This is a genomic window from Pseudomonas sp. RIT-PI-q (genome assembly GCF_001297125.1).
In the GTDB taxonomy this organism is placed as follows: domain Bacteria; phylum Pseudomonadota; class Gammaproteobacteria; order Pseudomonadales; family Pseudomonadaceae; genus Aquipseudomonas.
In genome coordinates this window covers 222,294-279,366 of sequence record NZ_LHPC01000038.1, presented here as the reverse complement: position 1 = coordinate 279,366, position 57,073 = coordinate 222,294, and the positions used below count along the sequence as shown (strand labels likewise).

48 protein-coding genes and 1 pseudogene (2 of these 49 only partly in view) are annotated in these 57,073 nt (G+C 59.0%); 27 read left to right on the top strand and 22 right to left on the bottom strand.

Annotated elements, in window-relative coordinates; all coding sequences use genetic code 11:
• The 3 genes from AEQ67_RS20600 to AEQ67_RS20590 form a co-directional block, all read left to right on the top strand.
• Window positions 1-914: the 3' portion of an AraC family transcriptional regulator gene (locus tag AEQ67_RS20600; protein ID WP_059405665.1), read on the top strand. Its footprint begins 61 nt before the window's first position; only the last 914 of its 975 coding nucleotides appear in the window; its start codon lies off the left edge, out of view; it ends in the stop codon at window positions 912-914.
• A gap of 95 nt (window positions 915-1,009) precedes the next feature.
• A complete protein-coding gene (locus AEQ67_RS20595) occupies window positions 1,010-2,116 on the top strand; it encodes an NAD/NADP-dependent octopine/nopaline dehydrogenase family protein (protein WP_059405664.1) in 1,107 nt (368 codons plus the stop codon).
• Window positions 2,116-3,114, top strand: coding sequence for a 3-hydroxybutyryl-CoA dehydrogenase (locus tag AEQ67_RS20590; RefSeq protein ID WP_059405663.1), 999 nt, complete (start codon window positions 2,116-2,118; stop codon window positions 3,112-3,114). Before AEQ67_RS20595 ends, AEQ67_RS20590 begins: the two co-directional genes overlap by 1 nt.
• Window positions 3,115-3,567: 453 nt before the next feature.
• On the opposite strand, the gene AEQ67_RS20585 is transcribed toward AEQ67_RS20590, so the two are convergent.
• The 4 genes from AEQ67_RS20585 to AEQ67_RS20570 form a co-directional block, all read right to left on the bottom strand.
• Window positions 3,568-3,903, bottom strand: coding sequence for a hypothetical protein (locus AEQ67_RS20585; RefSeq protein WP_059405662.1), 336 nt, complete (start codon window positions 3,901-3,903; stop codon window positions 3,568-3,570).
• 73 nt (window positions 3,904-3,976) lie between these two features.
• Window positions 3,977-4,537, bottom strand: a complete 561-nt coding sequence (locus AEQ67_RS20580) for an SCO family protein (protein ID WP_059405661.1) — start codon at window positions 4,535-4,537, stop codon at window positions 3,977-3,979.
• Window positions 4,538-4,540: 3 nt separating this feature from the next.
• Window positions 4,541-5,677, bottom strand: coding sequence for a hypothetical protein (locus tag AEQ67_RS20575; protein ID WP_059405660.1), 1,137 nt, complete (start codon window positions 5,675-5,677; stop codon window positions 4,541-4,543).
• An 11-nt stretch (window positions 5,678-5,688) separates the two neighbouring features.
• The gene (locus AEQ67_RS20570) at window positions 5,689-7,221 is read right to left on the bottom strand and encodes a multicopper oxidase family protein (protein ID WP_059405659.1); all 1,533 of its coding nucleotides are present in this window, start codon (window positions 7,219-7,221) and stop codon (window positions 5,689-5,691) included.
• Between the two features lie 696 nt (window positions 7,222-7,917).
• Between AEQ67_RS20570 and yiaY the strand changes: the two genes are divergently transcribed.
• The gene (yiaY, locus tag AEQ67_RS20565; protein ID WP_059405658.1) at window positions 7,918-9,066 is read left to right on the top strand and encodes an L-threonine dehydrogenase; all 1,149 of its coding nucleotides are present in this window, start codon (window positions 7,918-7,920) and stop codon (window positions 9,064-9,066) included.
• 63 nt (window positions 9,067-9,129) lie between these two features.
• On the opposite strand, the gene AEQ67_RS20560 is transcribed toward yiaY, so the two are convergent.
• On the bottom strand, window positions 9,130-9,585 hold the full coding sequence (locus AEQ67_RS20560; RefSeq protein ID WP_059405657.1) for a DUF6130 family protein: 456 nt from the start codon (window positions 9,583-9,585) through the stop codon (window positions 9,130-9,132).
• Window positions 9,586-9,696: 111 nt separating this feature from the next.
• Entirely contained in the window at window positions 9,697-10,170 is a 474-nt protein-coding gene (locus AEQ67_RS20555; RefSeq protein ID WP_059405656.1) for an Lrp/AsnC family transcriptional regulator, read from the bottom strand.
• Window positions 10,171-10,290: 120 nt separating this feature from the next.
• On the opposite strand from AEQ67_RS20555, the gene mdeB reads away from it, so the two are divergent.
• A complete protein-coding gene (gene mdeB / locus AEQ67_RS20550; RefSeq protein WP_059405655.1) occupies window positions 10,291-12,999 on the top strand; it encodes an alpha-ketoglutarate dehydrogenase in 2,709 nt (902 codons plus the stop codon).
• A gap of 229 nt (window positions 13,000-13,228) precedes the next feature.
• Here the strand turns inward: mdeB and AEQ67_RS20545 are convergent, their stop codons facing one another.
• Window positions 13,229-13,969, bottom strand: coding sequence for an NAD-dependent epimerase/dehydratase family protein (locus tag AEQ67_RS20545; RefSeq protein WP_059405654.1), 741 nt, complete (start codon window positions 13,967-13,969; stop codon window positions 13,229-13,231).
• Window positions 13,970-14,364: 395 nt separating this feature from the next.
• Between AEQ67_RS20545 and AEQ67_RS20540 the strand changes: the two genes are divergently transcribed.
• Window positions 14,365-16,374, top strand: a complete 2,010-nt coding sequence (locus AEQ67_RS20540) for a putative bifunctional diguanylate cyclase/phosphodiesterase (RefSeq protein ID WP_082377927.1) — start codon at window positions 14,365-14,367, stop codon at window positions 16,372-16,374.
• Window positions 16,375-16,532: 158 nt separating this feature from the next.
• Here the strand turns inward: AEQ67_RS20540 and AEQ67_RS20535 are convergent, their stop codons facing one another.
• Window positions 16,533-16,895 (bottom strand): winged helix-turn-helix transcriptional regulator, encoded by a 363-nt coding sequence (locus AEQ67_RS20535; RefSeq protein WP_059405652.1) that lies wholly within the window; start codon window positions 16,893-16,895, stop codon window positions 16,533-16,535.
• 113 nt (window positions 16,896-17,008) lie between these two features.
• On the opposite strand from AEQ67_RS20535, the gene AEQ67_RS20530 reads away from it, so the two are divergent.
• Together AEQ67_RS20530 and AEQ67_RS20525 are read left to right on the top strand one after the other, a co-directional pair.
• Window positions 17,009-17,743, top strand: coding sequence for an SDR family NAD(P)-dependent oxidoreductase (locus AEQ67_RS20530; RefSeq protein ID WP_059405651.1), 735 nt, complete (start codon window positions 17,009-17,011; stop codon window positions 17,741-17,743).
• Between the two features lie 70 nt (window positions 17,744-17,813).
• Window positions 17,814-18,413: an NADPH-dependent F420 reductase gene (locus tag AEQ67_RS20525; RefSeq protein WP_059405650.1), complete on the top strand. Its 600-nt coding sequence runs from the start codon at window positions 17,814-17,816 to the stop codon at window positions 18,411-18,413.
• A 121-nt stretch (window positions 18,414-18,534) separates the two neighbouring features.
• Here the strand turns inward: AEQ67_RS20525 and AEQ67_RS20520 are convergent, their stop codons facing one another.
• A complete protein-coding gene (locus tag AEQ67_RS20520; RefSeq protein WP_059405649.1) occupies window positions 18,535-18,987 on the bottom strand; it encodes a winged helix-turn-helix transcriptional regulator in 453 nt (150 codons plus the stop codon).
• Window positions 18,988-19,283: 296 nt separating this feature from the next.
• On the opposite strand from AEQ67_RS20520, the gene AEQ67_RS20515 reads away from it, so the two are divergent.
• The 3 genes from AEQ67_RS20515 to AEQ67_RS20505 all read left to right on the top strand — a co-directional run bounded on the left by AEQ67_RS20515 (window position 19,284) and on the right by AEQ67_RS20505 (window position 21,959).
• On the top strand, window positions 19,284-20,225 hold the full coding sequence (locus tag AEQ67_RS20515; RefSeq protein ID WP_059405648.1) for an SDR family oxidoreductase: 942 nt from the start codon (window positions 19,284-19,286) through the stop codon (window positions 20,223-20,225).
• A 195-nt stretch (window positions 20,226-20,420) separates the two neighbouring features.
• Complete coding sequence (locus AEQ67_RS20510; protein ID WP_059405647.1) at window positions 20,421-21,041, top strand: NADPH-dependent F420 reductase; 621 nt, start codon at window positions 20,421-20,423, stop codon at window positions 21,039-21,041.
• A gap of 141 nt (window positions 21,042-21,182) precedes the next feature.
• Complete coding sequence (locus AEQ67_RS20505; RefSeq protein WP_059405646.1) at window positions 21,183-21,959, top strand: enoyl-CoA hydratase-related protein; 777 nt, start codon at window positions 21,183-21,185, stop codon at window positions 21,957-21,959.
• 31 nt (window positions 21,960-21,990) lie between these two features.
• On the opposite strand, the gene AEQ67_RS20500 is transcribed toward AEQ67_RS20505, so the two are convergent.
• Complete coding sequence (locus AEQ67_RS20500) at window positions 21,991-22,425, bottom strand: MarR family winged helix-turn-helix transcriptional regulator (protein WP_059405645.1); 435 nt, start codon at window positions 22,423-22,425, stop codon at window positions 21,991-21,993.
• A 163-nt stretch (window positions 22,426-22,588) separates the two neighbouring features.
• Here AEQ67_RS20500 and AEQ67_RS20495 point away from each other — a divergent pair, with 163 nt between their 5' ends.
• Window positions 22,589-23,281: a Crp/Fnr family transcriptional regulator gene (locus AEQ67_RS20495; RefSeq protein ID WP_059405644.1), complete on the top strand. Its 693-nt coding sequence runs from the start codon at window positions 22,589-22,591 to the stop codon at window positions 23,279-23,281.
• A 141-nt stretch (window positions 23,282-23,422) separates the two neighbouring features.
• The gene (locus AEQ67_RS20490) at window positions 23,423-24,988 is read left to right on the top strand and encodes a long-chain-fatty-acid--CoA ligase (RefSeq protein ID WP_059405643.1); all 1,566 of its coding nucleotides are present in this window, start codon (window positions 23,423-23,425) and stop codon (window positions 24,986-24,988) included.
• A gap of 26 nt (window positions 24,989-25,014) precedes the next feature.
• On the opposite strand, the pseudogene AEQ67_RS20485 reads toward AEQ67_RS20490, so the two are convergent.
• Window positions 25,015-26,106 (bottom strand): annotated as a pseudogene (locus tag AEQ67_RS20485) (MFS transporter); the annotation flags it as partial.
• A 100-nt stretch (window positions 26,107-26,206) separates the two neighbouring features.
• The gene (locus tag AEQ67_RS20480) at window positions 26,207-26,956 is read right to left on the bottom strand and encodes an SDR family NAD(P)-dependent oxidoreductase (RefSeq protein WP_059405642.1); all 750 of its coding nucleotides are present in this window, start codon (window positions 26,954-26,956) and stop codon (window positions 26,207-26,209) included.
• A 198-nt stretch (window positions 26,957-27,154) separates the two neighbouring features.
• Between AEQ67_RS20480 and AEQ67_RS20475 the strand changes: the two genes are divergently transcribed.
• Both AEQ67_RS20475 and AEQ67_RS20470 read left to right on the top strand, forming a co-directional pair.
• Window positions 27,155-28,069 (top strand): LysR substrate-binding domain-containing protein, encoded by a 915-nt coding sequence (locus AEQ67_RS20475; RefSeq protein WP_059405641.1) that lies wholly within the window; start codon window positions 27,155-27,157, stop codon window positions 28,067-28,069.
• Window positions 28,070-28,260: 191 nt separating this feature from the next.
• The gene (locus tag AEQ67_RS20470; protein ID WP_059405640.1) at window positions 28,261-29,649 is read left to right on the top strand and encodes an MFS transporter; all 1,389 of its coding nucleotides are present in this window, start codon (window positions 28,261-28,263) and stop codon (window positions 29,647-29,649) included.
• Here AEQ67_RS20470 and AEQ67_RS20465 read toward each other — a convergent pair.
• From AEQ67_RS20465 to wecB, 7 genes are all read right to left on the bottom strand, one after another.
• Window positions 29,646-30,428, bottom strand: coding sequence for a hypothetical protein (locus AEQ67_RS20465; protein ID WP_236710388.1), 783 nt, complete (start codon window positions 30,426-30,428; stop codon window positions 29,646-29,648). The two genes, AEQ67_RS20470 and AEQ67_RS20465, sit on opposite strands and share 4 nt — an antisense overlap.
• A gap of 77 nt (window positions 30,429-30,505) precedes the next feature.
• Window positions 30,506-31,495, bottom strand: a complete 990-nt coding sequence (locus AEQ67_RS20460; RefSeq protein ID WP_059405638.1) for an alginate O-acetyltransferase AlgX-related protein — start codon at window positions 31,493-31,495, stop codon at window positions 30,506-30,508.
• Window positions 31,492-32,148, bottom strand: a complete 657-nt coding sequence (locus AEQ67_RS20455; protein WP_059405637.1) for an alginate O-acetyltransferase AlgF — start codon at window positions 32,146-32,148, stop codon at window positions 31,492-31,494. The genes AEQ67_RS20460 and AEQ67_RS20455 overlap by 4 nt, the downstream gene beginning before the upstream one ends.
• Window positions 32,149-32,156: 8 nt before the next feature.
• Window positions 32,157-34,700: a bacteriophage N4 adsorption protein A gene (locus AEQ67_RS20450; RefSeq protein ID WP_059405636.1), complete on the bottom strand. Its 2,544-nt coding sequence runs from the start codon at window positions 34,698-34,700 to the stop codon at window positions 32,157-32,159.
• Window positions 34,697-36,811 (bottom strand): glycosyl transferase family protein, encoded by a 2,115-nt coding sequence (locus AEQ67_RS20445; protein WP_059405635.1) that lies wholly within the window; start codon window positions 36,809-36,811, stop codon window positions 34,697-34,699. Before AEQ67_RS20445 ends, AEQ67_RS20450 begins: the two co-directional genes overlap by 4 nt.
• A gap of 12 nt (window positions 36,812-36,823) precedes the next feature.
• Window positions 36,824-39,037, bottom strand: a complete 2,214-nt coding sequence (locus tag AEQ67_RS20440) for a cellulose biosynthesis cyclic di-GMP-binding regulatory protein BcsB (RefSeq protein ID WP_059405634.1) — start codon at window positions 39,035-39,037, stop codon at window positions 36,824-36,826.
• 36 nt (window positions 39,038-39,073) lie between these two features.
• The gene (wecB, locus tag AEQ67_RS20435; protein ID WP_059405686.1) at window positions 39,074-40,240 is read right to left on the bottom strand and encodes a non-hydrolyzing UDP-N-acetylglucosamine 2-epimerase; all 1,167 of its coding nucleotides are present in this window, start codon (window positions 40,238-40,240) and stop codon (window positions 39,074-39,076) included.
• 751 nt (window positions 40,241-40,991) lie between these two features.
• On the opposite strand from wecB, the gene AEQ67_RS20430 reads away from it, so the two are divergent.
• From AEQ67_RS20430 to AEQ67_RS20420, 3 genes are read left to right on the top strand one after another with little or no spacing between them, the layout of a single operon-like run.
• Window positions 40,992-41,642 (top strand): hypothetical protein, encoded by a 651-nt coding sequence (locus AEQ67_RS20430; RefSeq protein ID WP_059405633.1) that lies wholly within the window; start codon window positions 40,992-40,994, stop codon window positions 41,640-41,642.
• On the top strand, window positions 41,642-42,073 hold the full coding sequence (locus AEQ67_RS20425; RefSeq protein ID WP_059405632.1) for a phage holin family protein: 432 nt from the start codon (window positions 41,642-41,644) through the stop codon (window positions 42,071-42,073). Before AEQ67_RS20430 ends, AEQ67_RS20425 begins: the two co-directional genes overlap by 1 nt.
• The gene (locus tag AEQ67_RS20420; protein ID WP_059405631.1) at window positions 42,070-42,894 is read left to right on the top strand and encodes a DUF3618 domain-containing protein; all 825 of its coding nucleotides are present in this window, start codon (window positions 42,070-42,072) and stop codon (window positions 42,892-42,894) included. The genes AEQ67_RS20425 and AEQ67_RS20420 overlap by 4 nt, the downstream gene beginning before the upstream one ends.
• Window positions 42,895-42,992: 98 nt before the next feature.
• Here the strand turns inward: AEQ67_RS20420 and AEQ67_RS20415 are convergent, their stop codons facing one another.
• Window positions 42,993-43,250 (bottom strand): DUF6555 family protein, encoded by a 258-nt coding sequence (locus AEQ67_RS20415; protein ID WP_059405630.1) that lies wholly within the window; start codon window positions 43,248-43,250, stop codon window positions 42,993-42,995.
• A gap of 421 nt (window positions 43,251-43,671) precedes the next feature.
• Window positions 43,672-44,229, bottom strand: a complete 558-nt coding sequence (locus AEQ67_RS20410; RefSeq protein ID WP_059405629.1) for an ATP-dependent Clp protease proteolytic subunit — start codon at window positions 44,227-44,229, stop codon at window positions 43,672-43,674.
• 268 nt (window positions 44,230-44,497) lie between these two features.
• Between AEQ67_RS20410 and AEQ67_RS20405 the strand changes: the two genes are divergently transcribed.
• Window positions 44,498-44,926 carry a general stress protein gene (locus AEQ67_RS20405; RefSeq protein ID WP_059405628.1) on the top strand — a complete coding sequence of 143 codons (429 nt, stop codon included), beginning with the start codon at window positions 44,498-44,500 and terminating at the stop codon, window positions 44,924-44,926.
• Between the two features lie 47 nt (window positions 44,927-44,973).
• Here the strand turns inward: AEQ67_RS20405 and pdxR are convergent, their stop codons facing one another.
• On the bottom strand, window positions 44,974-46,473 hold the full coding sequence (gene pdxR / locus AEQ67_RS20400) for a MocR-like pyridoxine biosynthesis transcription factor PdxR (protein ID WP_059405627.1): 1,500 nt from the start codon (window positions 46,471-46,473) through the stop codon (window positions 44,974-44,976).
• A 131-nt stretch (window positions 46,474-46,604) separates the two neighbouring features.
• Between pdxR and AEQ67_RS20395 the strand changes: the two genes are divergently transcribed.
• The 8 genes from AEQ67_RS20395 to AEQ67_RS20360 form a co-directional block, all read left to right on the top strand.
• Complete coding sequence (locus AEQ67_RS20395) at window positions 46,605-48,050, top strand: gamma-aminobutyraldehyde dehydrogenase (RefSeq protein WP_059405626.1); 1,446 nt, start codon at window positions 46,605-46,607, stop codon at window positions 48,048-48,050.
• A gap of 181 nt (window positions 48,051-48,231) precedes the next feature.
• The gene (locus AEQ67_RS20390; RefSeq protein ID WP_059405625.1) at window positions 48,232-49,260 is read left to right on the top strand and encodes a phosphotransferase; all 1,029 of its coding nucleotides are present in this window, start codon (window positions 48,232-48,234) and stop codon (window positions 49,258-49,260) included.
• Window positions 49,261-49,264: 4 nt separating this feature from the next.
• Window positions 49,265-50,614 carry an aspartate aminotransferase family protein gene (locus tag AEQ67_RS20385; RefSeq protein WP_059405624.1) on the top strand — a complete coding sequence of 450 codons (1,350 nt, stop codon included), beginning with the start codon at window positions 49,265-49,267 and terminating at the stop codon, window positions 50,612-50,614.
• 2 nt (window positions 50,615-50,616) lie between these two features.
• On the top strand, window positions 50,617-51,057 hold the full coding sequence (locus AEQ67_RS20380) for a hypothetical protein (protein ID WP_059405685.1): 441 nt from the start codon (window positions 50,617-50,619) through the stop codon (window positions 51,055-51,057).
• 76 nt (window positions 51,058-51,133) lie between these two features.
• Window positions 51,134-52,846 (top strand): phytoene desaturase family protein, encoded by a 1,713-nt coding sequence (locus AEQ67_RS20375; protein ID WP_059405623.1) that lies wholly within the window; start codon window positions 51,134-51,136, stop codon window positions 52,844-52,846.
• Between the two features lie 69 nt (window positions 52,847-52,915).
• The gene (locus AEQ67_RS20370; RefSeq protein WP_082377925.1) at window positions 52,916-54,391 is read left to right on the top strand and encodes an NAD-dependent succinate-semialdehyde dehydrogenase; all 1,476 of its coding nucleotides are present in this window, start codon (window positions 52,916-52,918) and stop codon (window positions 54,389-54,391) included.
• Window positions 54,392-54,723: 332 nt separating this feature from the next.
• Window positions 54,724-56,172: an APC family permease gene (locus AEQ67_RS20365; RefSeq protein WP_161807479.1), complete on the top strand. Its 1,449-nt coding sequence runs from the start codon at window positions 54,724-54,726 to the stop codon at window positions 56,170-56,172.
• Window positions 56,173-56,327: 155 nt separating this feature from the next.
• A protein-coding gene (locus AEQ67_RS20360) for a tartrate dehydrogenase (RefSeq protein ID WP_059405621.1) crosses the window boundary here: on the top strand, window positions 56,328-57,073 show its 5' portion. 331 nt of this gene lie beyond the right edge of the window; 746 of the gene's 1,077 nt are visible here — the first part of the coding sequence; it begins with the start codon at window positions 56,328-56,330; its stop codon lies off the right edge, out of view.

The window sequence follows — 57,073 nt, the reverse complement described above, 5'->3', positions numbered from 1 at the left end:
AAATCAAGGACAAGGTCAGCCATTACCTGTGCCCGCACAGTTTCAACGTGCTGCGTGACGAGCCGATGTACACCCGGCTCAACGGTGTATTCTTCGGCGATTCGGCGCTGCTCGACTTGCGCTACGGCGCGCCGGTGGAGATCACCATCGGCGACATTGCCGATCAGTACCTGTTTCGCATTCCCTTGCAGGGGCATTGCGAAGTGGCCCACGGGCGGCGTAGCGCGGTGATGCAGTCGGGCTACCTGAGCGTGTCTTCGCCGTTCGCGCAAAGCCGCATCGTCACCGATGGCGAATGCCGCAATCTGATCCTGCGCGTCGACCGCGATGCCCTGGAAACGCAACTGCAACGCCTGCTCGGCCGCAGCCTGCGGCAGTCGATCATCTTTGATGTCAGCGTCGATCATCTGGGCGCCGGCGTCGTCAGCCTCTTTCACACCCTGGACTACATCTGCCGGCTTTACGGCAGTGGCGTGGACGGTTCGCGCATCGCCAGCGGCCTGTCCGACTACCTGATGCAGCTGCTGCTGACGCAGTTGCCGCACAACTACTCCGCCGACCTCCTGGTCGATTCGCGCGCACCGCTGCCGCACCATGTGAAGAAGGCGCGTGACTACATCGAGGCGCACCTCGATGAACCGATCAGCCTGGCGACCCTGAGCGAGCTCTGTGGCGTCTCGGTGCGCACCTTGCAGAACGGCTTCAAGCAGTTTCTCCAGCAGGCACCGGTGGAGTACATCCGCGACCGTCGCCTGGCGGTGATCCACGAATCGCTGAAGCAGGGCAGGGACGGTGAAACCGTCACCGATATCCTGCTGCGTCACGGCATCAACAGCTTCGGGCATTTTTCCAGTGCCTATCGGCAACGCTATGGTTGCCTGCCTTCGGACACCCTGCGACGACACAAACATTGAGACGGCTGCGTAATCCGTCAGTCGGCTGCGCAATCGGATAAGTCCGTGGCGGCACGGCCCGATAGCATCGAGTCTCTTACAAGAGGAGCAACTCGATGAATATTACGGTGCTGGGTGGTGGACACGGTTGTTACGCGGCGGCGGTCGAAATGGCTGAAAAGGGGCATCCGACGCGCCTGTGGCGTCGTGATTCGGCAGCGCTCAAGGAACTGCTGGCCATCGGTAGCCTGACCATCAGGGACTTCCGGGGCACTCGTCAGTTGTCTGTCGGCCGGCAGGGCGACAAGCTGTCGCTGACCGACGACCTGGCCGAGGCCCTGAGCGACGCGCAACTGGTCATCATCCCGTTGCCGTCGACGTCCCACGAAGACTTGGCCAAACACGTCGCGCCGCACTTGCACGACGGTCAGGTGGTGTTCCTGCCGCCAGGCACGTTCGGCAGCTACGTGTTCGCCAAGGCCATGGCCGACGCGGGCAACCAGAGCAAGGTCGCCTTTGCCGAAACCGGTACGCTGCCGTACCTGGTCCGCAAGCACGGCGCCAGTAACCTGGTGATCAGCGGCTACGCCACCCGCCTGCCGACCGGCGTGTTCCCCAGCAAACTGTCTGAGTATGCCTTTGCAGTGTTGCGCGAGACCTACCCGAGTGTCGAACCGATAGAAGACGCCCTGAGCGGTGCGTTGATGAACGCAGGCCCCATCATTCACCCGCCGCTGATCATGATGAACGCAGGTCCGCTGGAGCATTTCGAGGCCTGGGACATTCACAACGAAGGCACCCAGCCGTCGATTCGTCGTGTGACCAACCAACTCGATGCCGAGCGCATGAATGTGCGCGACGCACTCACCTACGGCGCACCGCACTTTCCCCTGGCCGATCACTACAACACCAGCGAAGGCGAGGAGTGGATGTACGGTCGCGGCGCCCATGGCAAGCTGACCGACAGCGGCGACTGGCGCGAGGACATCGACCTGCAAACGCATCGCTACATGCTCGAAGATACCCGTCTGGGCCTGTCCTTCCTGGTTTCCGTCGGCCGTTGGGCCGGTGTGCCAACCCCGGTGGCGCAGGGCCTGCTGAGCATTGCCTCGGTGGTTGCCGAGCGTGATCTCTACGCAGAGGGTCGCACCCTGGAAAACCTGGGACTGGCCAAGTTGAGCCGGGCGCAGATGACCGAACTGCTGACCGAGGGCTACAACTGATGAACACTGCGCTGCCCAATGTCAGCGTGGTCGGCGCCGGCCGGATGGGCGAGGGCATTGCCCTGGCGTTCATCCATGCGGGCCTGCCGGTCACCCTCATCGACATCAAGGATCGAGCCGAGGAAGAGCGGCACGGCTACTTCGAACGGGTGCGAACTAATATCCGCAGTGAACTACAGATGCTGGTACGCCTCGGCGTTCTCGAGCGGGAACAGGCGGACATCGCTATCTCCCGGTTGACCCTGCAATCCAGGTCCGAGGCCGCACCGGCATTGCGCCTGTGCGACCTGGTGTTCGAAGCCGTGCCGGAAGTCATCGAGGTCAAGCGGGAGACCTTCGCCTGGGTCAGCGAGCATGTCCCGGCGTCGACCATCATCGCCTCGACCACCTCGACGTTTCTGGTCACCGCGCTGAGTGAAATGGTCAGTGAGCCGCAACGCTTCGTCAACGCGCACTGGCTGAATCCCGCGTACCTGATGCCGCTGGTGGAAGTCAGTCACAGCGACGCGACCTGCCCACACGTGGTCGAGCGGCTGCTGCAACTGCTCAAGCGCATCGGCAAGGTGCCCGTGGTCTGCAACCCGGTGGCGGGCTATATCGTGCCGCGCATCCAGGCGCTGGCGATGAACGAGGCCGCACGGATGGTGGAAGAGGGCGTGGCCAGCGCAGAAGACATCGACACCGCGGTGCGCGTCGGCTTTGGTTTGCGCTTCTCGGTGCTGGGCCTGCTTGAGTTCATCGATTGGGGGGGCGGCGACATTCTCTACTACGCCTCACGTTACCTGAGTGGCGCGCTGTCGCCGCGTTTCGAGTCGCCGCAGGTGATTGCCGACAACGTGCAAAACGGCCGCAATGGCTTGCGAGATGGCCAGGGCTTCTACGACTACCGTGACCTGGATGTAGAAGCCTACAAGCAGGAGCGGCTTGGTGCCTTTGTCCGCAAGCTGGAGTTGTCGGGGCTGACGCCAGCGTTCGATGGCGCGTTGAGGCAGGGCTGAGCATCAGGGTCGGAATGCCGGGCCACTTTTCACACTTCTGACGGGGCGGCACACACGAAAAGCCTGGACGCTTTCCCAGCACGCTTTGCTGGGTGCATCCAGGCGTTGGCGTGACGCTCGAATCAGATGACGCGGGCCTCGATGACGCTGTGCGAGTAGATTATGGGCGTGACAACACGGGCGTCCGCTTCTCGCTGATTGCTGCCCTGCACGAAGGGCCACAAACGACCCAAAGCGGACTTTCGGTGACACCCGTTGATTCCAAACAATCACACAATTTTTTTAATTTTGTTGGTGCTATGGTTTGCCATACTCGGCTTTGATTTAGGAAACCGATGCTCGATGGTTGTCTTTTTGCACTTGGAGTCGCAGTTCAATTGCACCAAGTGCCCAGTAGTTGCAGCAAGGCTCCTCGAGATTGTTTATAAATCGCAGGTGGTGCTTTTTAATCAGTTATTTTAGGGTGATCGTCCAAGTGATAAAGCCTGCAATGCCTGTCGTACAGGTCAGGGCGATTAGAAAAAGTCCGTCGATCACTTTTTCCAGCAAGTGATTACGGTTCAACTGTCGGGTACGCAATGCCCAGTACGATAGAAGTGTCGTGATCAAATACAAAATGGCGTTGATCGCTAGAAAGTCATCACCTAGAGAGTCTTCACTTCTCAAAGTGCTCACCACTTGAAAAATTCCGATGACCGTAATGCAAACGCCCACCATAGCGGCTGAGGCGGTAAAAATATGAACACAGATGTCTTCATTCAAACTGACAGGAGGCTTTGATTCGTTCATGGCGTTTTCCCTGCAAAGATAAAAACCTGATAGCAGGATCGCGGGGACCATTCTTCTCGCCGATACAGTTCAGTCAGGTCGGTTCGTCAGCCAGTGCAGCCACTACCTGTCTCTCAATCTCTTTTTCATCCATTCCTCGCCCGAAATGCTTTAGATAGCGGCCCTGGCTGTCGAGTAAAAACAATATCGTCGAGTGGTCCATCATGTATTGGTCCGGTTTGTCGCCGGTCGGCACTTTCTTGTAATACACGTGATAAATATCGGTTATGTGGGTGATCTCTTGCGCCGAACCGGTCAGCCCGACGAAGTTGCTGGAAAAGTAGTTCACATACGCCTTGAGCTTGACGGGGGTGTCGCGTTCCGGGTCAATGGTGACGAAGACCGGCCGCAGCGTGATACCTTGCTGCTGTTGCAATTGTTTGCTGATGCGGGCCATTTTCGCAAGATCAGTCGGGCAAATGGCCGGGCAGGTCATGAAGCCGAAGTACAGCAACGCAGGTTGACCAAAACTGCGTTCGGTGACGCGCTCACCATTCTGGTTGGTCAGCTGGAACGGCCCGCCGATATCGGTACGGGTGGCGGCCGTCGAACTCACTGCCGTTGCCGCCAATAGCAACGCCATTAGCCACTTCATCGCTCAGTACCCTCCCGAATAGGTCAAGGCCAGGCCCACCAGTTCGGACATCTGGCCGTCCTCTTTCTGGGTGCCGGCGGACAAGCCGAGTTTGATCTGACCGGTGATGTTGTAAGTCAGGCTCAACTCGTTGAGGTAGTCCTGGTGATCTGCGCCTCCGTTCGATTCGCGATGCTTGTCGGTGCGCGTCGCGCCCAGCGCCCAGTCGCCGAAATCGAAGGTCAGCGAGGTGGTCAGATAGCGGGTGTCGTTGCCCTTGATGCCGTCCTCGTTGTCGACATCGGCGAATTCGACGAAGGGCACTATATCGAAGTAACGCCCCGCCAGCGTCGGCTCAAGATCGGTACTCGGCGCATAGGCCCAGATGTAGCGGGCCGAGGCGATTTTGATGGTTTCATCGTCTTCGCCAGGCGGATCGGGCTGCGTCTCGTCCTCGGCCTTTTTGTTGAACATATAGCCGGCCTGCATTTCCAGATAAGGCACCGCCGGAATCGCTATCCAGTTCACCGTCACCGCATAGGAATTGAGCTTGCCGGTATTTGATGGACCGCCAGCGCTGCGCTGCAACTTCTCGCCATGGCGCAGGTACGGCCGGCCGAGAAACGAATTGTCCGCGGTATACACGCTCAGGTTGGGTTCGATCATCCCAAGTTTCTGGTCGAAAAAGCGGTACGCCACGGTGCCGCCGAGCATGCCGTCGAGGTCGTAGGTGGCGACGTAATCATTGGTGTAGAGGCCGGGCGCCTGGTCCTGCGCCCGACCGAACGGCACATGGTATTTGCCGACCGAAAAGGCCGAATTGGCGTTGTTCTGGTAGTAGTTCAAGTCATTGATCACCAGTCCCACGTCTTCGAAGAAACGCTTTTGCCCAGGTTCTGGTCCAGCGACGGGATTGATCTCGGTGGACAGCTGGATCTGCTGATCGTGGGTAAAGCGAAAGTAGAACGTGCTGTTGATATCCGGGTAGGCATCCGTGCTGTTGCGATTGCCGCCTTGAGGCGAATCGGCATGCACGTGGTCATATTGAAAGGTCGCGTCGTAATCCATGCCGACGTTGGGGTATTGGCCGTCATCGGCCAGCGTTGACTCGACAGCACACACCGATCCCAGCAAAACAACAGCCAAGCGATAGTTGCTCATGGCGCCCCCCTTTACTTGATCAGCGGGCTGGACTGTTTCGAGTCCCGTCCGGTATTGCGCAGGTAGGAGCACAACTGGTTGTTTTCACCGTACAGCCCGCCCAACGGTTCGAGTTTGACCGCCTGCTCGTAGTCTTCGGGCTTGACTACCTGGATCGCTTGCATCATGCCCCCGTCCTCATGTTCGAGGATGTGACAGTGGTAGACGAACTTGCCCAGGATCACCGGATCGCGAAAGGGAATGCGCACGGTGATCGAACCCGTGGCGGGAATGAACACGTTGTCTCGGTAACCGCTGAATTGCACCGGTTTACCGTTGATCTCGGTCACCTGGAAATCCACCTGGTGGATATGAAACTGGTGCAATTCCTGGGACGGGTTGAACAGTCGCCACTCTTCTACATCGCCGAGCTTGACCGTGGTGTTGACCCGGTCCAGCTCGAAGCGTGTGCCGTTGATCAAAAAGGCATTGGGGTCGCTGTCCGAATCCTGAAAGGCGAATTGACGAGTCTTGTTCACCGCGAGCTTGCTGAAGTCTTCGGCAGGTGGGTAGGCGCTGCTGATCTGTCTGGTCGCCACTCGCTCACCGCTGGAACGCAATATTGCCAGTTTGGCCGCAGGGTAATCGTCGCCGGCCGGCCCGGTGTTGCCCGAGCCCGTTTCGACTTCGTACGACCCGGCCGGTGGCCCGACCACCAACACACTGAACCGCGCCGACGGCCCGATCAGTACCTGGTCTGTATCGACCCGCCGCGTCACGGTATTGCCATCGCGCGACAACACCTGCATTGATTGCCCGTTGATGCGAATTCGGAAGTACTGGTTGGCGGCAATGTTGATGAAATGCCAGAGCTGGGTTTCTCCGGGATTGATATCGATGACGGGCACTTCCTGGCCATTGATCGTGCGAATCGACGGAGCACTAGTGATGATCTCGCTGGCAACCTTGCCGGTCAGGGTTTTCTGAAAGTTACGCAGCACCAGGACTTGTTCTTTGATGCCCTTGAGTTCGGGGAAGGGATCGAGCATGCCATCGACCAGGATTGGCCCGGCAATACCCGCTGACACCTGACGTTGGGAGCCACCATGAAAATGGCTGTGATACCAGTAGGCACCAGGGCTGTGATTAAGCGGCAGCTTGACGTTGTATTCGCCCACTTGATGGGGTTGGGTCACCCGGAAAATGTTGTCACCCTGGTCCAGCGGTGACACCTGCATGCCATGGAAATGCAGGTTAGTGATCTCGTCCATGCGGTTGTCCAGACTGATCGCCATCGTGCCACCCGGTCGAGTTCGAATCAGTGGCGAATCGTAATCGCCATTGAACACCAGCGACACGTAGCGTTCGTTACCGACGTTGACCTGCTGTTCGGAGGCCGTCAGTGTGGCGTGGGTGACGCCGCTGACATCGTAAGTGAATTCGGGATTCTGACGCAGAGGCTGCGAGGCGGGTTCGGTTGACTGCCGGTTCGCACAACCTGCCAACGCAAGAACCACCATGCTTGCGCAGAATGCAAAAGGACGGACGCTGAAAACTCTGGGCATGATCGCGACCTTCAGTGGCGTGGCGAAGAGCTGCGGGGCAGTTTGCCTGTGTGATGCTGCAATTGAAAAAAAACCGCTCCACAAAGCGAAAAGCCACGTTCTACGTGGCTTTGAGTGGTCTGCGTGAAACTCTTGCAGTGTAGATCAGGTAGGAAGGGCTGCAAGTAAGAGGAAATACGTCGTATTTGCTAAATTCAAAGCGCATTCGCCAAAGGCGCTGGCGGGGAGTTTGCTGCGCCGGCGCGAACAAGCCCCGTACCGACGCTGTATCAACGCCTGCACTCAGCCAATATAGCTTGGCGGGTACGGGAGGAGCACGGGTTGGCTTGTGCGTATTTCTTGGGCTCGGTGAGCTTGGGTATCACCCGACGCTGTTGATAGCGAAAGGCGCTATTGGCCGATCACTGCCTGTCAATTGATCTGCACACCTCCCGGTACTAAAGGAGGTGTCAATGAAAGCTAAAGGACCATTTCAGTCTGGCGTCATAGGGATAGGCTCAACCCCATGATCAAAAGATACTGGCTGCGATGGCCCATCCACCTCTGCAACTTAAAACACAGTTCGCCTGAACACTTGATGCCGCCCGGTCTCCCGCTGAGCGTCGTCAATGATGACCATCAGCCCCCTCACAGCCTGCGATATGAGTAGAAGACCTCACCCGATTTCCGGGTCTCCAGAATAAAAGAGGATTTATCATGAGCAGCACCTTCTTCATTCCCTCCGTGAACATGATGGGCATTGGCAGTCTCGACGAAGCGATGCTCGCCATCCGCAAATATGGTTTCCGTAAAGCCTTGATCGTCACTGATGCAGGCCTGGCCAAAGCCGGCGTGGCCGCCAAGGTTGCCGGCCTTCTGGCCCAGCAGGACATCGACTCCACCTTGTTTGATGGCGCCAAACCGAATCCGACGGTCAGCAATGTCGAGAAAGGCCTCGAACTGCTGGCTCGCAGCGACTGTGATTTCATTATTTCCCTGGGCGGCGGTTCACCCCATGACTGCGCCAAGGGCATTGCCCTGTGCGCCGCCAACGGCGGACACATCAGTGATTACGAAGGCGTGGATCAATCCGCCAAGCCACAGATGCCGCTGATCGCGATCAATACCACCGCTGGCACGGCGAGTGAAATGACCCGTTTCTGCATCATTACCGACGAAGTCCGGCACGTGAAAATGGCCATCGTCGACCGTAACGTCACACCGCTGTTGTCGGTCAACGATCCTTCGTTGATGGCGGGCATGCCCAAAGGCCTGACGGCCGCCACCGGCATGGACGCGTTGACTCACGCGATCGAAGCCTACGTGTCGACGGCGGCAACGCCGATCACCGATGCCTGTGCGCTCAAGGCCGTGGAATTGATCTCGGCCAACCTGCGCACGGCCGTTGCTCAGGGTGACGACATGAGCGCCCGGGAAAATATGGCCTACGCGCAATTTCTTGCCGGCATGGCCTTCAACAATGCTTCGCTGGGTTATGTCCACGCCATGGCGCACCAATTGGGTGGGTTCTACGACCTGCCTCACGGCGTCTGTAATGCGATCCTGCTGCCGCATGTCGCCAGCTTCAACGCCAGCGTATGCCCGGCTCGGTTTAAAGACATTGCCAACGCAATGGGCGTCGACACGCAGCATCTGGATGCGCAAAAAGGCGCCGCCGCGGCGATCACGGCCATCCGTAAATTGTCTTCGGATGTCGGTATTCCGAGCGGTCTCGCCGAACTGGGCGCCAAGGCCGACGACATCCCGATCCTGGCAACCAATGCCATGAAGGATGCCTGCGGCTTTACCAATCCGCGTCCTGCCAATCAGGACGAGATCGAGCAGATTTTCCATACGGCGATGTGAAGTGACACCAGCCCAATCAAAAGCCCCGCCTTCGGTTGAAGTGCGGGGCTTTTTTTGGGCTCTTCATGGGGCGCCCGTTGGTTTCTTCTCCGGAACTATAAAACTGACTGTCGTACTGGTGAGGATTTTGTGAGTCGGGTCGGCCACTTCAAGAACAACCTTGTGAGTGCCGGGTGTCAGTCCAACCAGGATAATCGGGTCTTCACTGGTGTGTGCCCATGTCCCTTTCCAGTCGTCGACGGTCACGTGAAGGTGACTGAGACGTGGCGATACATCAGCCGCCGCTTTGCCAAATACCGGCATGATCCTGGCGTGCTCTGTTCGATACTGGATGATGACAACACCGCGGGCGAGCGGCTCGGCAAGCGGCGGGTAGGCAATGAGTTTTGGCAGCGTCTCAGACTCCAACGGGAGTATCGCCGGTGGGGGATGGGTGTCTGCGACCTCTTCACCGCGCGCTGCCATACAAAAAAGGACACCTAACGTCAGGGCCAATAGATTTCCGGGAGCGAGGGACATGGTGTTTTTCTCCCGCGGGCTTTCACTCAAGGCTAGATTAACCTGGGCGGTTGTCTATTTATTGAGTCGACGCTGACAGGCCGTTTCTGGCCGATTGCGTTCTTGCAGCGGTTATCCGTTTTCTTTTCTCAAGGGCAGGGCGGTTTTATAGCGGACCTGTTTCAACGACAGGCTGGAACGAATTTTTTCTACTTCTGGCATAGGCGACAGTCGCTCGATGATGAAATGCTCCAACGCCTGCATGTCTGCCATCACGACGCGAATCAAATAGTCGGCATCACCGGTCATCAGATAGCACTCCATGACCTCGTCGCATTCGCAGATAGTGCGTTCGAAATTCTGCAACGACTCCCGGCCTTGCTGCTTGAGGCTGATGGAGATGAACACATTCAAACGCAAGCCCAGCGCCTCGGGCGCCAGTAGCGCCACGTACTCGCGAATGCAACCGGAGGCTTCCAGCGCTTTGACCCGGGCCAGGCACGGGGAGGGCGAAAGATGAACCCGCTTGGCCAATTCCACATTGGACAGGCTGCTGTCGTTTTGCAGCTCTCGAAGGATCTTCAGGTCAATACCATCGAAGTTCATTGTGCTTCTACTTTTAGGATGGGCAGTGTTTTATGCCGCCATTGATCGAAGTGAGTCTGCATAACGATCAGAAAAGCTGCGGGCCTCGGCATAGACTAATAAAAAAGCGAGGAGGTGCCTATGAGCCGTTTCCATTCCAACCAACCCGATGCAACCGCCGCCCCCCTGACCCAGAACGATCTCGACGAGCTGAGTGAATGGCGTGAGGCCCTGGAGTCGCTGGTGGCCACTCGCGGCCCCGAGCATGCGCGCCGGTTGCTCGACCAATTGGCTGAAGCGGCACGTGATCCATCCGTTGGCTGGCAGCCGCGCCGGGGCACGTCTTACGTCAACAGCATCCCTGTGTCGCAGCAACCGCTGTTCCCGGGTGATCTCGCCACGGAAGAACGCCTTGCTTCGATCATGCGCTGGAATGCTTTGGTCATGGTGGTCCGAGCCAATCGGGCCTACGGCGAACTCGGCGGCCATATCGCCAGTTACACCAGCGCAGCGGATCTGTTCGAGGTGGGCTTCAATCATTTTTTCCGGGCGCGTAATGACGTCTTCGACGGTGACCTGGTGTTCTTCCAGCCTCATTCGGCACCGGGCATCTATGCTCGCGCTTTCCTCGAAGGGCGATTGAACGAAACCGATCTTGAGCATTACCGCCAGGAAATCACCGCGCGAAAAACCGGTGCCCAAGGGCTGTCGAGCTACCCGCATCCATGGTTGATGCCGGACTTCTGGCAGTTCCCCACCGGTTCGATGGGCATCGGTCCGATCAGCTCGATTTTCCAGGCGCGCTTTATGCGCTACTTGCAGCACCGTGGCCTGCAAGACACCACTGACCGGCACGTCTGGGGGGTGTTTGGCGATGGCGAGATGGACGAGCCGGAAAGCATGTCGGCGCTGACCCTGGCCGCCCGTGAAGGCCTCGATAACCTGACGTGGGTGGTCAACTGTAACTTGCAGCGGCTTGACGGTCCGGTGCGCGGCAACGGGCGGATCATCGACGAACTGGAAGCGTTGTTCAGCGGTGCCGGATGGAACGTGATCAAAGTGGTCTGGGGTTCGGACTGGGACGCGCTACTGGCCAGGGACGAAGATGGCGCGCTGGTGCGCACGTTGTCGCAGACGGTCGATGGTCAGTTCCAGACGTTCGCCGCCAAGGATGGCGCCTACAACCGCGAACATTTCTTCGGCCAAAGCGCGTCACTGGCGTGGCTGGCCCACGGCTTGAGCGATGAGCAGATTGACCGCCTCAAACGTGGTGGCCACGACATTATCAAGATCTACGCCGCCTACCTTGCCGCCAGCCAGAAAGAGGGCAAGCCGACGGTGATCCTTGCCCAGACCAAGAAGGGTTTCGGCATGGGCGAAGCCGGGCAGGGCAAGATGACCACGCATCAGCAGAAGAAGCTCGACCGCGAGGCGCTGATCGCTTTCCGCAACCGCTTTCAGTTGCCGCTGTCGGATGAACAGGTCGAGTCGTTGAGCTTTTTCAAGCCGGCTGACGACAGCCGCGAAATGCGTTACCTGCATCAGCGGCGACAGTCTCTGGGTGGTTACATGCCGGCGCGCAATCGTACGGCCGCCGCCGTGCCGGTGCCTGCGATTGCCAGCTATGCCAGCTTTGCCACTCAGGCCGAGGGCAAGGAAATGTCCACCACCATGGCCTTCGTACGGATGCTCAGCAACCTGCTGAAGGACAAGCAACTGGGCCCGCGCATTGTGCCGATTGTCGCCGACGAAGCGCGCACCTTTGGCATGGCCAACCTGTTCAAGCAGATCGGTATCTACTCCAGCGTCGGCCAGCGTTACGAGCCCGAAGATATCGGCTCGATCCTCAGCTACCGTGAAGCCACCGACGGGCAGATTCTCGAAGAAGGCATCAGCGAAGCCAGCGCCATCAGCTCCTGGGTAGCCGCCGCCACCAGCTATTCGGCCCATGGCCTGCGTATGCTGCCGTTCTACATTTACTACTCGATGTTCGGCTTCCAGCGGGTCGGCGACCTGATATGGGCCGCCGCCGACCAACGTTCCCGTGGCTTCCTGCTCGGCGCCACGGCTGGGCGAACCACGCTCGGCGGTGAAGGTTTGCAGCATCAGGACGGCACCAGTCACCTGATCGCCGCCACTGTACCGAACTGTCGCGCCTACGATCCGGCGTTCGCCAGCGAGTTCGCGGTGATCCTCGACCATGGCATGCGCCAGATGCTCGAACAGGACGTCGACGAGTTCTACTACGTGACCCTGATGAATGAAAACTACCCGCAACCGACTTTACCCGAGGGCGTTGAGCGGGCGATTATTCGCGGCATGTATTGCTTCATTAAGCAGCAGCCGGCGACTCCGAAAGGCAAGGTGCGCTTGCTCGGCTCGGGCACTCTCCTGCGCGAAGCACTGGCCGCCGCCGAGCTGCTGGCCAACGATTGGCAGATTGCGAGCGAGGTGTGGAGCGTCACCAGTTTCAGTGAACTGGCGCGTGATGCGCGGGACGTCGAGCGCTGGAACAGGTTGCATCCGCAAGCCGACGTCCGCACCAGCTACCTTGGCGAATGCCTGCCCAGCGGCGCGCCGGTGGTGGCCGTGTCTGACTACGTGCGCGCGTTGCCGCAGTTGATCGGCTCGTACCTGCAATCACGCTATACCGTACTCGGCACCGATGGGTTTGGGCGAAGCGATACCCGCGCGGCCTTGCGCGACTTTTTCGAAGTCGATCGGCATCACATCGTGTTGGCAGCCCTCGCTACCCTTGCCGACGAAGGCACGGTTGATCGGCAACTCTGCGCCGAGGCAATCAAGCGCTATGAACTGGACAGCGAGAGCCAGGCGTCGTGGACCTGCTGACACGCGCCTTCCCCCGTCTCCTTTCAATCACCCTTCGTCCCTTGAGCCAGTGGCTCAAGGGGCTTTCAAGGCTACGTCGGTGGGAAGGGAAAGTAACAGGAACGTTGTTTGTTGCAGCGATAAGAGAAGGTTGGCGACGGAGTGCTGTTGGCGGATAGCAGCTGTTCGCGACTGGCCGCTTCCGACCCGAAGCGGACAGTCGAAGGGGCAGCAATTAATGAAGAATAGTTCAGTCAGGTTGAGCGTGTCCTTCAAGAATCTCAAATCCATCATCAAAGGGAGCGTACCCCACAACTTTTCTGGTCTTCTCGATAGAAAGTCGCTTATATCTGTTATCTGAGACCCCGTGGATAACATGGAATCCGCTCAGCTCGGCCTCGACGCAATTACTAAGTAGTGCGACAACATCCCTGATACTTATAAAAGCAGCTACATCCCTGTGACTGTGGTTTTCCCCTTGGTGAAATATAGCTACGTTTGCAATACGGACTGCGATTGTTGTCATTTGACCATCGTTTGCATACATCGAAGCCAGAGCTTCCCCGAACGCTTTGCTGACCCCGTATAAATTGCCTGGCTTAGGTGCCATAAATTCATGTACCTGGACATCCTCTGGATAACCTTCGATAGCCTGAGCGCTGCTCGCAAATATAAAGCGCTCGCAGCCTTGAGCCTTTGCGGCGAATAGCATGTTGTAGGTGCCCACAATATTCACAGGGAGCAGGGATGTCATGAAGTCGGCGTCTGGGCGAGGGTCAGCAGCGAGATGAATCACTGTATGTATGCCTTCGCAAGCTTCAAGGCAACTGGCTTGAACACTGATGTCGAGAGCGAAACGTTGTGCCGATTGCGGAAGTGTTGATACATCTATGTCGGCTAAACGCAAATCTGACTTATCGATATGCGCTTTCCAAAAAGCGCTGCCAATTCGGCCCGCAGCACCTGTGATTAAAATTTTTCGCGCGTTCATTTCAGCATGTCCTTATGGTAAACGTCACTGTAGCTTCCCAGCGTCGTGGTTGGTTGACAACCTCCCAGGAGAGTAACAAGCATCAACTCGTCCGTTTCTGGCCGAATTCTGCCTGTCGCGACGGGCTGCAATCGATCCAAAGCGGTCTGCCAGTGGCTACGGCTTTGGTGCAATAGACGCCACGGTTTGCACATGACACGGTGCGCAGAAGGATTGATAAGTACATTCATGCTTAAGCCATTTACGGCCCCAAGATTGTCGTTTTGCTTATGTAGGCATAAATACTGGACCGTCATTATCAAATAATTAAGGGTGAGTTCGTTTTCGACTAAGCTAAAGGTTTGGTGGATATTGCCAATAAGAATGGAAGCAGCCACGTCTACATGAGGTAGCGCATGAGCAATTTACCACCAGCAAGTTCGGAGCATCCTGAAGCTTTTGTGCAACCGATTGCCGTTCCCAGGCTGACACGTTGGAGTAATAGCATTCCCAGCCAATGGGCGCGCTATGGGTTGATTCTCGTGCTGCTCGCCATCAGCTTCTTTGCGGTGTGGTCGTCAGTGACCACTGGACGACTGGGGCAGGCAGCGATCGCTTCGAGTGTCCTGTCCGACCACTACACAGCGGCGGCGACTGCGGTGGCTGCCGCCGAGTCGCTGGAGCGCCTCTATCGCCTGGAGCCGGGGCCGCCAGTCCTTCGTCGTTTCAACGACGCGGTGCAGGACCTCACGCGTGCACTCGGGCATATTCAGCGTACCGGGTCGCCTGCGGACCACCTCCTTGCCCAAAGTGTGCTCACGGCACTGACGCCCTTCCTGGACAGCGTCAACAAGTTATTCAAGGCCGTTGACGCTGGCAATGATGCCGAGGCGCGCCGGATTGACATTGACGAGGGCGACCCGCTGTTCGAAAAGATTGAAAAAGGCGTCTTGCAAGCAGCGGCCAATCACCACAAGGAGTCCATCGTGGCGCTGGAGAAGCTGCGCACGCGGGAGTCCTTCAATGCGGATAGCACCCCTATCGTTTTCATCGCCGGGCTGATTCTCGCCGGGCTTTTCGCGCAAATACTGCGACGCACCCGGGTCGAACTCGACAGCCAACGCAAGGATGCCTTGCACGCGTCGCTGCATGACAAGCTCACCGGGCTGGCCAATCGAACCCTCCTGGCCGATCGTTTCGAGCAGGCACTGCGCCTCGGGCGCCGTCAGGGCTCAACCACTGGCCTGTTGCTCATCGATCTAGACCGATTCAAGGAAGTCAACGACACCCTCGGGCATCACTACGGGGATCGCCTGCTTGACGCGATCGGCAAACGGCTGATCAGTGAAGCGCGGGAAATCGACACGGTCTGCCGGTTGGGTGGTGATGAGTTTGCGATTCTGCTTCCGTCCGTCGAAGACCTCGAAGGCGCGTTGAAAGCAGCGCAACGGCTGCACGACGCGATTACCGCATCGTTTGAAATCGATGGGGTCGAACTGGATGTCGAGGCCAGCTTCGGGGTTGTGGTGTCAGGGCTGCATGGTGATGAACCTTCAATGCTCATGCAGCGTGCCGACATCGCCATGTATGCAGCCAAGAAACAGGGCAAAGGCATACTCGCCTACGACCCGGGAGCGGATCGGCGCTCACCGGAACGCCTGGCCATGCTCGGCGAACTGCGGCGAGGTCTGGATCGCCGTGAATTGTTCCTGGAGTACCAGCCCAAGGTCAGCCTGAGCACAGGAGAAGTCACTGGCGTGGAGGCATTGGTGCGTTGGCAGCATCCGGTGCGCGGCCTCGTGAATCCGGATGAGTTCATTCCGTTTGCCGAACTCACCGGAATCATTGGCTCCCTGACTTACTACGTGCTGAACCTTGCGCTGTCTCAAGTGCGGGCCTGGGCCGACATCGGGATTTGCATACCGGTTGCCGTGAACATTTCTGCACGTAACCTGCTGGACGACAAATTGGTGGTTCAGATCGTCGATTTGCTTGAGCGGCACAAGTTGACCCCAAACATGCTCATGCTCGAAGTGACCGAATCCGCGATCATGCTCGATTCCTACGCGGCCCGGACCATCCTGAGGCAGTTACATGCGATGGGCATCCACATTGCCATCGATGATTTCGGCGTCGGCTATACCAGTCTGGCTCAGTTGAAGGATCTGCCCATCAGCGAACTCAAGATCGACAAATCCTTTGTCCTGGCCATGCAAAGCGATCAAGCCAACGAGCTCATCGTCCGGAGCGTTGTCGATCTGGGTCACAATCTTGGCATGACAGTCATTGCTGAAGGCGTAGAAACAGCTGGCGTGCTCGATGCGCTGGGCGGTTACCATTGCGACATGGCCCAGGGTTTTCATGTCTGCCGACCGGTCAGCGCCGAAGCGTTCATGCAGTGGTATGAAGAGCGAGAGCGCAAGTAGCTCGATCGCGTCTCACTGTTAGAAATTCTCGCCAATTTCGGCCTGTCACGCAGAGCGCGAAAACCACGCATCCTGACACTCTGATGCGGAAGCATTCGACCTGCCGCCCTCCCACGAACGTGCAGGGTCGTCCGACTCAGCAGCGCTTCAGTAGCCTGCTAGGGCAACGTGTCGCGCTTGGCGAAGATGCTTGCCATTTCCGCCATGTTCTCGGTGCCCCACGTGCACAGCGGGATGATCGCGTCAGCCAGGCTGCGACCGAGCGGGGTCAGCGCGTAGTCCACGCGCGGCGGCACTTCCTTGTAGTCGGTCCGCGCCAGCACGTGATCGGCCTCCAAATCCTTCAATTGCTGGATCAGCACCTTGTCACTGACGCCCTGGACCAGGCGCTTTAGTTCGCCATAACGCTTTGGGCCGTCGCGCAGGAAAAACAGGACCAGCGGTTTCCACTTGCCCGAGATGATGCGCAGCGTGGCGTTGAGTCCACAACCGGGGTCGCAGGTTTCAGAAGTCGTCGTCATTTTTTGGTACTTACCTAAAAGTGCATACTTGTCGTTAGGTTATCAGAACCGCATCCTTGGCCTCAAGCAAGCAACTCCCTGCTTCCCTGCAACGCTTAGGAAGGATGCACGACATGACCCGACTGAATGGAAAGACCGCTGTGATCACGGGTGGCGCTACCGGCATCGGCCGCGCCGCCGCAAAACGCTTCATCGAGGAGGGCGCCTTCGTCTTCATCTTTGGCCGCCGGCAGGATGCGCTCGACGCCGCTGTGGCCGAACTCGGGCCCAATGCCCGCGCGGTGAAGGGCTCTGTCTCCGATCTGGCCGACCTCGACCGACTCTACGCGGCGGTGAAGGCCGAGCGCGGAACCCTCGACATCGTCTTCGCCAATGCCGGGGCCGGAAGCCAGCTTGCGCTCGGCAAGATCACCGCCGAGCACATTGACGAAACCTTCGACACCAACGTGAAGGGGACGATCTTCACCGTCCAGAAGGCGCTGCCGCTGATGGGCGAGGGCGGTTCGATCATCCTCACCGGTTCGAGCGCCGGCACCACGGGCGCCCCGGGAATGAGCGCCTACAGCGCGAGCAAGGCGGCCGTGCGCAACCTTGCGCGGACCTGGGCGGAGGACTTGAAGGGCAGCGGCATTCGGGTAAATGTGCTGTCACCCGGGGCGACGGCGACCGAACTCGCGAAGGAAGCGCTGGGCGAAGAGGGCCAGAAAATCTACGCCGCGATGACGCCGCTGCAGCGCATGGCCGATCCGGCGGAGATCGGGGCCGTGGCTGCCTTTCTCGCGTCGCCGGACAGCAGCTTCATGACCGCCAGCGAAGTCGCCGTTGACGGCGGTCTTGCGCAACTCTGACGCCCTACGTCCAGGCGCTCCATTCGATTGTTCGGAGCGCCGTAGAACTCGGTAAACCTCAGGAGACTATATGAGCTACGCAATTATCGGTTTCGGCAATATCGGTCAGGCCTTGGCCAAGGCATTTGCCCGCAACGGCATCGAAGTCTCCGTTGCAACCACGCGCGACCCGCAAAGCTTTGCACCCGCCGCCGCAGCGATCGGACCTCAGATCATTCCCAAAAACCTGGCGGACGCGGTCAAGGCGGACATCGTCTTTCTGGCTGTCCGTTTCGAGTCGCATCCGGATGTCGCGAAGGCGCTGCCGACCTGGAAGGGAAAGATCATCGTCGATGTGACCAACGCCTACGGCGTGTCCCCTGAGGAACTCGGTGGACAGCCTTCTTCCAGGGTCGTCGCGCAGGCGTTCACGGGGGCAAGACTGGTCAAGGGCTTCAACCATTTGGGCGCCGCCGTCCTTGGCCAGGATCCGACCGTGAAGGGTGGCAGGAGAGTCGTGTTCCTGGCCAGCGACGATGACGACGCCGCAGCGGAAGTGGGTGCGCTGGCGGAAAACCTCGGTTTCTCACCGATCAAACTGGGCGGGCTGTCGGAAGGTGGACTGCTGGTGCAGGCGCGCGGGAATAGCTGGGGTCAACTGATCTTCAAGGACTTGGTCAAGTTCGACTGATGAATCGTGATCGCGGTCTTATAGGGAGATCGACTCATCAGGCCGACCTGGTGAAATGAAGGCCTGCCTGGCGGCAGGCCGTTACCGGCCCGCACAAAAAAAATCTGCCCCTCTCCTTTGTTCATCCCCCGCTCGCAGGAAAGAGGCACCCGCCATTGCGGACCAGCGCCTTCACTTCCTCGCTCACCTGCACCGGGTTTTGACTTAATCGAGCCACAAACTCCTCGCGGCGCAGCACGTACGATTTCGAATCATGCTTCGCGCTCCAGAGCACAATGTTGATCACTATTGGAATGAGGTCCAGGCCCTTCTCGGTCAACGTGTAGAAGTCCTTGCGCCTGTCGTCGGGGCTGGGCGCCTTCGAGAGCACGCCTTGCTCTTCAAGAAAGGCCAGTCGGGATGCAAGGACATTGGTCGCGATTCCCTCTTCCGATTTCAGGAAGTCGCCATACGTCTTCTTTCCCACAAAAACGATGTCGCGAATGATCAAGAGCGACCACCGATCGCCGAAAATCTCCACGCCGTAGTTCACCGCGCAATGGGACCGAAAGTCTTCTTTAAGAGTTGTCTTCATGGCTGGATCTTAACATCGCTTGCATGTCGCAAGTAAAATTCTCTCAATCACTTGCTTTTTGCAAGTGATGCGACCAGCATGGATCGTACGTTGAGTGAGTTCGCCGGATCGCCCCGGCAGCCGAAGAATGATCAATCCCACACCTGCAAGGAAACTGCGCATGAGCACTATCTCGGGGCCGCTGCTCATCGCCCACTCCGTCAAGCACACCCACTTCTCAATCGGCGTCAGCCATCTCGGCTGAGCGTTCCTGTAGTACCACTTCTCGCATCACATCACTCACATGGAGCATTAACATGCGCGTTTTCGTCACTGGAGGGACCGGCCATTCCGGTCCGTACATCATTTCCGACCTCATTGCAGCCGGTCACGAGGTCACTGCGCTTGCCCGGTCGGACAAGTCCGCAGAGGCGGTGTCTGCGCTTGGCGCCAAGGTGCGTCGCGGTGACCTTGATGATCTCGATGGGCTAAAAGCGGCGGCAGCGGATTCCGACGGTGTGATTCACGTCGCGCACAGGCAAGACCTGCTTCCCACCGGAGGCCTCGACGCGGTGGCTGCCGCGGAGCAGGCGATCATGCTCGCATACGGCGAGGCACTAAAGGGGACCGGAAAGCCGCTGGTCACGTCCGGGAGCATCGGCTCGCCGGGTTGGGAACCTCTCGGCCGTCCAGCCACCGAGGAGGATCCCACCCTCTCTGGCGGCGAGAAGTTCAAGGGCACCTTGCGCGTTCGTAACATCGTCGAAACCACCGTACTCGGTCTCGCCAGGCAAGGCGTGCGGTCCTCGGTCGTGCGGATTCCTACCATCATGCACAGCACGACCGACAACGCCGGCTTCCTCCCGATTCTGATCGGACTTGCCAAGGAGAAGGGCGTCATCGGTTATCCCGGTGATGGCAAGAACAACTGGTCAGCCGTGCACGCCCGCGACCTCGCCGTCGTGTTCCGTCTGGCACTGGAGAAGGGCCCTGCCGGCAAAAACTGGCACGCGGTTGCCGACGAGGCTATTTCGTTCCGCGAGATCGCCGAGGCCATTGGCCGCCGTCTGGGCCTGCCGGCCGTGAGCATTCCCGCGGATGTACTGATGCTGCCGGGATACTTTGGCTTCCTCGCGAATCTGGTCACGCTGGACCTCCCGGCATCCAGCCTCATCACCCGCCAGACCCTTGGTTGGGAGCCTGCTCAGCCCGGCCTGCTCGAGGACCTGGACAACGGCCATTACTTTCCTGCCGACTGAGTTGAGTTGAGGAGGGCGCCGGGGCGCAGCAGACCCGGCGGACAGCAATGTCGCGATGCGTGATCCGTTCGGGTAAAGACTCTGCCTATCCAGGGCTGGCATGAGGGATGACGCACGCGACCCGGCACACACGCGATATGACCGTGGGATGCCCGTTGAAGCAACGAAAAAACCTAATTCACGAGGAAACAGCACATGAGCACTATCAGCATTATCGGTTCAGGAGGCATGGCCGCGGCGATCGCCGGTCGTACCGCCAACGCGGGATACACCATTGAGGTGATCAGCCGCGACCCCGCCAAGGCGCAGGCGCTGGCCGACAAGCTCGCAGCCGGAGCGACTACAGGGACGTACGGGGCCATTCCGGCCGGCGACATCGTCATCCTCGCCGTGCCGTACACCGGTGCGGCGTCGGTGGTGGCCGAGTACGGGGACGCGCTCGACGACAAGGTGATCATCGACATCACCAACACGGCCTCTCCGGACCTCACGGGCCTCGTCTCTCCCGCCGGCAGTTCGGGTGCGCAGGAGATCGCCAGGGTCGCCCCCGCCAGCGCGCATGTCGTGAAGGCGGTCAACACGCTCTTCGGCCACGTCCTTGCTAAAGGTGGGCGCCTCGCCGCGTTCATCGCCGCCGACGATCCGCAGGCCAAGGCACGCGTCTCGACGTTTATCGAGAGTCTCGGGCTGCGCCCCTTGGATGTCGGCGGCCTGCACATGGCCCAGACGCTCGAGGCGCTCGGCCTGATGATGATCGGCCTGGCGAAAAACGGCGCCGGCACTTGGGACATCGCCTTGAACGTCGATATCGGCTGAGTCGCCGACACCCGTCAGGGGCCAGTGTTGGCATCGCACAATGCCGCGAGGCAGTGGTACGAGTCCCCATTCTTCACCTGTTTACTTCGCATGCAAACAATTAATATACTTCGCATGCGAACCTAAACTCAGGAGAAGAACATGACCGCAGAAATACGCGTCGACCTGTCCGACGGCATTCTCACCATTACGCTTGCCCGACCGGACAAGAAGAACGCATTGACGAACGAGATGTACAGCACGCTGGCCGACGCCATCGAGCGTGCGGAGCATGACGGGAATGTCCGCGTGGCGCTGATCCAAGGTGATGGGGACATGTTCACTGCAGGAAATGATGTGGGCGAGTTCGCTGCCATTGCGTCGGGAAAGGGCCCCAGCGAAAGCCACGTTCACCGGTTTCTGCATGCTCTGGCCAAAGCGACTGTGCCTATCATTGGCGCGGTTCACGGAAAGGCAGTTGGGGTTGGCGCCACCATGCTGCTGCATTGCGACTACGTGCTACTGACGCAGGATGCAGAACTGATTACGCCATTTATCAATCTGGCTTTGGTGCCCGAAGCGGCATCGAGCTATCTGCTACCGCTGCGCGTAGGTCATGTCAGGGCGTTCGAAATGTTTGCCATGGGCGAACCGCTCAATGCGCAAACTGCTGTTGCCTGGGGCATCGCCAACAAGGTCTGTGCCAATGACGAGTTACGTATCGACGCGCGCCGGATGGCCGAACGCATCGCCGCTAAGCCAGCGGGTTCGCTGGGCGCCATGAAAACGTTAATGCGCCAGGCCGAGATGCTGGTTGCGCAGATGGACAGAGAGAGTGCGCAATTCCAGGAGAGGCTGATAAGTGCGGAAGCCAGGGAGGCTTTTGCGGCCTTTGCCGAAAAGCGCAGGCCGGACTTTTCGAAGGTCGCCCAGCACTAAGCTGTTTCACTCTGGCCAGCCACAGACGAGGCTAGACTTCATTCTCGTCGTCTCCGTGAAACTGAGTCTGCAGGCTGGTCAGCCAGCGCGCCACCACGTCGATCTCCGCTTCGGTGAAACCTTCAGTCAGCCGGGCATTCAGATCTTTCATGCCAGACTTGGAACGCTGACGCGCGGAGCGCCCTGCGTCTGTCAGCCAGAGACGCGAGGCGCGGCCATCGTTCTCGTCGGCACGGCGTTCGATCAAGCCGGCTCTTTCTGTTCGGTCAGCCAGGCCACTCATGCCCGGCGCCCCGAGGTCCAGCGCGGCCGCGGCCTCGCTCATCAGGGCACCGTCATGGGTGCCTAGAAAGAATAGCAACCCGGATTGGGCCGCTGTCACGCCGCCACGGGCCGCGCGGGCCTGTGACCAACGTTGCAGCCTGCGCTGCCCAACGTTCAAGAGATATACGAGGCGATGCTTCATGTTCAGGCCAATAAAGTTTAACGATTTATTTCGCATGTGAATAATATCACAGCACAACTGTCAATTCGTCCGCTCCGATTTTCGCTTGGGTGGTTCCAGTCCGCACTCGCGAAATGTGTAGGGCAACGGGAAGAGAAGGTCGGCAACAGGAGCGAATACAGGAATGATCGGTTTCAATTGGATCGAAGATCTGAGCCCCTTGACTCGCAATGCGCTGCTTGAAAAATCACGCTTACGGAGCTTTCCAGGCGGTACTACCCTTTACCAACAGTGCGACCCCGTCATTGAAGTTTTCCAGATCGTTTCTGGTGAAGTTCGCCAGTGTATTCTCACTGCTGATGGCCAAGAAGTTCTCATCTATATCTACAAACCCGGCGACGTCATAGGCGACAGTTCAATAGGGGATGAGGAGCCGTACTCGGTAACCTTCATTACGCGCGGTGAGTCTGTCTTGAGGGTTTGGACGGCACGAGATTTCAATGCGCTCAGAGCGACGCATCAGGAAGTAGAGAGTGCCGTAGCTGCGCAGACCAGCCGCCGCCTGCGAGGCGCACTGCGGATAGTCGAGGAGCTTCTTACGCAGTCCGTCGCTGCTCGCGTCGCCTCTCGTCTGCTGTGGCTGTCGCAGGTGCAGAGATCATCCAATGATGCTGTGAGCCTGACATTGTCTCAGTCAGATATCGGCTTGATGGTGGGTAGCACTCGGCCCAACGTCAATCGGGTAATGAAAGAGCTTAGAGCGTTGAGTCTGATCGAGACTGACTACGGCAAAGTGATAGTCAGAGACGTGGAAGGACTCCGTCATTACATCAATGATCATAGACGCCGCAGTCGCGATGATTTCGACGATAAATGACGGCTCATCGCGCTGAGTGATAGCAGGAAAAAAACCATAACAATGTCTTCTGAAAGACGTTGCCAGAGCTTAGAGCCTCCTACGATTGGTTTCCAAGGCGCCACCCCATAACAACAGGGCGCTTGTATGGAGACTGCGTCAATGAGTGATTTGACCCTCGCTGAGGTTGCACGTGTGGCTGCCGATAGCCCACCTGATCGTATCGCCATTGTATTCGGCAACAAAAAAACAAGTGCAGGCCAACTGGATCTGCACGCGAATCAAATAGCTAACGGTTTCTGGGACCTGGGTCTCGTCGATCAAGAGCGTGTTGCAATCCTGGACCATGGCAGTGATCACTTCTATGAAATATGGTTGGGTGCAGCACGAACGAATGTAGTTCTAGCACCCTTAAACACCCGTCTGTCGGTCCCAGAAGTTGCTCAGGTATTAGTTGATTGCAAGCCTCGAGTATTGTTTGTTGGCGCCGATTTCGCAGAGTCGATCGCGCAGATAAGAATGCAGCTTCCATTTGTGCAACACATCATCATGATGGGGGATGCTTTTATTGCATGGAGGAACGAGCAATCCACTGTCGCATCACGAGCGACCTTGTCGGCATCGGATGACTGCCTGCAAATTTACACCAGCGGCACAACGGGTGTGCCCAAAGGTGTACAGCTAACTAGCGAGAACATCTTCAAAGCACCGCTCGCCGCACTCGCTACCGAAGAAAGAACACCCTGTCGTGACATCGGGCCCGATGATGTCGTGCTGTTGTGCCTGCCGCATGCGCACGTCGCAGGCTCCATTCTTGGTGTCTTCGGTTTAGCCAGAGGCGCACGCGTGGTTATCACTAAAGATTTTGTACCCTCCGAAATTGTCTCGCTAATTGAACGTGAGCGAGTGACGGTCACTATGATGGTGCCGGTGATGATAAGAGGCCTCATCGCCGCTATTGAACACTCGAAACGTACTTGTGCCAGTTTGAAAACTGTCATCTACGGCGCTGCGCCGATGGCTACCAGTCTGCTCAAGAAGGCCATGGAGATACTTCCCCACAGTGGCTTTAGCCAGATCTACGGTTTAACGGAAACTGCCGGCGGCCTTACATACCTTACCGCCGAGGATCATCGAGCCATTGCGACAGGTAACAGTGATCTGTCTCTGTCCTGTGGTGCTGCCAGTGCCGGCGTGGAAATCCGAATAACTAATGCAGATGGCCAACCCGTTACAACTGGGGAAATTGGCGAAATCATTTGCCGATCATCGTCAGTGATGAAGGGGTACTGGAAACGTACGGAGGAAACCCGAGCAGTTATACGAGATGGCTGGTTTTACACGGGTGATATGGGGTATCTGGATCATCGGGGGTATCTCTATATCTGCGACCGCAAGCGCGACATGATCATTACGGGTGGCGAAAACGTATACCCAGCGGAGGTGGAAAATATTCTCTCCAGCCACCCCGCTATCGAAGACGTCGCCGTTATTGGTGTACCGGATGATCAATGGGGGGAATCTGTAAAAGCAGTTGCTGTGATCAAGCCTGGAGCATTCGTGAGCGCCGATGAACTCATCGCCTACGCACGTAGCAAGATAGCGGGTTTCAAGATCCCTAAATCCGTCGACTTTGTTCAGGTGCTGCCGCGCAATGCTACTGGCAAGGTAATGCGTCGCCTTATAAAAGAGCCCTATTGGGTCGATCAACCTCGTGGAGTCGCATGACATCACTCTGGCTGTAAATCGGTGCGACTGGGCAACATCCAGAACATCGACGTCGCCGACAGAATTCCTGAAGCGGCCAGGCAAAGACTGAGAATGGAAAGCATCACATTCCCCCCCATCATGGCCGCGAGGCTCAGGCCGATGGCCCCGGCGATCATCGGCACAATCAGGTGCCAGCGGCGCTCGCGGTGTTTGTCGCCACTGCGTCCGGCATACAGCATGGCGGCAATCGCGCAGAGGTAGGGCAGGCTGGTCAGCAGGCCGATTTTCATCGGGTCGGACACGCCAGCGTTACGCACCAGGGTCGGCAGCCAGAAGGTGATTGCGTACTGTCCCATCACGACACAGAAGTAGATGGCGGCCAGTAACCAGAGACGACGGTCGCGGATGAATTCACCTACAGAGGCGTGTGTGACTTTCTTCTGCTCATCCTCAGCCAACTCGCGGGTGATCAGCGTTTTTTCGTCGTCGTTGAGCCAGCTGGCTTGATGCACGCCATCCTTGAGATAGCTCAATACCAGCAGTCCAACCACGACGGTGGGCACAGCCTCCAACACGAACATCCATTGCCATCCAGCCCAGCCATGCATGCCGGCAAAGTGGGTCATGATCCAGCCGGAGAGGGGGCCACCGACCATGCCTGACAGCGGAATGGCGATAAACCACAACACGGTCATGCGAGCACGACGGTAGGACGGGAACCAATAGGTCAGGTACAGCAGCAGACCCGGCGCCAGGCCGGCTTCGGCAATCCCGAGCAGAAAGCGCAACGCATAGAATTGCCACGCGGTTTCGACGAAGGCGAACAGGGCAGAGACGATGCCCCAGGTGATCATGATGCGCGCGATCCAGACCCGCGCCCCGACCTTGTGCAGGATGATGTTGCTGGGAACTTCGCAGAGGAAGTAGCCGATGAAGAACATGCCCGCGCCCAGCCCGTAGACCGTCTCGCTGAGCGCCAGATCGTTCATCATTTGCAACTTGGCAAAGCCGACGTTGACGCGATCGAGGTAGGCGCACAGATAGCACAGCATCAGGAACGGCATCAGGCGCCATGCGGTTTTACGGTAGGCGTTGGAGCGCACGGTCGAAACCGCTTCGAGCGACAGGGTAGTCATGATGGTCTGATCTCTTGTTTTTATTGACCGCCAGGCAATCAAGCCTGGCTGTGTCATCGATCCAGAACCGCACGGGCCTTGCAGGCCCGCCCAGGTGTACTCAGTGAATCAGCATGCCGCCGTTCACATCCAGAGTGATGCCGGTCAGGTATGAAGATAGGTCGCTGGCCAGGAACAGCGCCGCATTGGCCACATCCTGCGCCTCGCCCAGACGACCCAGCGGGATGCCGTCGATGATCGCGTGGCGGCGTTCATCCTGCATCAGGCCGCCGGTGATGTCGGTGTGAATCAGGCCGGGGGCGATGGAGTTGACGCGCACCTTGTCCGGTCCCAGTTCCCGTGCCATGGCTTTGGCCAGGCCCAGCACGCCTGCCTTGGCGGCGCTGTAATGAGGACCACCGAAAATGCCGCCGCCGCGTTGAGCGGAAACCGACGACATGCACACGATGCTGCCGCCGGACTGCTGGCGCATGATCGGAATCACCGCCTGGGACATGAGCAAGGTGCCGCGCAGGCTGACGTCCAGCACCTTGTCGTAATCCGAAGGGCGAATGTCCAGAGTCTTGAGGGGTTGAGTGATGCCGGCGTTGTTGACGAGGATGTCGATGCGGCCGAAGCGCTCGATGATTTTCGCGACAGCCTGCTGCACCTGGGATTCGTCGGCGACGTTGGCGGCCAGACCCAGATGGCCTTCGCCCAGGGAGGCAGCGGCATCGCGTGCGGCGGATTCGTCCAGGTCGAGAATCACTACGCTTGCGCCCTGTTGCGCGAAGGTGGTCGCAGTAGCGCGGCCGATGCCACGTGCGGAAGCTGCACCGGTGATGATCGCGACTTTGCCTTGAAGAAGCATGGAAGAGTACCTCTGATTGTTTTTATTGGGTCGATCCGCAAAGAACCGATGACTCAGCTTGTTCTTCAGGGCAACCCTGAGCAATAACGCGAATGTCACTCGATGCTGAAAAAAATTCAGCACTCGCCAAGCAAATGCCCGAATGGTTGAATGGCTAAACGCCCGGCTTATGCCTCCTGCAAGGGAACAACAACAATCATGCGTTCACCCGGTGATGCACCTCCGATACTGCCACCACTGAAAGCCATTCAGGCCTTTGAACAGACCGCACGTTTTGGCAGCGTCGCGCGAGCGGCTGAATTACTTGATCTGACGCCCTCGGCCGTCAGTCACCAGTTGGCCAAACTGGAGGCGATGATTGGTCGACAGCTGTTCCTCAGAACGGCCAGGGGGGTGACATTGACACCGGTAGGTGAGCAATACCTCACTGAGGTTTCCGGCATCCTGCACAGCCTCGCGGTGGCGACCGAACGCGCCACCAGTGATGTCAGCCTCGATTGTCTGCGATTGCATTCATCTCCCAGTTTCGGCTTGTTGTGGCTGATGCCTCGACTGGAGCAGTTTCGTCAGAGCCATCCTGATATTCAGCTCAACCTTTCATGCTCCTACGAATCGCTGCATTTCAGTCGTGACAAGATCGACGTGGATATCCGCCACGGTATGCCCAACTGGCCAAGTTTCGAGGTGCGCACCGTGCGCAATGAAAAAATCGCGGTGATGGCGTCACCCAAACTCCTGGAAAAACGGCCCATCCGTGCCGTTGCGGATTTGTTGGACTGCAACCTGATTCTGTCGGAGGCGACGCTGATAAAGTGGCCACAGTTGTTTGCACAACATGGTCTGTCGCGCCCGGAAAAGCCTTACACACTGAGTTTTGACCGTTCCTACATGACGCTGGAGGCCGCCAGCCACGGGCTTGGATTTGCCTTGGAAAGCACACTGCTTGCGCAGGATTATCTAGCGCGTGGAACGTTGGTCGAGGTAGCGCCGGAGTTGAGTGCGGCAATCACTGCACACCACCTGGTTTTCCCGAGAGCGCATTCAAACTTCCCACGGGTCCGAAGATTCCTGGAGTGGATGCAGAAGGAGTTGGGTCATGACTTCAACTACTAATGCCATTTCATCGCAAGCCAGCTTCTCATCAGGCTGGATGCCGAGTGTCTGCGCCTGGCTGTGGATTCAACCGGTCGATGCAACAGACAGGCTGAATTGTTCTGCGGGTGTTTCGTAGTTTGGTGTTTTCCGAGGGCCGCTTTAACTTGCCGTACACTGCCCGCAATGATGTAGTCGAACAGGAATAACCGATGTCTCAACGCCGCTCGACATGGATTGCGCTGTTGGTAGCCGTCACGTTCTTTATGGAGAACCTCGACGCCACAGTGATCGCTACCGCGTTGCCCGACATGGCCAGGACGTTCGGCGTCGCGGCGGTGGACCTGAACATTGGCATGAGCGCCTACATGCTCGCCGTGGCGGTGTTCATCCCGATCAGCGGCTGGTTGGCTGACCGGTTCGGTTCGCGCCTGGTATTCAGTTCGGCAATCGTGCTGTTCAGTCTGTCTTCATTGATGTGCGGCTTGAGTGACAGTCTGCAAACCTTCGTCGCCGCACGCGTGCTGCAGGGGATCAGCGGAGCGATGATGGTCCCGGTAGGGCGCCTGGCAGTGCTGCGTACCACCGAGAAAAAAGACCTGGTGCGGGCGATTTCATTCATCACCTGGCCCGGTCTGGTGGCGCCGGTACTCGGACCTCCCGTGGGCGGTTTCATCGTCACCCACGCGTCCTGGCCGTGGATTTTCTACCTCAACCTGCCGTTGGGCGCGCTGGCCCTGATTGCCGCGCTGGCCTTGATTCCCAAACGCGACGACGCCAGTCCGAGGGCATTCGATTTCAGTGGTTTTCTGCTGGTCGGCATCGCCAGCGCTGCCTTGCTGTATGGCGTGGAGATGCTCGGGCAAAGCCGCGCCGATTTGCTGCAAGGGCTGGCGCTGAGCGGTGCCGGTGTGGTGCTCGGGTTATTTGCCTGGCGCCATATGCGTCGGCATGCACAACCGTTGTTGGCGCTGGGCGTAACCGGTATTCGCACCTTCAGCGTCTGCCTGTGCGGGGGCTCGATGTTCCGGATCGCGATCAGCACCTTGCCGTTCCTCTTGCCGCTGATGTTTCAACTGGCCTTCGGTCTGTCTGCCTTCGATGCGGGGCTGCTGGTCCTGGCGGTATTTGCCGGCAACCTGGCGATGAAACCGTTCACCACCTGGGTGATGCAGCGTTGGGGATTTCGTCCGGTGCTGATGGTCAACGGCGTCCTGGGCGTACTGGCGATCGCGGCGTGTGCGTTGCTGGATGAGCGCATGAGCCCGGCGCTGATCGTGTTCATCCTCTTCGTCGGCGGCTTGTCACGCTCCATGCAGTTCACCGTGTTCAACACACTGGCCTTTGCCGAAGTCCCCAAGGAGCAGATGAGCGACGCTTCCACCCTGTTCAGCATGTTCTTCCAACTGAGCATGGCAATGGGCGTGGCCATCGGCGCGTTGCTGCTGCGCCTGGCGATGAACATCCATGGCACAACAGGCCAGGCCGAGACGGCCGACTTTCAGCTGACGTTCCTGTGTGTGGCGGTGATTGCAGGCCTCGCCTTGCTGGACAACCTGCGCCTGCCGCCACAGGCGGGTGAGTCGGTGTTGCAGCGTTAGCGAGCCAGTTGCTCCACCAACTCGGGCGTCACGTAGTGCGGTCCGTCGAACAGATAGAGCGGATAACCGCCATAGGCCGCCAATTGTGTCTTCAGCTCGGCGGCCGTCGCGGAGCGGAAGCCGCCACCGAAGTTGGGGCGAAAGGCTTCGACGATGATCCGCACACGGTTTTGCCCCAGACGCTGGCGCAAGGCGTCGGCGTAGGTTCTGGCGACCGGCGCGCTGCGGGCATAAACACCGACGCCGTCCTGGAAGAACACGCCGATGTCATCCGGCAGCCATTGTTTGAGCCATTCGGCGGTGGCGACGGGGCCGATGTTGGCGCCGTCATACACGCTGATCCACAACGGTCGCGGCAGCTTGGCGAGCAGGGCGGGCAGCTCTTTGGCACGGGTCCAGCTCGGGTCGACTTCGGCGGGGGAATACCAGCCGGTGACGTGTAACGGCGTAGGCAGTTTGGCGATGCGTTCCGAGACAGCCGTCAGTTGCTCGATGTTGTCCCGTGAACGGTTCTCGCTGAAATACCCCGCCAACCCAAGGATGACATCCTGCGCCCACGGCGCCTTGGCGATGCGCGCCCAGTCGGGCAGCACCGGCACGCCGGGCAGTCCGGTGCCGGGAATGAACGCCTGATCGTCGACGACCGTCCACTGCACCAGCAACTCACGGGCGCCGAGTTTTTCCCAGTGCCCGTTGATGCCAACGGTCTGGTTGTCCGGCTGCCAGACGATGCCGACAATGTCTGGTGCCACAGCCTGGGTGCGCGTCACGTAGAACAAGGCGGACGCGGCGGCGAGCGTAACGGCAAACAGGAGCGCAGCCACCGTCGCGCGACTGAGGTTGTAGCTGAAGACTTTCACGGCAATGCCTTGTTGATGCGTTGATGCCACTGGCTCAGCGAGGTGACGCCTTTCGCGTTCCAGTTGGCCGCCGCGTCAGGGCCGAGGTGGAACTGGCCCTCATTGAATTGCCAGACGATCACTTGCGGCTTGTGTTGGGCAAAATCCGCAGACTCCAGGGATTGCAGCAGCGTCGCCCACGGGCCGACGTCGCCGGGATTCCAGGTCAGTGCGACGGGACGGTCCAGGGCATTCGACAGCTTCTGGGTAAAGCCAAGGTAAGGCTGGACAAAGCTGTTGCCGATCACCTGGACCGGCGCCGGCGCATCATCGATCAGCAAGTCTTTCTCGGCCTGATGGCGAACGGTGTAGATGTCGCGACCAATCGCCTTGCGCTTGACCGCCGGGAGGAAATTGCTCGCCAGGTCGCCGAACGCGCGTCGGTCGAACCACTGGCCCAGCGCCGCGCCACCGCCCGGATCACCTTGCAGGCGGTAGCGGGTGTTTATCAGCTGCGCCGTGGCGTCGGCAGTGTTTTCCGCGCTCCACGCCGTCCAGTGATAGTCGGCGCGGTAAAACGCAGTCTGGTTGCCTTGCTCGGTCCGTTGCAGGATCGGCTTGATGTTCAACGTGCCGAGGCCTGCGTGGGTCAGATCGTTTTGCAGGTGGTCATAGCGCTGCATCACCGCCGGGCTCAAGGGCTGATCGGCGGGCAGGCGCTGGGCATAAAACGGCGCTTTCATCGGCACCACCAGCACGATCAACCCGATGTGTTCGTGTTCAAGTGCCTGCTGGATCTGTTTGATCAGGACAATGTTGCGGGCCGTGCCGGGATTATCGACCTTGCTCAAGCTTTCCCAGGCCGGGAATAACCAGCCGCCGTCGCCGGTGATCACCGCCGAGGCTGCCTGGACGCCGGTGCCGGACAGGCTCGACAGCAGGCTGGCGATCATCGCGGGCACCGACCATCGACGGAAAAAGCGTTCGGGTTTGTCGTGACGGTTCATGGTGCGCTCTCGTCCACCAGGCCAATCAGGCGCGGCGCCTTGCGCGAGCCGATCAGGAACAGGCTGTAACGATCGCCGGCCTTGAAGGGTGCCAGCTTCAACGGCAGGCTGGAGGTCTCGTTGCAGCTGGCAACCAGCGTCGCCTGCACCGGGTTGATCGTGCGTTGGGCTTGTCCGTGGAATGGCACCTGGCTGAAGACCACGGCGCCGTTGGCCAATTTAATGTCGGCCGACTCGCACCCGCTGCCCAGGTTGTACACGTTGAGCTCGGCGCGCAGGTCTTTGCCGCGTTGTGGCGGGTCGATGACCAGGCGGGGTGCGCGTGCCGGGTCGCTGTCGAGAATCAGCGTGACCCACGCGCTTTTTGGCGCGGTGAGGCCGGTTATCTCGCGACCATTGACGGTCACGCGCAGCGGCTGTCGCGAATCCACCACCTGAAAGGGACTGGCCACTGTTGCTTGGGCGGAAAGGGCAAAAGTCGCGCCTTGGTCGACACGAACCTGCAGGGCGGTGTCGCCGGGATTGACCACCCGCACCCAGGCCGAGCCTTCGGGCAATTTCGGCGCGTACAGTTGGGCGATTTCAGGGGCGGCGTGTGCCGCCCACGTCGGGACCAGGGCAAGACCCAGGCAGCAAAAAACTCGAACGTTCATGCAAATCCTCAATAGGAGTAGGTCAGGCGGCCGAACACGCCTTGAGCGCGATCATCGCCCAGCACCTTCACGCGGTACTGCAGGGAAAAATCCACGTAGGAGCGGGGCGCGTTGTAGGCATCCTCGCGGAACCAGTAGCGGACGTTGTTACCGACACCCACGCCCCCGGCCTTGCCGGATGATGAGTCGGAGTTGCCGTCGGCATCGGTCCCGCTGTTCATTTTGGAGTCGTAGTCGAACGCGGCCACGACATGCGGGAAACTCACCCAGCGCGAGCCTGCACCGCCGATGGCGTAGCTGCGACCCACCTGCCATTCGCTGTTGAAATAGTCCCGCGAGTCGTTGATGTAGTGCCCGGCTTCGGCGAACAGCTGCGAGGTCCACCAGCTGGAAGCATCGACCCGCAGGTCGGTGCCGACGCTGGCGCCATAGCCCAGGCGCACCAGCCAGTCACCGTCGACGTCCGACGATCCCAACGGGAACGTGCGCTCGACCGCTGCCATCACATTCAGCGAGGTGAACGGTTTGACCCGCACGCCGACGGCACCTTGCAGCGCATCGAAACCGGTATCCGCGTCGCCGTTCTTGCTCCACAGCGTGTCAGTCACGCGCCCGTAGAGTTCGACAAAACGGGCGTTGCGATAACCCAAGGGACGCCAGGACAGTTCGGTGCTGTTTTGCAAACTGTCATTGCTGGTGCTGCCACCGCTGGGGGCTGAACTCAGGCCGCTGCTGGAATTGTTGCCGCGATAACTGGTGGTGCTGGTCAAACCCCAGGTACGCGAGACATCCGCCACCGCGCGACGGGTGTCGAACAGCTGCTGCGCGGGCATGTCCAGCTCGCCGGCGTTCTGGGCGTCGATGACGCGCTTGAAGTAGCTGACCGCTTGCTCGTCGTCATTGACCCGCATCGCGTTATACGCCGCGTCCTGCGTCGCCGTCGGCGTGAGCCGGGTCTCGGCATCGGCTTTACGGAAGGAGGCGTGGGCGCCGTCATCATCACCTGCCTGAACCGACAGATAGGCCATTTGCAGGTCGCTCATCGATTCCAGTTCGCCGGTGTCCCGCGCTTGCTGCAAACGCTCGCGTGCCGTTCGGCGTTGGCCGATGGCCGCGTACAGGCTGGCTTCCTCATAAGCGGGCAGGCTGCCCAGTGCCAAGGCCTGGGTGAAATCCTTGCGAGCCCCGGCGTCGTCACCCGTTTGCTGACGCAGACGACCACGCTGGGCCAACAGCCGCGCGTCATCGCCATTGATCTTGAGGCCGTCGCTGGCGGCCGCGATGGCTTCGGGCAGACGTTTCTGCTCACTCAGGGCGCTGACCAACAGACGTCGGTACGCCGGATTTTGCGGTACGCGGTCAATGGCTACCTGCGCCAGGGCAACGGCCGTCTCGGCGTCCTTGCGGCCCAACGCCGCGTAGGCCTGGGTGGCCGTGTCGGTTCCGGCATCGCGCAGGTTGCCCGGCCAGATATCGCAGACCAGGCCGAAGGCACTTTCCTGACAGTTCAAGGCGGGGGCCGGAAACAGGGCGACGGTGTTGAAGCCGTTGTTTTTCTGCCGCAACGCCATTCGCGCGGCAGTCCGTCGGCGAGCCACTTCGCCGCTGTCATCGTCGGCCAGCGGCTGCAAATGATCGAGCGCCTGCTGCGGCTCTCCGTGCGCCAGTGCGGCGTCGGCGGCGAAGAAACCAATGTCGCGGGTTTCCGCTTCCAGCAGGCCATCGATGGCCAGTGCGTGATTCAAATCAGCCTGGGCCAGCCGGGTTTTGCCCTGGCGATCGAGGGCGTAGCTGCGCAAAATCCACGGCGCGATTTCTCCATCGTCCTGTGCCAACGCGGTAGTCGCGGCCTGTTCGGCGGCGGGGTAATCCTTGCCAGCGAGCAGCGCACTGATCAGCAGTTGCTGATTGGCGCTGATTTCGGGCGCCCAGGCGACGGCTTTCCTGGCCTGGTCAACGGCCACGGTCACATTGCCTTGCTCCAGGGCGTGATAACCCTCAACCGCCAACGGCGCCGCCAGTTGCCGACGAATCGCTTCGCGGCGCATCAGCAAGGTATCGTCGTCCGGGAACAGGGCCAGTGCCTGGGTGGTTGCCTGATCCGCTTCTTGCAGGTGTTGTTGACGCTGCAAGGACTCGATCAGCAGCAACCGATGATCCATGCGTTTCGGCGCCTGGGCGATCGCCTTGCGTGCCGCCTGCGCGGCCGCGCCGAAGTCATCGCGATCATAGGCCTTGAATGCCTGGGCCGCGGCGCCGAAGCCTGGGGCCTGGCGTGACTGCGGGTAGCGCTTGGGATGATCACGCAGGTCCTTGTCGCGCTGCGCCAGGGTAATCAATGTGTTCAAGCGGGTGATATCGGCCCGCTGCCGCAACGCTTCGCGGGCCTTGGCGATGGCCAGGTCGTAGTCTTTGCGTTCGTAAGCGCTGTAGGCCTCGTTGGCCGTGACATAGGCCGGGCCGGTCAACGGCAATGGCAGCGTCTGGGCATGCGCAACGGCGGGTAACAGGCTCAGTCCCGTGGCCATGAGGGTCAGGAAGGGACGGTTCATGCCGGAAGCTCCGCAGGGTAGTGGCTGTGCTGACGGGCCACGGCCTTTTCGATGGTGGCGCGGGGCAGCACGCCGCTGTCGACCAGGTAGTCGCCGATGCGGCCGTGATGCTGTGGGCGGTACTGCAACATGGCGCGACTGAACACGTCGCGATCCAGCAGGCCCATTTCGATCAACAGGTCACCCAGCAGCGGCGCTCGTGCGTCCGGCACCGATTGGCCTTCGCGCACGTTCAGTTGACGCAACTGCGCGACGATTTCGCTTTCACGGGCAATCAGCTGGACCGGTTCGCTGCCCAGTTCATCGCTGATCTGTTGCAGACCTTCAGCCGTCAGCGGGCTGGCCACCGCGACTTGCGCCCGGCCGTCGGCATTCAAGCCGAGCGGCACCACACGCCAGCGCAGGGCGAATTCATCGTCCAGGGTCTGGGTGGATTCCTCCGCCATGGCCGCCACATCGAACACGCGCGGCAAGTCGTTCTGGAAGGCGATGGCTTCCGCCAGCGTCTCGTCGTCCAGCCAGCCGTTACTGAGCAATATCCGCCCCAACGGCATGTGCCGAGTTTTTTGTTCGGCGAGGGCGCTTTGCAGGTCGGCGTCGTTGATCGCCTGCCAGGACAACAACACGCTGCCGAGCTTGCGCGGTGCGGCAGCGACGAGGTCGGTGGACGGGAAGTCGTGCATGGTCTTGTCCCACACCAACTTTCTGTTCAGCACCTTTCCGACCAGGAACATGCGCCAGGCCCGTGAGGCGGCCATGAAGTTGACGAAGTTGCCCACCACCATTCGCGGAATGGACAGCAAACCATGCTGCCAGCCGTACAGCACGGTGGTGAAATAGCAGCGGTGCGCGATACGCCAGGCCAGCGCGATACCGTTGGCCAACAGCAAGTATTTGATCACGCCGCCGGTTTCAAACGGCGTCGGGAAACTCACGTCCCACAGGCCACTCTGGCGCAGGATAATCAAGCCCACCAACTGCAGCAGAATCACGTAGGCGAGGATGCTGATGAACGCCGTCACGATGCCTTTGCGGTCACGGAACAGCAGATATCGATTGGCCAGCGAGCCGCTCCAGCCCATTTGCTCCCAGCCTTGCAGGCCGATGCCGAGTGTCCAGCGGGCTTTCTGGCGAAACGCAGTGCGGAAGGTGTCGGGAAAGAATTCGCGCACGCACAACGGCATTTGCAGGGTCGATTCGTAAGGCTTGCGAAACCATGATTTGCGCAACACGCGAAACTGCACCGGGAAACGCACGAAGATCGCGTTCATGCCGACCTTGGCCAGGCGTGCGCCGACGTCGTAGTCCTCGGTGAGGCTGTCAGTGTTGAACGGCTGGTTCTGGGTTTCCCCGGCCAGCACTCGCAGGGCGCGATGGGAGAAACAGGTGCCGACCCCGGCCGACGGCACCGTGTCGGTCATGCTTTCACGCACCACCAGATCCTTGCCATGCCATTCGGCGAATTCGTCCATGTACGTGCCGGCCACCCATTCGTACCAGTTGCGCTCCAGCGAAACCACCGGCAATTGGATCATGTCCTTGCGCGGCAGCAAGTAGTTGAACAGGCGCAATTCCAGTGGGTGCAGCACGTCCTCGCTGTCGTGCAACACGACGCCAGCGAAGGTCATGCCGTGGGTTTTCTCGTGCAGGAAGATGGCCTGGATCACCCAGTTCAGGCAGTCGGCCTTGCAGGTCGGCCCGGCATGCGGGACTTCCACGCGATGCAGCTGCTTGTAGCGCCGACGCATGCGCTCCACCTCATCGATGGTGCGCTGGTCGTTGATGTAGGTGCCGACGAAGACCACATAGTTCTGGTAATCCAGGGTCGACACCATGTTTTCGATCATCGGCGCGATGACGTCATATTCCAGCCAGGCCGGGACCATGATTGCCAGTGGCTGTTCATCCCGGGCCATCAATTGCTCGGCGGTCAGCGGCCGGTAACGGCGATCCGCGGTGAACTTGCGAAACAGCCGGCGAGACCAGTACCACAGGTCAATAAACAGGTCGTCCAGGCTGGAGATCAGAATCAGCACCGCAACCACAATGGTCGAGATCTCCAGGAAGCTGTAGTAGTGGGCCAGCCAATAGGGCCAATAAAGCGACGTCATCGAAGGGTTCCGTTACTGGCGATTGCGACGGGCGTTACGGCCAGCCAGCATCAGGATGAGGACCAACAGAATGCCACCCGGAATCAGCCACAACAGCGACGGCGTGCGCCAGGCGTCCAGGCCCTTGGGTTCTTCGTTGTCGATCAGTTGGCTGCCACTCGGATCCTTGGCATCGAAGGTGGACAGCGTGCCGTTGTCACCGAGGATGGCCACGTCGCCGCGGGTCAGCAGAATCTGCTTGGTGAAGCGCGGCGCATCGTTGCCCAGGGCGCGATAGACCAGGCCGTGCTGGCCGCCGGCATCCACCACTTGCAGCGAGGCCAGGTGGTTGAGGGGATGCACGTCCAGCAGCACTTGATCCTTGTGATTGATGCGCAAGCGACCCTGCTCGTCGACCTGCACCGATTCCTTGCTGTCCTTGATCGGCAACTCGAATGCCAGAAAGGCTTTGTCCGGCGTGACCGAAACTTTCGGATCGGCGCTGACGCTCAAGTGCGCACGCAACGGTGAAACGCCGGCGCCGTCAGCGACCGAAATCACCTGCGGCAAGCTGCTCGCCGGATGCTCGAGGTAGGCCTGTGGCACGAGGATTTGCGTGTCCATGGCAAAGCGCGCGGCCATGCCCGAGAAGTCATCATCCAGCGCGGTTTTTTCCAGCACGATGTGGCTGGTCGGCAGCACCGAGACCGGGAAGGCCTGTGGTGTTTCCAGGCAACGGTCGCTGACCGGCTGACGCTGGAAAGACACGCGCAGCACGTTTTTCGAACCCAGCGCATAACGCGGGATTCGCGCTTCGATGCGTTGCTTCTCACCGTCGGCCACCAGCTGTTGCGCGCCGATCAGGTAATCATTGAGAAACAGCGAGGCGACTGGCGCGGTATCCGAGGCGCCGGGGGCGGCAGACACATCGATCACCGCCTTCACCGGCAAGCGCCCGTCGTAGGCGACGCTGCCCAGCGGGAACGAGGTGCTCCAGTCGGACTTGGCCAGCACGTCGAGGGTGCCGGGGTTGCCGCCCAAGCGCGACAAGGCCACACGGCCATCGGCGCTCAAGGGCATCTGTGCTTCGCTGACCGTCAATTGGCGGCTGCGTGCCAGGGTGTTCCAGGCCGAACTGAACAAGGCCAGCGCCTTGCCGGTCGCTTGCGGCGCGATCATCAGCACCGGGCGTGTGCCCAGCAATGCCAGGCGCACGTTGTCCGTGCCGGCGGCGGCCAGGCCGGCGTTGATATGCCGCTCACGCCATTGCGTGAAGGCGCTGGCTGCCGTTGCGTCCAGGCCTTGAATCTGGCTCTGCAGTGCGTCCAGGGATTGATTGACGGCACTGAGCAGTTGCGGATCGTTGATGGCCAGGTCCGCCTGAACGTTCGGCGTCTGTCCCAACATCAACAGCGCGCCGATTTCCGCCGGGTTCGCCAGCACGTGCGGGCCTTTGCCGTTGAGGCTGGCGAAGGCTGGAATCATTTGCAGTTCAGCCGGAATGCGCAGACCGATCAGGTCAACGCTGTCTTGTACGGCGGGGAAGGGCAGGATGCGGCTGTGCTTGCCAATCCGCTCCAGTGCCACACCCAGGCGCCAGGCGGCGTCGTAGCTTTCGGCGGACAAGGTGCCCGGCGCGACCATGATGCCCGGCTTGCCGGGTAATGCCGTCCAGGCAGCACCGACGTCCTGCAACTGGTTGGCGTCATAGCTGTAAGTGAGGCGGGTGTCCGGCTCGATGCGCAATACGTTGCCGATGGCGCGTTCGTCTTCGCACAGCACACGGGACACGATGGATGACCAGGCAACGCCGAGGCGCAACGAGCCGTTTTCTCGTGCTTTCTTATCCACGCCGAGCGTGACGCTGGCGTCGCCCTGGGCTTCGCTGAGCCCTTCCGCACGCACCGGATAACCGTCCAGCGACAACAGCAGCGTGTTGCGGCCGCCTTCGCCATTCAGGTAGCTGGCGTCGAAATTCAGGGTCGCATCCGTCAGCGGCACACCGGCCGGCACGGGCAGGTACAGTTCGCGTCGGGCATCGGTGGAACCGAGGATGATCGGGGCGTCGATCCCCAGATCGCTCAAGCGGATTTCACGCTCCTGGCGCGTATCGGCGTTGAGCCGGTTGATCGCCTGGGTGAGCGGGCTGTCCGCGGCCAGGGCAAAAGTCGGCATGAGCGCGAGCAGGCTCACGCCACAGGCAAGGGCGCTGAGCGCACCCGTATGGATGGCAACGGAAGACTTCATTCAGGCAGATCTCGAGCTGATAAGGGGAGGAGCGGTTCAGGTGAAAGCCGGGTGATTTTTTTCGGGCACACGCGCCCCTGACGGTTGGTGCAGGAACTTGGGTAACGGCATCTGTGCCACGACAAAATCATCGACCGCACGCCCCATCAGGGCGTCGACGATGCGTGCACTGGCCTTGCCGTCGCCATAAGGGTTGGCCGCTTGGGAGCAGCGACGCCACAGCAGTTCGTCATCGAACAGCGCGTTGACGCCCGCGATAATCGAGTGCGGCGACGTGCCGACCAAACGCACCGTGCCCGCAGCGACCGCTTCGGGGCGCTCGGTCACGTCACGCATGACGAGCACGGGTTTGCCCAGGGACGGTGCTTCTTCCTGCACGCCACCGGAGTCGGTGAGGATCACATGCGCCCGTTGCATCAGGCGCACGAACGCCAGGTAGTCCAGTGGCTTGATCAGGTGCACGTTGGGCAGGTCGCCCAGGTGCTCGGTGACCGGACCCATGACATTCGGGTTCAAATGCACCGGGTAGACGATCTGGATGTCAGCCCGCCGGGCCAAATGGCTCAGCGCCTTGCAGATATCAAGGAAGCCTTCGCCGAAGTTTTCCCGACGGTGCCCGGTCACCAGCAGCACCTTGCGGCCGGGTTGCAGGAACAGGAATTGCTCGTCCAGGCTCGCACGCAACCCGGCGTCCTGCTCAATGCGTCGCGCCGTTATCTGCAACGCGTCGATCACCGTATTGCCGGTCACGAAGGACCGACCTTGAAGACGCTCGTCGAGCAGGTTGTTGCGCGATTCGTGGGTCGGCGCAAAGAGCATGTCCGCGCCCAGATCGATGCAGCGTCGGTTCATTTCTTCCGGCCACGGGCTATAGATATCACCGGTTCGCAACCCGGCTTCGACATGGCCGACCGGGATCCGTCGGTGAAACGCCGCCATCGCGGCGACCATCGCCGAGGTCGTGTCGCCGTGCACCAGCACCCGGTCCGGCCGGGTCTGTTCCAGCACCGGATCAATCGCCGCGTAAAGCGCCGCCGTCAGCGAGTTGAGCGTCTGGTGGGGCGTCATGACATCGAGGGTGAAATCAGCCTTGAGGTCGAACAGGTCCAGCACCTGTTTAAGCATGCTTTGATGTTGGCCGGTGACGCAAATCAGCGAATGAATGCCGGGTTCCGCCGCGAGGGCCTTGACCAACGGTGCCATCTTGATGGCTTCCGGACGGGTACCGAAGATCGAAAGGATCTTCATCCTTGAATGAGGGTGAACGATGATGTCTTCCTTGCGCATTCAGTGCGCAGCACAACAGCGGGCTCAAGTTTTATTGAAACTTGAACTCGCTAGCGTTAGTTGGAGTTAATAGAAACCGGGTAATCAGAGAGAGCGGACAGTCACTTGTGTTGGGTGGTGCATCATCTGGAATCTCGCATCCGGCCGGGATTATTAGCATCGAATGCGCCTATTTCAAAGCGCTATATGCGTTTTTTATTTAGCTGATTAAGTTTGAAACTTTTGTATTTGGCGTGGGTCTTTTCTAGTTTTCGATATTTTCTTAAGGGTTGTTATAATTGTTATTTAAGTGGTTAAGGCAGTGATTTAATTGTTATTTTTATCGTCTTGCCCGTTTGTCGGGACATCGGAATTATTCACTGTTTATCTGGGTCGCTCAGTATTGTTTTAATGGCGCCAGTTTGCCGGAATTGTCACCGTTGTGCCAGTCACTTAAATGGCGCCTTTATATTGTCGCTATCAAGTAATAAGTTATTTTGACGGTGAGTGAAATCGAAAAACTAACATTCGGTTGCCGATTCACTGTTGCCGACATGACTTGCCAGCGCATCGCTCATCATTTCATTGGAACTCCCATAATCCTGCTCCGTCATCTGGAATGAGGGGGGCTACGGGCATTTCGTGGCGAACCCGATAACGCTTTTTTATCCAGAGGGCGAGGGCAGTCATGAATACTTCAGACACCAGAACGGACGGTCAGACTGACCAGAACGGCTCCGGAAGACCGGAGCAGGATTTTCAACATTTGAAGGAGAACGTAACAGAGACGCTTGGCAGTGCGAGACAGCAGGCCGACGCCCAGTTTGGGCAATACCGTGACACCGCAGCCGACCAGATCGAGGCGCTGGCGCAGGGGGCGAAATCCTTCGTTTCCGAGATTGAAAGCAAAGACACGCTCGGTATGTCCGACTACCTGTCAGACATGGCGGAGTCCATGAGTGGCCTGGCGGGCAACCTGCGTGGAAAGAGTGCCGAGCAGCTGCTTCACGACGCGGCGGATCTGGCGCGGAACAACCCCGCACTTTTCATTGCCGGCAGTGTGGCGCTGGGTTTTGGCCTGTCGCGATTCCTGAAAGCCGGCAGCGCCCCCGCGGCGACATTCCCCGATGCCGGCGACTCGGCAGCAGGCAACTCAATGCCGCCGCCAGGCGGTTATGGCGCCCAACGTCCTTATGAAACGTCCGTTGCATCGCGCACCGATCCAGGCGCCGGCCTGGCCACGGGCATCACGCCGGCATCGCCCAATGAACACGACCATCCTTCGGACTTCGCAACGACCTCCGCACCTGGCTCGACAGCCTTCAAAGGAGCACTGTGATGAACAGAGAAGATGCAGATTTTCCCGGCACCAGACCGGTGTCCGCCACTGAACATGACGCGTCAGTTGTCGGTTTGTTACGCCAGCTATCGCGCGAAGTGCCCGCGCTGTTCACCAAGGAACTGGCCTTGGCCAAAGCCGAGCTTCAAGCCAGCCTGACGACGCTCAAGGCCGGCCTGGCCGCAGTTGCGGGCGGTGCGATTGTGCTGCTGGCAGGCTTCATCATCTTGTTGATGTCGGCCGTCTACGGACTGAGCCTGGTGATGGCGCCCTGGTTGGCGGCGCTGATTGTAGGTGTCGTGGTGATGATCATCGGGTTCGCCATGTTGCAGTCAGGGAAAAAGCAATTCGAGCCGTCTAACTTCAAGCCAGATCGCACACTGGACGCTTTGAATAAAGACCAGGAAGCGCTGCGGAGGAAAGTCTCATGAACCGTGAATTTGAACTTGAATCACAAAAAAGTCCTGAAACCATTGAGCGTGAAATCGATGCGCAGCGGGCCAGCATTGGCAACATCGTCGATGCGCTGGAAAGCAAATTCACCCCGGGTCAGATGTTCGATCAGGCGCTGGGCATGATGCAGAGCAATGGCACGATGTTCCTGAGCAACCTGGGCACCAGCGTGCGTAACAACCCTGTGCCTGCCGTGCTGACATCGGTCGGGTTGCTGTGGTTGATGATGAGTCAGAATCGTCCGCCGACTCCACGCCCGGTTTATCCCACAGGCCCCGATCAGGGCAAGGTTGGCGAATGGGCCGAGGGCCTCGCGGATGGCATCGACAGTGCGCGTGAGCATTTGCATCAAACCACTGACTCGCTCAAGGAGGGATATCAGGCCGTCAAAGGCAAGGCTGCCAACCTGACGGATAACCTGAGTGCCGCCACCGATAACATCAGCCACGCTGTGCATGACGCCAGTGAACGGTTAGTGCGCAGCACCCACGTGAATACTGATCAATTCAGCCATTTGCTCAAGGAACAACCCTTGATGGTTGCCGCTGCGGGCATCGCCTTGGGCGCCATGCTGGGGGCGGCATTGCCGTCGACGGCGACCGAGCAACGTTACCTTGGCAAGACCAGCGCGGGCCTGACCGACAAGGTCAAACAACAGGCACGGGAGGGCTTTGAGGCAGTGCGCGATACGGTGACAAAGACCACTGATCATTCGGACTTGGACGTCAAACCGGATGGCGAGCGTCGACCAGCCTCCGATTCACCAGCCGACTTATCACGTGGATTAGGCACTTCGTAAAAGGCTGAATGAAAGACGGGAGGTCGCCATTGACCTCCCGTTTTTTTAACTGTTTCTCGATACCGCGTTGGGCTGAACACGGATTTCGTATTGACCGTTCATGAAGACGAAACCTCCGTCCAAACCAGCATGGCAGACTCGCGCCATTTCACCTCCGTGACCCCGTACCTCTCGGCTTGAGGTTTGGAGACGACTTTGAGCGGCGGCTTCCCCGGTTTTGGAATAGGCGCTAATCCGGCATCACAACTCGCCCAGTGCCAGGCATCTGCATTGCTCATTGCCTTTGCCCGGATGATGAAAGACTTCGGCTCGCCATGGAGTTTGTACTCGATGACGAAGAGATCAGTGCGGTTCATGAGACCCCCTCCTTTTGCTCATAGACAAAGGAGTGAGCGCGTCAAAAAAAATTCAAAGTGTTTAGCCGACCCTCTGAAGCGTTTGAATCGGGTGTTTTTTTTGTTCGGTTTTGCACCTCTTGTTGGCGCTCGTGAACCTGCGTCGAATCCTGTTGACCCAGCAGAAAAGCTTTGCGCGGCGGAGCGGATGTGCCTGCCGCTCTGACGCAAGTCGTGGATCAACTGCTGATCGAAACGGCGCAAGAGCCCTGTCATTCAGCCGCAACCCCAATCCTGTAGCAGCTGGCGAAGCCTGCGTTCGGCTGCGAAGCAGTCGTAAACCCTGCGCACACGGTATTCCTGATACACCGCGTCGGCTGACTTTACGACAGCTGCGCAGCCGGACGCAGGCTTCGCCAGCTGCTACAGGGGTGTGGGAGGTTCATCCACCACTGACTTTCCAGTGTTTGACGTCATCAGCGAAGACCATTTGCTGCATCTCATGAGCGATGCCATAGGCCAGGGATTCGTGGGCGGCGATGACTTTCTCTTCCGCTGACAGGCAATGGAAAATATCCAGTTTGGTCTCTGCCTCAGCGGTTTCGAGGGTGAAAATCTGTACATAGCGCGCGAGGTCGTTGTCGAGGCTCGACAGGTACTCGCGCAAGCGTTGATGGTCGACCGATTTTTGACTGAAATACCAGTTCATCGGGTGAATCAAAAAGCGCGCGTGAGGCGAGGTGATGCGCCGGCTTGCGGCCAAAAACATGATGATGCCCATCGACTCGATGTTGCCCGCATTAATCGCGCACAGCGGCACCGGCAATGACTTCAGGAAGGTGTAGAGCGTAAAGCCGAAATTGGTGCTGCCACCACACGTCGACAGATTCAACAGCAGCGACGTAGCCCCTTGATCGATGGCTTCAAGACAGCAATCCCTGAAACGCTCGGTCGTTCCCTGATCGATCTGGCAGTGAAAATGGACGATGTGTTCGGTCATTGACTGACCTCCCATTGCACGATGCACGCAGGATTCCAACGCCTTTATAGCCTAGTGAAAATCTGAACTCTTTTGAAAAATAATCCAATCGCAGGGTGATCGACGGTGACTCAGCCGTCAGTCGCTCAGGCCTGATTTTGCGGGAACTATCTTGCCCATTCCGCCCGTCCTGAAAGGGGCATTTGCGTTCAAACTTTCGATTTTTCATGACCTCGTAATTGTAGGCGAGCAATGCGCTCGTCCCTGAGAAAGAACGAGGTGAACAAAAATGGCTAACACCGGAAACAACAACCCCGGAGGCTTTGACAAAGACCGGGAAAAGGCCTCGCAAGCCGGCAAGAAAGGCGGGGAGTCATCAGGCGGCAATTTTGCCAACGACCCACAACGGGCGTCTGAAGCGGGCCAAAAAGGTGGCATGGCTTCAGGCGGACAGCAGTCAAAAGACGCTGATCGTATGTCTGGCGGCGGTCAGGGCGCAGGACGCGGAGGCAGCTTTACCGATGACAGCGACAAAACCTCGCAGTCAGGCCAGAAAGGCGGCCAGGCTTCGGGCGGTCGGCAATCCACCGATGCGGATCAGTCGACCAGCGGCGGCCAGGGAAGTGGTCGCGGCGGTAACTTGGCCGACAAAGATAAAATGTCTGATGCAGGGCGCAAAGGAGGTGACCAAGGCCCTGATGGCGGACGTAAGTCCTGATGCCGTGTGATTCACATCAAGCCCCGTGTTGTTTTCGGGGCTTGATTTTATGCGCTCAGCGCGGCTCGATAAGCCTCGGCCATTTTCTTGACCGCAGGTTCGATGTCATTGGTCCTGACCCCTCCATATCCCAGGACGTAGCCTTTCATTGAATGCGGCAGCTGGTGATAGAGACCGATGTCGCGCAGATACACGCCTCTCGCTCTGGCTTCTACGGTCATTCTTGAGAGATCGATGTCCGCAGTGAACTGTATTGTCAGGTGCAGTCCGGTGTTGCCGGTCGACACCGTGATGGTGTCACCGAAGTGTTCGTTCAGCGCACGTTTCAGTTCGCGCTGACGCTCAGCATAAATGCCGCGCATTCTTCTGATATGCGTCGCGAAATAGCCTTCGCCGATGAAGTCGGCCATGGCGGCCTGAAGGCCAAGCTGGCCTGGACGATAAAGCTGGGTCAGCCCGCTGGCGAAGGCGTCGGCGAGTGCTTCGGGTACAACCAGATAGCTCATTCGCAATCCTGGATACATCACCTTGCTGAAGGTGCCCAGGTAGATGACCCGTTCATGTTCATCCAGTCCCTGGAGTGAGGGAAGGGGGCTGGAGTCATAGCGGAACTCGCTGTCGTAGTCGTCTTCAATGATCCAGAAGTTGTATTCCCTGGCCAGTTCAATCAACAGCCGCCGGCGGTGCAAGCCCATCGAGCCACCCATCGGGTATTGGTGGGACGGTGTGGTGAAGAGCAGTTTCGGTAAATCCTCAGGCCTGGTTTTCTGAAACGGAAAATGCTGAGCGGCAATTCCTTCCTCATCAATCGGCACCGGTACGACTCTCAGGCTGGCCGCTTTCCAGATCAGCGCCGTGCTCCAGTTGCAGGGCTCCTCGATCAATGCGACGTCGCCCGAATCGGCCAGCATGTGCGCGCACAAATCCAGAGACTGATTCGTGCCCATGGTGATCAGAATCTGGTGCGGGCTGCACTTCACCGAACGAGAAATCTGCAAGTACTCCGCCAGGGCCTTTCGCAAGGGCAGATAACCCCCATCGCTGCTGTAGCCGGTCAGTGCCGAGAAGGGTTTCTTGGCGTAGCGATTCTGCATGCGTTGCCAGATATGGAAGGGAAAGTTCGTGGTGTCGGCAACACCCGGCACGAACGCGCCTTCATGCTCCGTTGCCCCGTGAGTTCCACCGACCAATTCGACTGCCCTGCGTGACAGGCCTGGTCTGTCGGCAGATTCCGACGGCTCGATGTCTACCTGTGCCCGGTTGAGCGCCGGGTGAATATTGGCGACGAAACTGCCGCTGCCATGACTGCTGACGATGTATCCCTCCGCGCCCAGTTTGTCGTAGGCCAGGGTCACGGTCATGCGCGACACCTTCAACTCTTTGGCCAGCGCGCGGGTGGCCGGCAGGCGGTGACCCGGGGCCAGCCGCGCGTCAAGGATCGCTTGTTGCACCACTTTGTAGATTTGCCGTTGCAGCGATATTCCGCTGCTTTCCTTCAGCGTCGCGAGAATCAGGTCGGACAGTAGATTGGGGTCGAAAGTGGACATAACAACTCGTTCCGATTGGACATAGGTGCTAAGTCCATATTGTCATAGTTTGTCTGTAACGAGGAGCGCAGCCGGGTCGTGACGTGCTGGTTGCCCTGCCACAGTTTTTACAGACGAGCGTGAGAGTAACTATGAGCACTACACAAGAGTTCGTGATTGATTTGTTGATCGACGGCAAGCTGGTTCGCGGCGAAGGCCACGCAGAAACGCTGGTGAACCCCGCCACCGGTCGAGTGTTGGGAGAAGTGCCGGAAGCCAGCCTCGAACAGATTGATCAAGCGGTGGCAGCCGCGCGCAAGGCGTTCCCGGCCTGGTCGCAGTTGCCCCCCGGAAAACGCTCGGCGCTGCTGCTGAAAATTGCCGATCGAATCGAACAGGAAGGCGCCGCTTTTGCCCAGATCGAATCGTTGAACGTGGGCAAGCCCTACGAGCGCATGCTTGAGGATGAGATCCCGGGCGTGGTCGACAACATTCGCTTTTTTGCCGGCGCGGCGCGTTGCCTGACCGGACTGGCCGCCGGTGAATACGCAGCCAACCACACGAGCATCATTCGTCGTGACCCGGTTGGCGTGGTCGGGGCCATTGCTCCCTGGAACTTCCCGCTGGCCATGGCCACCTGGAAGATTTTTGCGCCGATTGCCGTGGGCAATACCGTGGTAATGAAACCGTCGGAAAACACCCCGCTTACCGCATTGAAACTGGGCAGTATCCTTGCCGAGATGCTGCCACCTGGCGTGGTCAATATCGTCACCGGACGCGGGCAAACGGTCGGTCAGGCCCTGAGTGAACACCCGGACATCAACATGATGTCGATCACAGGAGATGTCACCACCGGCCAGAAAGTCCTGCAAGCCGCGACGGGCAATCTCAAACGCACCCACCTGGAGCTGGGCGGCAAGGCGCCGGTGATCGTGATGGCTGACGCCGACCTGGAGGCGGTGGGTTCCACCGTACGCTCGGCTGGCTTCTACAACGCCGGTCAGGATTGCTGCGCCGCTTGCCGAATCTACGTGCATGAAAGCGTCCACGACACCCTCGTCGCGGCCCTCACGGTGGCCGTGTCCTCGATCAAGCTCGGGCCCACCAACCAGGCCGGCACAGAGCTCGGTCCGCTGATCAGCGCCCGACAGCGAGAACGCGTTGCGGGTTTTGTCGACCGGGCGAAGGATCAGCCGCATATCCAGGTCATCACCGGTGGCAAGTCTGTGGCGGGTGATGGTTTCTACTACGAGCCGACGCTCGTCGTCGGGGCCTTGCAGACCGACGAAATCGTCCAGCGTGAAGTGTTTGGCCCCGTGGTTTCCGTGACCTCTTTCCAGGACGTCGATCAGGTCATCGGCTGGGCGAATGACAGCCGCTATGGCCTGGCGTCGTCCGTCTGGACCCGTGATGCCAAGACCGCTGCCAAGGTCAGCGCTCGCCTGCAATACGGCACCACCTGGGTCAATCAACACTTCACCCTCCTGAGCGAAATGCCTCATGGCGGCATGAAGATGTCCGGTTATGGCAAGGATCAGTCGATCTACTGCCTGGAAGACTACACGGTCGTTCGTCACGTCATGATGAACTTCGAGTGATATGACGCCCCCGCTTCGGCGGGGGTACTCCCGATAGTCGAGATTCGGGACTCTTGTGAACGCACTGCAGAGCGACCGGTTTATCAGGTCGCGGCTGGACCGTGCTTCGAAAACGGGTCCTGAATAGCATTAGGCAGCCTATCCAATGACTATTAACGGTCTTTCGCTATCACTGAGCAACATGACGACCGCTGTCGAAGAGACGCCTCTGGCGGAAGTCGAAGCGCTTGTTCTGGGCCGGTATGGCATGAGTGTCCGATGCACGCGAATCAGTTGTGAACGTGACGAGTTGTTCCATGTTTTTTCTGTCGACGGCTTGCAGTACATCCTGCGGATGTCGAACCCTGCAGATGATCACGCGACCATTGATATGCAGATTCAAGCGCTGGCCTGGCTGGCCGAACGCGCACCGCATATTCCGGTTCCCCTGTTGATTGCGTCGCTCGACGGTGAAACGTCCTTTGCGGCGAAAGTGGGTGACAACCCGAGACGAATTATCTGGATGACTTCGTTCCTGGAAGGCCTGGCGTTGCCGAAAAGTGCCAGCTCGCCAGCCCAGTTGCGCAACATCGGCATCAGTCTGGCCGAACTCGGGTTGGCGCTGCGCGGCTTCAATCACCCGGGGGCTGATCGCGTCCTGGCGTGGGACATTCAACAGGCTGCAGCGTGCCGGGAGATGCTGCCATCAGCGCCGCATGCCGATGGTGATAAACCCTGGAACCTGGTTCGGGCCGGCTTCGACTATTTCGACGAAGTCGTCTACCAGCGATTGCTCAACCTGCGCGGCCAGGTGGTTCATGCCGACTTCAATCCACACAACATCCTGATGGATGGAGAGCGCCATGATGAAGTCTCGGGCATCCTCGATTTTGGCGACATGGTGGCGACCCAGCTGATCAACGACATCGCTATTGCCGCCAGTTATCACACCGACGGCGAACACCCGTTGAGCAAGGTGGCCGAGATGCTCGGGGCCTATCACCGCGTGCTGCCGCTGCTGGTGGAGGAAGTGGACCTGCTTTACGACCTGATTATCACGCGGCTGTGTACGGCGATTGCGATCACCGAGTTTCGGGCTCGCCTATATCCCGCCAACCGTCATTACATCCTCAAGAACACAGGCGTTGCCTGGGACGGGCTCCAGCGATTGACGCAAGTCAGCCGGGCGGATGCCCAATCCATTCTTCGCAAAGCATGCAACCTGGAGTGAAATAATGAATCGTCCATTGATGATCAACTCGTTCGATCCTGCTCAGGCTCAGGGTCTGGACCCGGTGGTCGAACAACTGCTCGAACGCCGCGCAAAAGTGCTGGGTCCGTCTTACAAATTGTTCTATGAAAAGCCTGTGCACTTCGTCCGCGCCGAAGGCGTGTGGATGTACGACTCGCACAACACGCCGTACCTGGATGTGTACAACAACGTGCCCTCGGTAGGGCATTGCCATCCGCATGTCGTGGAGGCGGTTTCCAAACAGATGGCACTGCTCAATACCCACACCCGCTATCTGTACGACACTGTACTGACCTACGCCGAAAAGCTGATCGCTACCTTCCCCGAGGAATTGGCGAACGTCATGTTTACCTGCACCGGCAGTGAGTCATCGGACCTTGCGGTTCGCATCGCGCGTTGCCATACCGGTAACACCGGCATCATCGTGACTGAAAATGCCTACCACGGCATCACCGCCGCGATTGCCGAGATGTCTCCGTCTTTGGGTGAAGGCGTGGCGTTGGGCAGCATGGTGCGCCTGGTTCCTGCGCCGGACGCGTATCGCGCGGGTGACAAGGATGTCGGCGACGCATTTGCCGAGTCGGTTGAAGCGGCGATCGCTGACATGCTGCGTCACGGCATCCGTCCGGCGGCGCTGGTGACGGACACCATCTTCTCCAGTGATGGCGTTTTCAGCGACCCGCGCGGTTTCCTGGTCAAGGCCGTCGAAGCGGTCCGCCGTGCTGGCGGGCTGTTTATCGCTGACGAGGTTCAGCCCGGTTTCGCGCGTACCGGCGATACGTTCTGGGGCTTCCAGCGTCACGGCGTCGTGCCAGACCTGGTGATCATGGGCAAGCCAATGGGCAACGGCCTGCCCATCGGTGGTGTGGTGGCGAAACCGGAACTGCTGACCCGTTTTGCGACGACCGCGCGTTACTTCAATACCTTTGGTGGCAACCCGGTTTCTACCGCCGCGGCGATGGCAGTGCTGGAAGTGATCGAGGGCGAAAGCCTGCAGAAGAATTCTCTGGTGGTCGGTGATCTGTTGCGCGCCGGCCTGCGCGAGCTGGCCAAGGAGTATCCGGTGATCGGTGATGTCCGGGGGGCAGGCCTGTTCATCGGTGCCGAGTTCGTCAAGGACCCGCTCACCAAAGAGCCGCATCAGGAACTGGCCATGCAAGTGGTCAACCGGTTGCGCGACCACAACGTGTTGATCAGCGCCTCCAGTCCGTTGGGCAACGTGCTGAAGATCCGCCCGCCGTTGCCATTCACCGCCGACAACGCCGCCTACTTCCTCGACATTCTGGCTGAGGTCATGGCCGACCTGAGCAAAACCACCGGTGTGAGAGGTTGATGATGAAAACCTATTCCATGCTGATCTACTTCACCGGCAAGGCCGAAACCATTGGCCACGCCACCGGTGTCGTACGGTCCCGTGCCCAGGGGCTGATTCTTGCACTTGATCCACTGGCGGATGTGCAGGGCGAAGGGGCGTTGCAGGTGCCCACCGGTGTCGCGCACTTCGATACGGTGGTGACCGTGCGGGGCGAGCAAAGTTGGGAAACCGGTCGCGTCGACTTCCCCGGGATCGACAGTTACCTGGATGTCGAAACGGTCATGCCAGGCCAGTTCAGCGTGCAGGCAAGCGGCTACAGCACCGGTTCGATCGCCTGGCGCGTGATTCGTGGTGGTGGCCGATTCGAAGGCGCGACCGGCATCGTGACGGGCAATTTTGTCGGTCACCCGGATGACACCTTCACCGACCACCAGTTGTTCAAGTTGGTGCTGCCGGCCTGAGTCGCTGGCCGTGCAGGCGGCCTGTTCACCGTGCAGGTGAGCAGGCTTCGATTTCACATTCAGATGGAATGACGCCGTGAGTAAGCATAACGATCTTGATGCCCTGATCATCGGTGCCGGCCATAACGGGCTGGTGTGCGCAAATTATCTCGCCAGGGCAGGCCTCAAGGTATTGGTGTTGGAGGCCAGGCCGATTGTAGGTGGTGCCTGTACCAGTGAAGAACTGATACCGGGCGCTATTTTCTCTTCGTGTTCGTACATCCAGATGATGTTTCGACAGGAAGTGGTCGACGATCTGGAACTGAAAAAATACGGCCTGGAGTCGGTGGCTCCGGGCTTGCAGGAAATGGCGCTATGGGACGACGGCGATCGTGTGATGTTCTGGCAGGAGATCGACAAGACCCTGCGTTCGATCGAGGATCACAACAAGGCCGATGGCGCCAATTTCATGCGGTTCGCCACGCGGCTCAAGCGTTTCGGTGAGCTGACGCATGAGATCCAGCTCAGCGACCCGCCGACTCAACAACGCCTGAAGGCGATCTTTGACGACGCCGGTGAAAGCGCGCTGTACGACGCGTTCATGACGGCTTCGGCCGAGGACCTGCTGAAAGACTACATAGAGTCCGATCGACTTCGCGGCTTCATGATGTTCATGGGCCTGGTCTCCACGTGGGGAAGTCCAACCACGCCAGGCACGGCCTATGTCTATGGCTATCACGCGCTGGGAGAGTTCGAAGGCCAGTTCGGTCGTTATGGCTTGCCGAAAGGCGGCATGGGCATGATCAGCGAATCACTGGTCAGCGCCTTGCAAGCCTTCGGCGGCAGGGTTGAAACGAGTACGCCTATTCAGCAGGTGTTGATTGAAGAGGGCAAGGCGGTTGGGGTTTTGCTGGTCTCGGGCGAGCAGATTCGCGCGCCGCTGGTCATTTCCGGTGCCGACCCGACTCGGTCTCTGGTCGGGTTGTTACCCGAAGGGGCGCTACCAGAAGCGGCGGCAGCCGATGCCAAGGAGATTGACCAGCGCGGTTCCATGGCGCGTATTCACCTGTTGGTGGACGCGCTGCCGGATTATGTCGGCTTTCCGGCCGGCAAGCTGGGGCCCCAGCATCAGGGGTTGAACATTCTCGGCCCGTCCCCGGACCTGTATGAAATGGCCTGGCAAGCACAGCAACGTGGCGAGTTTCCGGATGACATGGTGGTTGAGGCGCTGATTCCCTCCGTGACCCACCCGGGGCTGGTGAGCCAGCCCGGTACGCATACGCTGTCACTGGGGGTGCAGCAATTGCCCTTTGACCTGGCGCATGGAGATTGGGACACACGCAAGGAAGAGTGGGCGGACAAGGTGCTGGAGATCTATTTCCGCTACGCACCGAACATGCGCAATCACATTCTCGCTCGCCACGTGATCACCCCACTGGATCTGCATCGTAACTATCACATCACCCGTGGAAACATCTTCCACCAGTCCATGATCGGCCTGGAGAACCTCTTCGACAATCGACCGATCAAAGCGGCGGCGCATTACCGGACACCGGTTCCCGGTTATTACCTGTGTGGTTCCGGCAGCCATCCCGGCGGCGGCGTCAGTGGCATGCCCGGGCACAACGCGGCGCAACGCATCCTGGCCGACCTGGCCGGGCAAACCGATACGGCAGCGGGGCGCAAGGTGCTCAAGGCGGATAACGGGCTGATCGGCAGTTTGCTGAAAACCGATGTCGGGCAACGCCTCGGCTATCAGGTCGCCAGGTCGCGCATTTTTCGAAGTCTGACCGAACGCCTGAGCAAGTGACAGCGATGGTGTACGACGAGCCTTTTTCTTGATGGGAAGGCAGGCATAACCGAATAGGTGGATCACTTCATGAAACTTCCAATCTTTACGCCAGACTCCCACGATGGCGGTCGTCGCAAGATGTTCGTCAATGGTCAATGGATCGGCGCCTTCGCCTGGTTCCCGGTGCGTTCTCCCGCGACCGGGGAAATCATCGCCGAGCTTCCGAGCGCCGGTATTGAAGAGGCGATGCTGGCTGCCGATGCCGCCAGTGCCGCCTTCCAGACCTGGCGCCAGACAACCGCCCATCATCGGTGCGCACTGCTGCGTGCCTGGTACAACGCCGTTATCGAACACACCGAAGGCATTGCTCGCACCATCACGATGGAAATGGGCAAGCCGATTCAGGAAGCCCGTGCAGAAGTCGTTTATGCCGCCTCGTTTATCGACTGGTTTGCCGAAGAAGGGCGGCGTGTCGGCGGCGAAAGCATGCCGAGCCAACATGGCAACAAGCGGCTGGCGACCCTGCAACAGCCGGTGGGGCCTGTGTACGCCATTACACCGTGGAATTTTCCGGCGGCGATGATCACCCGCAAGCTGGCGCCGGCGCTGGCAGTGGGGTGTACGGCCATTGTCAAACCTCCTGTGCAGGCACCGCTCACCGCACTGTATTTCGCCAAACTGTGGGAAGACGTTGGGGGCCCGCCGGGAACCTTGCAGGTGATTACCACCACCGATCCGCGGACGGTGTCTCAGGTGATGTTCGATGACCCGCGTATTCGCAAACTCACCTTTACCGGCAGCACTGAGGTGGGCAAGCGTCTGTACGAACAATCGGCCAGGACACTGAAAAGGATGTCTCTCGAATTGGGCGGGCATGCGCCGTTCATCATCTTTGAAGACGCCGACCTGGACGCGGCCGTGGAAGAGGTCGTGGCGTGCAAATTCCGCAATGCCGGCCAGACCTGTGTGTGCACCAATCGCATCTATGTCCATCGCTCGATCGCCAGTCAGTTCGCCGAAAAACTCGCCGTTGCGGTCAATCGGCTCCAGGTCGGCGACCCACTGCACGAATCCACCCGGATAGGTCCGTTGGTGGATGAACATGCACGCGATAAAGCACTCAGCCACATCGCCGATGCGGTGGCCCAAGGTGCTCGAATCATCGCCGGCGGTGTCCGGATGCAAGGCTTCTATGTTCAACCGACCGTGCTCCAGGACGTGACGGCAACGATGTTGATCATGCAGGAGGAAACCTTTGGCCCGGTGGCGCCGCTGATCACGTTCGACAGTGAAGCTGAAGTGGTCGCGGCGGCCAACGCATCGCCATACGGCTTGGCGGCCTATCTGTGGACAAGGAACCTGACCCGAGCGCAACTGGTGGCTGAGGCGTTGGAATACGGAATGATCGGCGTCAACGATGGCGCACCCTCGACCGCGCAAGCGCCGTTCGGTGGCAATAAGGACAGCGGCCTGGGCAGGGAAGGTGGTCACTGGGGACTTCAAGAGTATCTCGACGTGAAGTTCATATCGACCAAACTTGAACGTTGCACTTTGGAGACATAAGCATGCGTCTTATATGATGAACACCTGTTCAAAAAATATTCGATTTTAACGCGAACAGTCTGGAGAGATCTTTTGGTTGTCGCGGTACAGGGCATGACGGATCTACGAACACAGTCTGCACCGATTCACTAATAATACGGACACTTGTTACTTCGAAAAACCAGAAGGTGCCGAGGTGTATATAGGCACCGCTGCCGAGTATTGCTTGTTTAACGACTGCCTCGCTTTACCGAAATAAAAAACTCACTACCTACAGGGTTTTAGCGATGTCATACGAATATAGTGATAAACCAGCTACGCTGGACTTAACGGGATCAACACCGGGCAAGACCATGAACCCAACTTCCGATAGCCGAGACCTCGAGCGAAACAGTATCGGCATCATGGGTATCGTGTTCTTTGTGATTGCCGCCGCGGCGCCACTGACGGTGGTTGTCGCGTTGTTCCCTGTGATCATTGGCTCTGGAAACGGCATCGGCATTGCCGGTGCGTTTGTGGCGGTCGCCCTGGTGCTGTTGTTGTTCGCGGTGGGTTATGTGGCGATGAGCAAACACATCACCAACGCCGGGGCGTTCTACGCCTACATCACCAAAGGCATAGGACGCCCGATGGGGCTGGGCTCCGCATCATTGGCGATTTTTTCCTATAACGCGATTCAACTCGGTCTGTATGGAGGTATTGGCTATTACCTCAATGAGTTGCTCGGCAAGCAGCTCAACCTCCATTTGCCGTGGTGGGTTTACTCCTTCACGGCCATGGCGATGTGCCTATGGCTGGGGTTACGGCGTTTGCACGCCGGCGCCGTGGTGCTGGCGGTCCTGCTCACGCTTGAAACAGTGATCATCCTGATCCTCGACCTGGGCATTGTGTTTGGCGATCACTCGGTGCCACTGAGTCATTTTTCGTTTGAGCCCTTCAGTCCTTCCGCGACCTTTTCCGGCGCCATTGGTGTCGCCCTGATGTTCGCCCATGCTTCGTTCATTGGCTTCGAAGGCACGGCCATCTACGGTGAGGAAGCGCGCGATCCCAAACGCACCGTGCCGATTGCCACCTACATCGCGGTGATTTTCATGGGCGTGTTTTATGCACTGACCGCCTGGTTGATCATCAACGCCATCGGTGCAAACGAAGCGGTGGCCGTGGCCAAGGACCAATCGGGCAATCTGATTTTCTGGGTCAGTGACAAAATCCTCGGAGGTTGGGCAACCGAGTTGTTTCAGGTGCTGGTGATTACTAGCCTCTTTGCGGCCATCGTCACGTTCCACAGCAACGTTGCCCGTTATCTCTACTCCTTGGGCCGCCAGGGTTTGCTCAGCCAGAAACTGGGCTCGACCCACCCGGTCCAGAAGTCACCCCATGTGGCGTGCTACGTGCAAACTGCGATGGTGGCTGTCGTGGTCGCGATCTTCGCGGTGCTGGGGCTGAACCCTTACGACACGCTGTTCACCTGGTTTACCGGGGTCGGTGCAGCCGGGATCATTACCATCCAGTGCATTGCCAGCATTGCGATCTTCGTGTTCTTCCGTCGCTCCAACGTGGATAAACGCGTGTGGCACACCTTTCTCGCACCGCTGCTCAGCGTCGCCGGTCTGCTGCCGTTTCTTTATTTTGCCCTGACCAGCTTCGATGTGTTGTTGGGCGTACAAGGCGCGTTGGAAGTGTTCTTCATGGCGCTGTTGGTGGGTTCGTTTGTACTGGGATTCCTCGGTGCCTTCTACTTGAGTGCCCGGTCTCCCGAGAAATATGCCCGGCTGGAGTCCTCGTTAGGCGATCAAGTCTGACCACCCGGCGACCTGTCTTTGCCGCTGCTGCGTCGTGGGCGCAGTAGCGGTTGAACTAATAATCAAGGCCGTAACGTACTTCAGTGCGCTCTGTTATTGCGCGAGTTGATTTAACTCATGCCTGTTGCTGTTGGATAATCTAAAGAGGAAGTGTAATGAGCAAGACGTTTCGAATTGCCGCGATTGCCGGTGACGGAATCGGCGTTGAAGTCATGCCCGAGGGTATTAAAGTTGTGCAGAAGGCCGCTGCCAAGTACGGTATTGAACTTGAGTTTCAACACTTTGAATGGGCCAGTTGCGATTATTATCTCGCCTGCGGCCAGATGATGCCTGACGATTGGTTTGAACAACTTAAAGACTTCGACGCTATTTATTTTGGTGCCGTCGGTTGGCCGGATAAAGTGCCGGATCACATTTCGCTTTGGGGGTCGTTGTTAAAGTTTCGTCGGGAGTTTGATCAATACGCGAACATACGTCCGGTGAAACTGTTCCCTGGCGTGGCATGCCCATTGGCCAACCGCAAGCCAGGGGATATCGACTTCATCGTTGTCCGGGAGAATACCGAAGGTGAATATTCTTCGGTGGGGGGCCGGGTCTTCGAAGGCACTGAACATGAATTCGTGCTGCAGGAATCGGTGTTCACCCGGCGAGGTGTCGACCGCATCCTCAAGTATGCCTTCGACCTCGCCCAGACGCGCTCACGCAAATATGTGACCGCCGCGACCAAGTCAAATGGCATGGCCATCAGCATGCCGTACTGGGACGAACGCGTTGCGGCAATGGCGGGCAACTACCCCGACATCACCTGGGACAAGCAACACATCGACATCCTGTGCGCCCGTTTTGTCTTGCAACCCGATCGCTTTGATGTGGTGGTGGCGTCCAACCTGTTCGGCGACAT

What these genes read in the sequence shown, in the direction of transcription:
- AEQ67_RS20595 (WP_059405664.1), top strand. Translation starts at nt 1,010, where the DNA reads ATGAATATTACGGTGCTGGGTGGTGGACACGGTTGTTACGCGGCGGCG.
- AEQ67_RS20590 (WP_059405663.1), top strand. Translation starts at nt 2,116, where the DNA reads ATGAACACTGCGCTGCCCAATGTCAGCGTGGTCGGCGCCGGCCGGATG.
- AEQ67_RS20585 (WP_059405662.1), bottom strand. Translation starts at nt 3,903, where the DNA reads ATGAACGAATCAAAGCCTCCTGTCAGTTTGAATGAAGACATCTGTGTT.
- AEQ67_RS20580 (WP_059405661.1), bottom strand. Translation starts at nt 4,537, where the DNA reads ATGAAGTGGCTAATGGCGTTGCTATTGGCGGCAACGGCAGTGAGTTCG.
- AEQ67_RS20575 (WP_059405660.1), bottom strand. Translation starts at nt 5,677, where the DNA reads ATGAGCAACTATCGCTTGGCTGTTGTTTTGCTGGGATCGGTGTGTGCT.
- AEQ67_RS20570 (WP_059405659.1), bottom strand. Translation starts at nt 7,221, where the DNA reads ATGCCCAGAGTTTTCAGCGTCCGTCCTTTTGCATTCTGCGCAAGCATG.
- yiaY (WP_059405658.1), top strand. Translation starts at nt 7,918, where the DNA reads ATGAGCAGCACCTTCTTCATTCCCTCCGTGAACATGATGGGCATTGGC.
- AEQ67_RS20560 (WP_059405657.1), bottom strand. Translation starts at nt 9,585, where the DNA reads ATGTCCCTCGCTCCCGGAAATCTATTGGCCCTGACGTTAGGTGTCCTT.
- AEQ67_RS20555 (WP_059405656.1), bottom strand. Translation starts at nt 10,170, where the DNA reads ATGAACTTCGATGGTATTGACCTGAAGATCCTTCGAGAGCTGCAAAAC.
- mdeB (WP_059405655.1), top strand. Translation starts at nt 10,291, where the DNA reads ATGAGCCGTTTCCATTCCAACCAACCCGATGCAACCGCCGCCCCCCTG.
- AEQ67_RS20545 (WP_059405654.1), bottom strand. Translation starts at nt 13,969, where the DNA reads ATGAACGCGCGAAAAATTTTAATCACAGGTGCTGCGGGCCGAATTGGC.
- AEQ67_RS20540 (WP_082377927.1), top strand. Translation starts at nt 14,365, where the DNA reads ATGAGCAATTTACCACCAGCAAGTTCGGAGCATCCTGAAGCTTTTGTG.
- AEQ67_RS20535 (WP_059405652.1), bottom strand. Translation starts at nt 16,895, where the DNA reads ATGACGACGACTTCTGAAACCTGCGACCCCGGTTGTGGACTCAACGCC.
- AEQ67_RS20530 (WP_059405651.1), top strand. Translation starts at nt 17,009, where the DNA reads ATGACCCGACTGAATGGAAAGACCGCTGTGATCACGGGTGGCGCTACC.
- AEQ67_RS20525 (WP_059405650.1), top strand. Translation starts at nt 17,814, where the DNA reads ATGAGCTACGCAATTATCGGTTTCGGCAATATCGGTCAGGCCTTGGCC.
- AEQ67_RS20520 (WP_059405649.1), bottom strand. Translation starts at nt 18,987, where the DNA reads ATGAAGACAACTCTTAAAGAAGACTTTCGGTCCCATTGCGCGGTGAAC.
- AEQ67_RS20515 (WP_059405648.1), top strand. Translation starts at nt 19,284, where the DNA reads ATGCGCGTTTTCGTCACTGGAGGGACCGGCCATTCCGGTCCGTACATC.
- AEQ67_RS20510 (WP_059405647.1), top strand. Translation starts at nt 20,421, where the DNA reads ATGAGCACTATCAGCATTATCGGTTCAGGAGGCATGGCCGCGGCGATC.
- AEQ67_RS20505 (WP_059405646.1), top strand. Translation starts at nt 21,183, where the DNA reads ATGACCGCAGAAATACGCGTCGACCTGTCCGACGGCATTCTCACCATT.
- AEQ67_RS20500 (WP_059405645.1), bottom strand. Translation starts at nt 22,425, where the DNA reads ATGAAGCATCGCCTCGTATATCTCTTGAACGTTGGGCAGCGCAGGCTG.
- AEQ67_RS20495 (WP_059405644.1), top strand. Translation starts at nt 22,589, where the DNA reads ATGATCGGTTTCAATTGGATCGAAGATCTGAGCCCCTTGACTCGCAAT.
- AEQ67_RS20490 (WP_059405643.1), top strand. Translation starts at nt 23,423, where the DNA reads ATGAGTGATTTGACCCTCGCTGAGGTTGCACGTGTGGCTGCCGATAGC.
- AEQ67_RS20480 (WP_059405642.1), bottom strand. Translation starts at nt 26,956, where the DNA reads ATGCTTCTTCAAGGCAAAGTCGCGATCATCACCGGTGCAGCTTCCGCA.
- AEQ67_RS20475 (WP_059405641.1), top strand. Translation starts at nt 27,155, where the DNA reads ATGCGTTCACCCGGTGATGCACCTCCGATACTGCCACCACTGAAAGCC.
- AEQ67_RS20470 (WP_059405640.1), top strand. Translation starts at nt 28,261, where the DNA reads ATGTCTCAACGCCGCTCGACATGGATTGCGCTGTTGGTAGCCGTCACG.
- AEQ67_RS20460 (WP_059405638.1), bottom strand. Translation starts at nt 31,495, where the DNA reads ATGAACCGTCACGACAAACCCGAACGCTTTTTCCGTCGATGGTCGGTG.
- AEQ67_RS20455 (WP_059405637.1), bottom strand. Translation starts at nt 32,148, where the DNA reads ATGAACGTTCGAGTTTTTTGCTGCCTGGGTCTTGCCCTGGTCCCGACG.
- AEQ67_RS20450 (WP_059405636.1), bottom strand. Translation starts at nt 34,700, where the DNA reads ATGAACCGTCCCTTCCTGACCCTCATGGCCACGGGACTGAGCCTGTTA.
- AEQ67_RS20445 (WP_059405635.1), bottom strand. Translation starts at nt 36,811, where the DNA reads ATGACGTCGCTTTATTGGCCCTATTGGCTGGCCCACTACTACAGCTTC.
- AEQ67_RS20440 (WP_059405634.1), bottom strand. Translation starts at nt 39,037, where the DNA reads ATGAAGTCTTCCGTTGCCATCCATACGGGTGCGCTCAGCGCCCTTGCC.
- wecB (WP_059405686.1), bottom strand. Translation starts at nt 40,240, where the DNA reads ATGGCACCGTTGGTCAAGGCCCTCGCGGCGGAACCCGGCATTCATTCG.
- AEQ67_RS20430 (WP_059405633.1), top strand. Translation starts at nt 40,992, where the DNA reads ATGAATACTTCAGACACCAGAACGGACGGTCAGACTGACCAGAACGGC.
- AEQ67_RS20425 (WP_059405632.1), top strand. Translation starts at nt 41,642, where the DNA reads ATGAACAGAGAAGATGCAGATTTTCCCGGCACCAGACCGGTGTCCGCC.
- AEQ67_RS20420 (WP_059405631.1), top strand. Translation starts at nt 42,070, where the DNA reads ATGAACCGTGAATTTGAACTTGAATCACAAAAAAGTCCTGAAACCATT.
- AEQ67_RS20415 (WP_059405630.1), bottom strand. Translation starts at nt 43,250, where the DNA reads ATGAACCGCACTGATCTCTTCGTCATCGAGTACAAACTCCATGGCGAG.
- AEQ67_RS20410 (WP_059405629.1), bottom strand. Translation starts at nt 44,229, where the DNA reads ATGACCGAACACATCGTCCATTTTCACTGCCAGATCGATCAGGGAACG.
- AEQ67_RS20405 (WP_059405628.1), top strand. Translation starts at nt 44,498, where the DNA reads ATGGCTAACACCGGAAACAACAACCCCGGAGGCTTTGACAAAGACCGG.
- pdxR (WP_059405627.1), bottom strand. Translation starts at nt 46,473, where the DNA reads ATGTCCACTTTCGACCCCAATCTACTGTCCGACCTGATTCTCGCGACG.
- AEQ67_RS20395 (WP_059405626.1), top strand. Translation starts at nt 46,605, where the DNA reads ATGAGCACTACACAAGAGTTCGTGATTGATTTGTTGATCGACGGCAAG.
- AEQ67_RS20390 (WP_059405625.1), top strand. Translation starts at nt 48,232, where the DNA reads ATGACGACCGCTGTCGAAGAGACGCCTCTGGCGGAAGTCGAAGCGCTT.
- AEQ67_RS20385 (WP_059405624.1), top strand. Translation starts at nt 49,265, where the DNA reads ATGAATCGTCCATTGATGATCAACTCGTTCGATCCTGCTCAGGCTCAG.
- AEQ67_RS20380 (WP_059405685.1), top strand. Translation starts at nt 50,617, where the DNA reads ATGAAAACCTATTCCATGCTGATCTACTTCACCGGCAAGGCCGAAACC.
- AEQ67_RS20370 (WP_082377925.1), top strand. Translation starts at nt 52,916, where the DNA reads ATGAAACTTCCAATCTTTACGCCAGACTCCCACGATGGCGGTCGTCGC.
- AEQ67_RS20365 (WP_161807479.1), top strand. Translation starts at nt 54,724, where the DNA reads ATGAACCCAACTTCCGATAGCCGAGACCTCGAGCGAAACAGTATCGGC.